This is a genomic window from Streptomyces diversicolor (genome assembly GCF_057537855.1).
On the sequence record NZ_BAAJXA010000016.1, the window covers coordinates 1 to 57671 of the forward strand.

At 72.3% G+C, this 57671-nt stretch carries 50 protein-coding genes, 1 tRNA gene and 2 pseudogenes (1 of these 53 running past the window's edge); 26 read left to right on the forward strand and 27 right to left on the reverse strand.

Annotated elements, in window-relative coordinates; all coding sequences use genetic code 11:
- A partial coding sequence (locus AC27LF_RS19990) for a cystathionine beta-synthase (RefSeq protein ID WP_479665002.1) occupies positions 1–1106 on the reverse strand: 1106 nt, incomplete at its 3' end.
- 161 nt (positions 1107–1267) lie between these two features.
- Between AC27LF_RS19990 and AC27LF_RS19995 the strand changes: the two genes are divergently transcribed.
- The 3 genes from AC27LF_RS19995 (at position 1268) to AC27LF_RS20005 (ending at position 5208) form a co-directional block, all read left to right on the forward strand.
- A complete protein-coding gene (locus tag AC27LF_RS19995) occupies positions 1268–2293 on the forward strand; it encodes an SGNH/GDSL hydrolase family protein (RefSeq protein WP_479661208.1) in 1026 nt (341 codons plus the stop codon).
- 614 nt (positions 2294–2907) lie between these two features.
- On the forward strand, positions 2908–4128 hold the full coding sequence (locus AC27LF_RS20000) for an acetyl-CoA C-acetyltransferase (RefSeq protein WP_479661207.1): 1221 nt from the start codon (positions 2908–2910) through the stop codon (positions 4126–4128).
- 285 nt (positions 4129–4413) lie between these two features.
- Positions 4414–5208, forward strand: coding sequence for a hypothetical protein (locus tag AC27LF_RS20005; protein WP_479661206.1), 795 nt, complete (start codon positions 4414–4416; stop codon positions 5206–5208).
- Between the two features lie 7 nt (positions 5209–5215).
- Here AC27LF_RS20005 and AC27LF_RS20010 read toward each other — a convergent pair whose 3' ends face one another.
- Entirely contained in the window at positions 5216–5527 is a 312-nt protein-coding gene (locus AC27LF_RS20010) for a hypothetical protein (RefSeq protein WP_479661205.1), read from the reverse strand.
- Positions 5528–5626: 99 nt separating this feature from the next.
- Here AC27LF_RS20010 and AC27LF_RS20015 point away from each other — a divergent pair, with 99 nt between their 5' ends.
- A complete protein-coding gene (locus AC27LF_RS20015; RefSeq protein WP_121890605.1) occupies positions 5627–5857 on the forward strand; it encodes a DUF4287 domain-containing protein in 231 nt (76 codons plus the stop codon).
- 85 nt (positions 5858–5942) lie between these two features.
- On the opposite strand, the gene AC27LF_RS20020 is transcribed toward AC27LF_RS20015, so the two are convergent.
- Positions 5943–6809: a Bax inhibitor-1/YccA family protein gene (locus AC27LF_RS20020; protein ID WP_479661204.1), complete on the reverse strand. Its 867-nt coding sequence runs from the start codon at positions 6807–6809 to the stop codon at positions 5943–5945.
- Positions 6810–7039: 230 nt separating this feature from the next.
- Entirely contained in the window at positions 7040–7633 is a 594-nt protein-coding gene (locus AC27LF_RS20025; protein WP_479661203.1) for a CGNR zinc finger domain-containing protein, read from the reverse strand.
- Positions 7634–7797: 164 nt separating this feature from the next.
- On the opposite strand from AC27LF_RS20025, the gene AC27LF_RS20030 reads away from it, so the two are divergent.
- Both AC27LF_RS20030 and AC27LF_RS20035 read left to right on the forward strand, forming a co-directional pair.
- Entirely contained in the window at positions 7798–8979 is a 1182-nt protein-coding gene (locus AC27LF_RS20030; protein WP_487231273.1) for an MFS transporter, read from the forward strand.
- 174 nt (positions 8980–9153) lie between these two features.
- The gene (locus AC27LF_RS20035) at positions 9154–9672 is read left to right on the forward strand and encodes a DUF3592 domain-containing protein (protein WP_479661201.1); all 519 of its coding nucleotides are present in this window, start codon (positions 9154–9156) and stop codon (positions 9670–9672) included.
- A gap of 20 nt (positions 9673–9692) precedes the next feature.
- Here AC27LF_RS20035 and AC27LF_RS20040 read toward each other — a convergent pair whose 3' ends face one another.
- From AC27LF_RS20040 to AC27LF_RS20050, 3 genes are all read right to left on the reverse strand, one after another.
- Entirely contained in the window at positions 9693–10238 is a 546-nt protein-coding gene (locus tag AC27LF_RS20040) for a sigma-70 family RNA polymerase sigma factor (protein WP_479661200.1), read from the reverse strand.
- Between the two features lie 186 nt (positions 10239–10424).
- Positions 10425–11324, reverse strand: coding sequence for a hypothetical protein (locus AC27LF_RS20045; RefSeq protein ID WP_479661199.1), 900 nt, complete (start codon positions 11322–11324; stop codon positions 10425–10427).
- Positions 11321–12130: a lysozyme family protein gene (locus AC27LF_RS20050; RefSeq protein WP_479661198.1), complete on the reverse strand. Its 810-nt coding sequence runs from the start codon at positions 12128–12130 to the stop codon at positions 11321–11323. The genes AC27LF_RS20045 and AC27LF_RS20050 overlap by 4 nt, the downstream gene beginning before the upstream one ends.
- A gap of 641 nt (positions 12131–12771) precedes the next feature.
- Here AC27LF_RS20050 and AC27LF_RS20055 point away from each other — a divergent pair.
- From AC27LF_RS20055 to AC27LF_RS20090, 8 genes are all read left to right on the forward strand, one after another.
- A complete protein-coding gene (locus AC27LF_RS20055; RefSeq protein WP_479661197.1) occupies positions 12772–13128 on the forward strand; it encodes a hypothetical protein in 357 nt (118 codons plus the stop codon).
- Positions 13125–13409, forward strand: coding sequence for a hypothetical protein (locus tag AC27LF_RS20060; RefSeq protein ID WP_479661196.1), 285 nt, complete (start codon positions 13125–13127; stop codon positions 13407–13409). The genes AC27LF_RS20055 and AC27LF_RS20060 overlap by 4 nt, the downstream gene beginning before the upstream one ends.
- Before the next feature lie 104 nt (positions 13410–13513).
- Positions 13514–13804: a hypothetical protein gene (locus AC27LF_RS20065; RefSeq protein WP_479661195.1), complete on the forward strand. Its 291-nt coding sequence runs from the start codon at positions 13514–13516 to the stop codon at positions 13802–13804.
- Positions 13805–13820: 16 nt separating this feature from the next.
- Entirely contained in the window at positions 13821–14567 is a 747-nt protein-coding gene (locus AC27LF_RS20070) for a DUF8175 domain-containg protein (protein ID WP_479661194.1), read from the forward strand.
- Between the two features lies 1 nt (position 14568).
- Positions 14569–15837 (forward strand): hypothetical protein, encoded by a 1269-nt coding sequence (locus tag AC27LF_RS20075; protein WP_479661193.1) that lies wholly within the window; start codon positions 14569–14571, stop codon positions 15835–15837.
- 151 nt (positions 15838–15988) lie between these two features.
- Positions 15989–17482, forward strand: coding sequence for an SCO6880 family protein (locus AC27LF_RS20080; protein ID WP_479661192.1), 1494 nt, complete (start codon positions 15989–15991; stop codon positions 17480–17482).
- A gap of 31 nt (positions 17483–17513) precedes the next feature.
- Entirely contained in the window at positions 17514–19244 is a 1731-nt protein-coding gene (locus AC27LF_RS20085) for an ATP/GTP-binding protein (protein ID WP_479661191.1), read from the forward strand.
- On the forward strand, positions 19241–21040 hold the full coding sequence (locus AC27LF_RS20090; protein ID WP_479661190.1) for a type IV secretory system conjugative DNA transfer family protein: 1800 nt from the start codon (positions 19241–19243) through the stop codon (positions 21038–21040). Before AC27LF_RS20085 ends, AC27LF_RS20090 begins: the two co-directional genes overlap by 4 nt.
- Here AC27LF_RS20090 and AC27LF_RS20095 read toward each other — a convergent pair.
- Together AC27LF_RS20095 and AC27LF_RS20100 are read right to left on the reverse strand one after the other, a co-directional pair.
- On the reverse strand, positions 20955–22175 hold the full coding sequence (locus tag AC27LF_RS20095) for a DUF418 domain-containing protein (protein ID WP_479661189.1): 1221 nt from the start codon (positions 22173–22175) through the stop codon (positions 20955–20957). The genes AC27LF_RS20090 and AC27LF_RS20095 overlap by 86 nt on opposite strands.
- The gene (locus AC27LF_RS20100; protein ID WP_479661188.1) at positions 22172–22564 is read right to left on the reverse strand and encodes a hypothetical protein; all 393 of its coding nucleotides are present in this window, start codon (positions 22562–22564) and stop codon (positions 22172–22174) included. The genes AC27LF_RS20095 and AC27LF_RS20100 overlap by 4 nt, the downstream gene beginning before the upstream one ends.
- Positions 22565–22760: 196 nt before the next feature.
- Between AC27LF_RS20100 and AC27LF_RS20105 the strand changes: the two genes are divergently transcribed.
- The 3 genes from AC27LF_RS20105 to AC27LF_RS20115 all read left to right on the forward strand — a co-directional run bounded on the left by AC27LF_RS20105 (position 22761) and on the right by AC27LF_RS20115 (position 26180).
- Positions 22761–23756, forward strand: a complete 996-nt coding sequence (locus tag AC27LF_RS20105) for a C40 family peptidase (protein WP_479661187.1) — start codon at positions 22761–22763, stop codon at positions 23754–23756.
- A 495-nt stretch (positions 23757–24251) separates the two neighbouring features.
- Complete coding sequence (locus AC27LF_RS20110) at positions 24252–25565, forward strand: hypothetical protein (RefSeq protein WP_479661186.1); 1314 nt, start codon at positions 24252–24254, stop codon at positions 25563–25565.
- A 78-nt stretch (positions 25566–25643) separates the two neighbouring features.
- On the forward strand, positions 25644–26180 hold the full coding sequence (locus AC27LF_RS20115) for a DUF4913 domain-containing protein (RefSeq protein WP_479661185.1): 537 nt from the start codon (positions 25644–25646) through the stop codon (positions 26178–26180).
- Positions 26181–26183: 3 nt separating this feature from the next.
- Here the strand turns inward: AC27LF_RS20115 and AC27LF_RS20120 are convergent, their stop codons facing one another.
- Positions 26184–27404, reverse strand: coding sequence for a hypothetical protein (locus tag AC27LF_RS20120; RefSeq protein ID WP_479661184.1), 1221 nt, complete (start codon positions 27402–27404; stop codon positions 26184–26186).
- A 213-nt stretch (positions 27405–27617) separates the two neighbouring features.
- Here AC27LF_RS20120 and AC27LF_RS20125 point away from each other — a divergent pair, with 213 nt between their 5' ends.
- Positions 27618–29207, forward strand: a complete 1590-nt coding sequence (locus tag AC27LF_RS20125; RefSeq protein ID WP_479661183.1) for a glycosyl hydrolase — start codon at positions 27618–27620, stop codon at positions 29205–29207.
- 370 nt (positions 29208–29577) lie between these two features.
- Here AC27LF_RS20125 and AC27LF_RS20130 read toward each other — a convergent pair whose 3' ends face one another.
- Complete coding sequence (locus AC27LF_RS20130) at positions 29578–32472, reverse strand: AfsR/SARP family transcriptional regulator (protein WP_479661182.1); 2895 nt, start codon at positions 32470–32472, stop codon at positions 29578–29580.
- 203 nt (positions 32473–32675) lie between these two features.
- Here AC27LF_RS20130 and AC27LF_RS20135 point away from each other — a divergent pair, with 203 nt between their 5' ends.
- On the forward strand, positions 32676–34379 hold the full coding sequence (locus AC27LF_RS20135; protein ID WP_479661181.1) for a hypothetical protein: 1704 nt from the start codon (positions 32676–32678) through the stop codon (positions 34377–34379).
- A 159-nt stretch (positions 34380–34538) separates the two neighbouring features.
- Here the strand turns inward: AC27LF_RS20135 and AC27LF_RS20140 are convergent, their stop codons facing one another.
- Together AC27LF_RS20140 and AC27LF_RS20145 are read right to left on the reverse strand one after the other, a co-directional pair.
- On the reverse strand, positions 34539–34736 hold the full coding sequence (locus tag AC27LF_RS20140) for a DUF6087 family protein (protein WP_479661180.1): 198 nt from the start codon (positions 34734–34736) through the stop codon (positions 34539–34541).
- Positions 34721–34924: pseudogene (locus AC27LF_RS20145) on the reverse strand (DUF6087 family protein); the annotation flags it as partial. The gene AC27LF_RS20140 and the pseudogene AC27LF_RS20145, both read right to left, overlap by 16 nt.
- A gap of 228 nt (positions 34925–35152) precedes the next feature.
- Here AC27LF_RS20145 and AC27LF_RS20150 point away from each other — a divergent pair.
- Entirely contained in the window at positions 35153–35641 is a 489-nt protein-coding gene (locus AC27LF_RS20150; protein ID WP_479661179.1) for a hypothetical protein, read from the forward strand.
- Positions 35642–35687: 46 nt separating this feature from the next.
- Positions 35688–35921, forward strand: a pseudogene (locus tag AC27LF_RS20155) (hypothetical protein); the annotation flags it as partial.
- A gap of 508 nt (positions 35922–36429) precedes the next feature.
- Here the strand turns inward: AC27LF_RS20155 and AC27LF_RS20160 are convergent.
- From AC27LF_RS20160 to AC27LF_RS20200, 9 genes are all read right to left on the reverse strand, one after another.
- Entirely contained in the window at positions 36430–37089 is a 660-nt protein-coding gene (locus AC27LF_RS20160) for a hypothetical protein (RefSeq protein WP_479661178.1), read from the reverse strand.
- 13 nt (positions 37090–37102) lie between these two features.
- Positions 37103–37546, reverse strand: a complete 444-nt coding sequence (locus tag AC27LF_RS20165; RefSeq protein ID WP_479661177.1) for a hypothetical protein — start codon at positions 37544–37546, stop codon at positions 37103–37105.
- A gap of 472 nt (positions 37547–38018) precedes the next feature.
- Positions 38019–38348, reverse strand: coding sequence for a MazG-like family protein (locus AC27LF_RS20170; RefSeq protein ID WP_479661176.1), 330 nt, complete (start codon positions 38346–38348; stop codon positions 38019–38021).
- Between the two features lie 17 nt (positions 38349–38365).
- Positions 38366–39175: an exonuclease/endonuclease/phosphatase family protein gene (locus AC27LF_RS20175; RefSeq protein WP_479661175.1), complete on the reverse strand. Its 810-nt coding sequence runs from the start codon at positions 39173–39175 to the stop codon at positions 38366–38368.
- Positions 39175–39786 (reverse strand): dTMP kinase, encoded by a 612-nt coding sequence (gene tmk, locus AC27LF_RS20180; protein WP_479661174.1) that lies wholly within the window; start codon positions 39784–39786, stop codon positions 39175–39177. The genes AC27LF_RS20175 and tmk overlap by 1 nt, the downstream gene beginning before the upstream one ends.
- Positions 39783–40892, reverse strand: a complete 1110-nt coding sequence (locus tag AC27LF_RS20185) for a radical SAM/SPASM domain-containing protein (protein WP_479661173.1) — start codon at positions 40890–40892, stop codon at positions 39783–39785. Before AC27LF_RS20185 ends, tmk begins: the two co-directional genes overlap by 4 nt.
- Positions 40893–41110: 218 nt before the next feature.
- Entirely contained in the window at positions 41111–41290 is a 180-nt protein-coding gene (locus AC27LF_RS20190; protein ID WP_479661172.1) for a hypothetical protein, read from the reverse strand.
- A 745-nt stretch (positions 41291–42035) separates the two neighbouring features.
- A complete protein-coding gene (locus AC27LF_RS20195; RefSeq protein ID WP_479664445.1) occupies positions 42036–42566 on the reverse strand; it encodes a hypothetical protein in 531 nt (176 codons plus the stop codon).
- 11 nt (positions 42567–42577) lie between these two features.
- On the reverse strand, positions 42578–43294 hold the full coding sequence (locus AC27LF_RS20200) for a hypothetical protein (protein ID WP_479661170.1): 717 nt from the start codon (positions 43292–43294) through the stop codon (positions 42578–42580).
- 134 nt (positions 43295–43428) lie between these two features.
- Between AC27LF_RS20200 and AC27LF_RS20205 the strand changes: the two genes are divergently transcribed.
- On the forward strand, positions 43429–44763 hold the full coding sequence (locus tag AC27LF_RS20205; protein WP_479661169.1) for a tetratricopeptide repeat protein: 1335 nt from the start codon (positions 43429–43431) through the stop codon (positions 44761–44763).
- Positions 44764–44786: 23 nt separating this feature from the next.
- Here AC27LF_RS20205 and AC27LF_RS20210 read toward each other — a convergent pair whose 3' ends face one another.
- From AC27LF_RS20210 to AC27LF_RS20220, 3 genes are all read right to left on the reverse strand, one after another.
- Entirely contained in the window at positions 44787–45800 is a 1014-nt protein-coding gene (locus AC27LF_RS20210; RefSeq protein ID WP_479661168.1) for an NAD-dependent epimerase/dehydratase family protein, read from the reverse strand.
- A gap of 191 nt (positions 45801–45991) precedes the next feature.
- On the reverse strand, positions 45992–46255 hold the full coding sequence (locus tag AC27LF_RS20215; protein ID WP_479661167.1) for a hypothetical protein: 264 nt from the start codon (positions 46253–46255) through the stop codon (positions 45992–45994).
- 465 nt (positions 46256–46720) lie between these two features.
- Positions 46721–46803: transfer RNA gene (locus AC27LF_RS20220), tRNA-Leu, on the reverse strand.
- A 793-nt stretch (positions 46804–47596) separates the two neighbouring features.
- On the opposite strand from AC27LF_RS20220, the gene AC27LF_RS20225 reads away from it, so the two are divergent.
- Both AC27LF_RS20225 and AC27LF_RS20230 read left to right on the forward strand, forming a co-directional pair.
- A complete protein-coding gene (locus tag AC27LF_RS20225) occupies positions 47597–48370 on the forward strand; it encodes an ABC transporter ATP-binding protein (RefSeq protein WP_479661166.1) in 774 nt (257 codons plus the stop codon).
- 33 nt (positions 48371–48403) lie between these two features.
- Entirely contained in the window at positions 48404–50929 is a 2526-nt protein-coding gene (locus AC27LF_RS20230; RefSeq protein WP_479661165.1) for an ABC transporter permease, read from the forward strand.
- Between the two features lie 399 nt (positions 50930–51328).
- On the opposite strand, the gene AC27LF_RS20235 is transcribed toward AC27LF_RS20230, so the two are convergent.
- Positions 51329–52618 (reverse strand): class I SAM-dependent methyltransferase, encoded by a 1290-nt coding sequence (locus AC27LF_RS20235; protein WP_479661164.1) that lies wholly within the window; start codon positions 52616–52618, stop codon positions 51329–51331.
- Positions 52619–52900: 282 nt separating this feature from the next.
- On the opposite strand from AC27LF_RS20235, the gene AC27LF_RS20240 reads away from it, so the two are divergent.
- Both AC27LF_RS20240 and AC27LF_RS20245 read left to right on the forward strand, forming a co-directional pair.
- A complete protein-coding gene (locus tag AC27LF_RS20240) occupies positions 52901–53086 on the forward strand; it encodes a hypothetical protein (protein WP_479661163.1) in 186 nt (61 codons plus the stop codon).
- A gap of 7 nt (positions 53087–53093) precedes the next feature.
- Entirely contained in the window at positions 53094–55175 is a 2082-nt protein-coding gene (locus AC27LF_RS20245; RefSeq protein ID WP_479661162.1) for an aKG-HExxH-type peptide beta-hydroxylase, read from the forward strand.
- 603 nt (positions 55176–55778) lie between these two features.
- Here AC27LF_RS20245 and fxsT read toward each other — a convergent pair.
- Positions 55779–57671: the 3' end of an FxSxx-COOH system tetratricopeptide repeat protein gene (fxsT, locus tag AC27LF_RS20250; RefSeq protein WP_479661161.1), read on the reverse strand. It continues 1956 nt past the right edge of the window; only the last 1893 of its 3849 coding nucleotides appear in the window; the start codon falls outside the window, past its right edge; it ends in the stop codon at positions 55779–55781.

A 57671-nucleotide genomic window follows, 5' to 3' on the forward strand; every position in this document is an offset into this window, starting at 1 on the left:
TTCACGACCGGCATCTGGGAGACGCCGTACTCGCGCAGCACCTCGATGGCCTGGCCGACGGTCTCATCCGGGTGCATATGGACGAGGGAGGGGATGTGTCCGCCCACCTTGTCGCTGAGGACGTCGCCGACCCGGGCGCTCGGGCCCTCGTCCTCCAGGAAGCCGTAGTCGGCCATCCACTCGTCGTTGAAGATCTTGCTGAGGTAGCCGCGGCCGCTGTCGGGCAGGAGGACGACCACGACGTCGTCCGGGCCCAGCCGCTCGGCCACCCGCAGCGCGGCCACCACGGCCATGCCGCAGGAGCCGCCGACCAGCAGGCCCTCCTCCTTCGCCAGCCGGCGGGTCATCTGGAAGGAGTCCTTGTCGGACACGGCGACGATCTCGTCGGCGACGGTGCGGTCGTAGGCGGTCGGCCAGAAGTCCTCGCCGACGCCCTCGACCAGGTACGGACGCCCGGAGCCGCCGGAGTAGACGGAGCCCTCCGGGTCGGCGCCGATCACCTTGACCCGGCCGTCGCTGACGTCCTTCAGATAGCGGCCGGTGCCGGAGATGGTGCCGCCGGTGCCGACGCCCGCCACGAAGTGGGTGATCCGGCCGTCGGTCTGCTGCCACAGCTCGGGCCCGGTCGAGTGGTAGTGGGAGAGCGGGTTGTTGGGGTTGGAGTACTGGTCCGGCTTCCAGGCCCCGGGGGTCTCGCGCACCAGCCGGTCGGAGACGTTGTAGTAGGAGTCCGGGTGCTCGGGCGCCACGGCGGTCGGGCAGACGACCACTTCGGCCCCGTACGCCCGCAGCACGTTGATCTTGTCGGTGCTCACCTTGTCCGGGCACACGAAGATGCACCGGTAGCCCTTCTGCTGGGCCACGATCGCCAGGCCCACGCCGGTGTTGCCGCTGGTCGGCTCCACGATGGTGCCGCCCGGCTTCAGCTCACCGCTCTGTTCGGCGGCCTCGATCATGCGCAGGGCGATGCGGTCCTTCACGCTGCCGCCCGGGTTGAAGTACTCCACCTTGGCCAGGACGGTCGCCTGAAGGCCCTTGGTCACGCTGTTGAGCCTCAGCAGCGGGGTGTTGCCGACGAGGCTGATCATCGAGTCGTGGAATTGCACCGTTGTCTCCGGTTGCTTGCACAAAGAAGTGGTCGTAGTGGTGCCGTCAGCCTAAGGCCGGCGGCCCCGCCGGGGCTGGCGTTCACTCCCTGTTGAGATTGGCGGACAGGCGGTACGGGGCAAGGAGTGGATGTAGGGCTACGAGGAGGTGGCGGCGACGCATGACGAGCATGTCGAGGGCGAGGGTGGCCCGGCGGATCGCGGCCGGCGCGGCGTACGGCGGCGGCGGGGTCGGGCTGGTCGGCGCGGCCGCCATGGGCCTGCTGCTGGCCGAGGTGCAGCTGGCCAAGCGGCACGTGGGCAACGGCACCGCCGACCGGGTCCCGTCGGCGGAGGGAGTGTACGGCCGGGGCTACGAGGTGCCCGGCGAGCCGCCCCTCCGGCTGGCCATGCTGGGGGACTCCACGGCGGCGGGCCAGGGCGTGCACCGGGCGGGCCAGACGCCGGGCGCGCTGCTGGCGTCGGGCCTCGCGGCCGTGGCCGAGCGTCCGGTGGAGCTGCGGAACGTCGCCCTGCCGGGGGCCCAGTCGGATGACCTGGACCGTCAGGTGAGCCTGGTGGTGGCCGTGGGCGCGCCGGTACCGGACGTGTGCGTGATCATGATCGGCGCGAACGATGTGACCCACCGGATGCCGCCGACGCGTTCGGTCAGGCATCTGTCGGGGGCGGTACGGCGGCTGCGCACGGCCGGTGCCGAGGTCGTCGTGGGCACCTGCCCCGACCTCGGCACCATCGAGCCGGTGCAGCAGCCGCTGCGCTGGCTGGCGCGGCGTGCCTCGCGGCAGCTGGCGGCGGCCCAGACGATCGGGGTGGTGGAGCAGGGGGGCCGCGCGGTGTCGCTCGGCGATCTTCTCGGCCCCGAGTTCGCAGCGAACCCGCGCGAGCTGTTCGGCCCCGACAACTACCACCCGTCCGCGGAGGGCTACGCCACGGCCGCGATGGCGGTGCTGCCGACGGTGTGCGCGGCACTCGGCCTGTGGCCGGCGGACGAGGAGCGCCCGGACGTGACGCGGCGCGAGGGCTTCCTGCCGGTGGCCCGTGCGGCGGCTGAGGCCGCGGACGAGGCGGGCACCGAGGTCACCGCGGCCATGCCCACGGGCCCGCGCGGCCCCTGGGCCCTCCTCAAACGCCGCCGCCGGCGCCAACTGACCGAACCGGACCCCACCCCCACCACCCAGCCCTCATAACCCACACACCCCCGCGGCTCCGCATGCGACCGGGCTGCTCCGGGCCCCGTGTATGCGGCTGAGGTTGTTCACGCGTACACAGAGTCCCGGTACAGCCCGGCCACACACGGGGGCTCGCGGGGTGCCCGCGCCGCGTGTGCAGAGTCCTGGGCAGCCCGGCCGCATGCGGGAGCCGGCGGGGTGGCCGCGCCGCGTGTGCAGAGTTCCGGCCAGCCCGACCGTATGCGGGAGCCGGCGGGGTGCCCGCGCCGCGTGTGCAGAGCTCCGGCCAGCCCGACCGTATGCGGGAGCCGACGGGGGTGCCCAGGCCGCTGTGCAGGGGCCTCGGGGATCCCCAGCCGCGTGCGCAGGGACCCAGGGACGGGTGCGCGCCGCATGCGCGGGGCCCCGGGCAGCCCAGGCCGCGTGCGCGCGGCCCCAGGGTGACCGTGCCGCGTACGCCAGATCCCAGAGGTGGACGCCCGGTGTGCGGGGAGTTTCGGCGGAGGTCGGCGGGGGAAAGCAAGCGCTTAGAAAATTGCGGTCTGTTTCACATCGCGGCGCCGGTGACCGTGACCGTACGGGCAGGTAGCTTCCCAAGGAGCCCTGCCCATCCGTACGCCAATGGAGCCGTGATGCCCGAAGCCGTCATCGTCTCGACCGCCCGCTCCCCCATCGGCCGCGCCTTCAAGGGCTCCCTGAAGGAACTGCGCCCGGACGACCTCACCGCCACGATCATCCAGGCCGCCCTGGCGAAGGTCCCCGAACTGGACCCGAAGGACATCGACGACCTCATGCTCGGCTGCGGCCTGCCCGGCGGCGAGCAGGGCAACAACCTCGGCCGGATCGTCGCCGTACTGATGGGCATGGACCACCTGCCCGGCTGCACCGTCACCCGCTACTGCTCCTCGTCCCTGCAGACCAGCCGGATGGCCCTGCACGCCATCAAGGCCGGCGAGGGCGACGTGTTCATCTCGGCCGGCGTCGAGATGGTCTCCCGGTTCGCCAAGGGCAACTCCGACAGCTGGCCGGACACCCACAACCCGCTCTTCGCCGAGGCGGAGGCCCGCACCGCAGCGGTCGCCGAGCAGGAGGGCACGAGCTGGCACGACCCGCGCGAGGACGGCCTCGTCCCCGACGCCTATATCGCGATGGGCCAGACCGCCGAGAACCTGGCCCGCCTGAAGGGCATCACCCGCCGGGACATGGACGAGTTCGGCGTCCGCTCGCAGAACCTCGCCGAGGAGGCCATCAAGAACGGCTTCTGGGAGCGCGAGATCACCCCGGTGACGCTCCCCGACTCCACGGTGATCAGCAAGGACGACGGTCCGCGCGCGGGCGTGACCATGGAGGGCGTGCAGGGCCTCAAGCCGGCCTTCCGCCCGGACGGGCTCGTCACCGCCGGCAACTGCTGCCCGCTGAACGACGGCGCCGCCGCCGTCGTCATCATGTCCGACACCAAGGCCCGCGAGCTGGGCCTGACCCCGCTCGCCCGGATCGTGTCGACCGGCGTCTCCGGGCTGTCCCCCGAGATCATGGGCCTCGGCCCGGTGGAGGCATCCCGGCAGGCGCTGCGCCGCGCCGGCCTGAGCATCGACGACATCGACCTGGTCGAGATCAACGAAGCCTTCGCCGCCCAGGTGATCCCCTCCTACCGGGAACTCGGCATCGACCTCGACCGGCTGAACGTCAACGGCGGCGCCATCGCGGTCGGTCACCCCTTCGGGATGACCGGCGCCCGTATCACCGGCACGCTCATCAACTCGCTCCAGTGGCACGACAAGCAGTTCGGCCTGGAGACGATGTGCGTCGGCGGCGGCCAGGGCATGGCCATGGTCATCGAACGCCTCAGCTGACCCCCCGGCCGGTCCCGCACGGTGACCGGCCGGAAACCCAACGTGACCGTACGGACCCGGTGTTCGAGGACGTTCCGAACGCCGGGTCGATTTGTGATCCAATCTCCCCCAGGATGTGACCTATCTCCCTTCCGGGAGATATCCCGCAGGTCAGAGCGGTTGTGGAGCTATGCCCCGGGCCCAAAGTCCTGTCCGTTTCGTGACGTTACGCACTGACAGCTGGTTAGTCCACCCTTCAAGCTGATGTAGGAAGTCGGGGGTCGACTTTGAACCGGGAGTACGTCAGTGAGCGCCATGCCGATCGCCCTGCTGCTCACCACGGCCGCCACGGGCGCCGTGGGCGTCGCCGTCCTGCGCACCGTGCTCGTCCTGCGCCGCCAGGTCACGGCCCTGCACACTCAGCTCGCGGAGAGCCAGGCAGCCGCCACACGCGCGCTGCTGCCCGGCGCCCGCACCACCACCGAGACCGAGCAGATACGTGCCGCCGTCGCCGAAGCGCTCGCCGAGGAACGGGAGCGGGAGCTGGCCGAGGCGCGTGCCTTCTGGGCCGCGCAGGAGGCACGGGACGCCTCCGACGCGCCCTCGCTGCTCGGCCTGGCCGACAGCGAACCGTTTCTGCCCCGGCAGGCGGACTTCGCGGGCCTGGAGCCGGTCGCCGAACCGGTGACGGAGCCGACGACGGACACCGACGAGTTCGCCGGTGAGTCCCCGGAGCTGGCCGCGGCCCGCCGCCGGCACCCCTCGCATCCGGACTTCGTGCCGGTGCACTCACCGGTCGTCAACGACCATGAGCGCACCGTGTCCACGCTGGAGGAACTGGCCGAGTCCGGCGTCGAGCTGACCGACGTCCGCCCCGGCCCCCTCGGCACCCTCGACGTGTATGTCTTCGCCGACGGCACCACCCTGTGCATGACGCCGGGTCACCGCGAGACCGCGGAGCGCCTGGCGGCGTTCCTGCGCTGCGGGGTGGCACCGGTTCTGCTGGGCGGCTCGGGCATCTCGGGTGCGTACACCCTGACCTTCGCGTGCGGCGAGGAGACCGTGTACATCCTGGCCGACCGGGTCATAGCGTCCCTGTAGCCCTCTGTCACACCCCCGCGCGCTGCCGGGCCTCGTCGACCAGGCGTACCGCCTCCGCCACCTCCGCCTCGCTCGTCAGCACGAGCGCAAGATCGTGCCCGGCCACGGTGATCTGGTCCGCGGCGGCGAACATGCCGGCGTCCGGCATCTGCCGCGGCTCCCCCGCCGGGTCCTCGATCCGCTGGGCGCGCACCGCCAACTCCCTTGCCAGGCCCAGCGCCTCGGCGGCGGCGCTGCGCTGCAACCGGCTCTGCGGAGCCGCCCGCAAACGGTCGGCGAAGTGATCCACTGCACGGGTCAGGGGCGTCGTATCAACCACGCGGTGAGCGTAACGCGTCCTACCTGGAGTGTTGCCAACACGCCAACACTCAGGCACGGTGACGTGAAGGACCGGCTTCGAATGCGTCCGGAGGCGCCGATGTCCCAAGTCTTCTCCGAAGAGACCCATCGCAATCTGCTCGCCCGTATCCCCCACTGCACCGGTCGTGAAGTCTCCGACTGGCTGCGCACCGTCGAGGAAGGCCCCGCGCTCTTCCGCTTCGAGGAGAAGGTCAGCTGGCTCCGTCAGGAGCACAACCTCGCATACGGCCATGCCAAGGCGCTTGTTCATGAGTACGACTTGAGGAGGGCCGCGCGCAAACTGCTCTAGGCGCGCACATCCGGAACGTCGAAAGGGCCCCGGGACGAACCCGGGGCCCTTCGCGCTGCCGCCGTACGGCCGGCCGGCCGTGCGGCTAGTCGTTGCTACTGAAGATCGCGACCAGCCGCAGCATCTCCACGTAGATCCACACGAGGGTCATGGTCAGACCGAACGCGGCCAGCCACGCCTCGTTGCGCGGGGCGCCGTAGGCGATGCCGTCCTCGATCTGCTTGAAGTCGAGGGTCAGGAAGAACGCGCCGAGCAGGATCGCGATGATGCCCACGATCGCGCCGAGCGGGCCGAAGCTGCGCAGACCGCCGTCCTCGGCGACACCGAAGGCCACCAGGAGCAGGTTGACCGCCATGACCGCCACGAACGCCATCGCGATCACGAGGCCGATGCGGGCGTAGCGGGCGGTGACCCGGATCCAGCCGGCCTTGTAGACCAGCAGGGTCGCGCCCGAGACCGCCATGGTGCCGAGCACCGCCTGGAACGGGGCGCCGCTCCACTGGCTGTTGTACATCTCGCTGATCACGCCGAGGAAGACGCCCTCGAAGGCGGCGTATCCCAGGATCAGCGCGGGGGACGGGGTGCGCTTGAAGCTCTGCACCAGCGCCAGGACCATCGCGATCAGCGCGGCGCCGATCGCGAGACCGAAGCTGCCGGACGAGACCGGCAGCAGGGTCCAGGCGAGGACGGCACCGACGGCGACCACGCCGAGCGTGGTGGCCGAGCGCAGGACGACATCGTCCATCGTCATCCGGTCGGTGGTGACCGGTGCCTGCGGCGGGGCGCCGTACTGCTGGTCCTGCTGGGCGTAGGGGTTCGTCGCGTACGGGTTGCCGCCTTGGGCGTAGGGGTTGCCCGGCGCGTACCCGGCCTGCGGCGCGGTGTTGAAGCCCGCGTAGCCGTTGTCGCGGCTGAACCCCCGTCGCGAGAAGACCGGGTTGCTGCTCCTCATTTCACTCCTCCATGGCCGCCCTGCGCGGCCTTGGCTGCAAGAGTAATAGGTTGGCAAAGGATTGACCCTAGTACCTGGGGAGGATCTTTTCCCAGCCGTGCTGCGCAACACGCTAACGGGCGGCCTCATTCCCGGCCACGGAGGGGCCCATTCCATGACGGTTCCGCTACACGGGCGAAACCGGCCGGAGACGGACCGCACTGGTCCGGTCGTGGCAACGCGCCCCTGGCCTACGCGGTGGCGTCCGGGGCTGCTGCGGCGTGGGCGCGGTGGGCCGCCACGCGTTCGCGGGTCGCGCAGCGGCGGGAGCAGTAGCGGCGTTCGGGGCCGCTGCCCTGCGTGATGAAGACGTCGCGGCAGGCGGGCGACGCACAGACCGCTCCGGGCGGCCGCTGGCGGTCCCAGACGAGGACGGTCAGGGCCATGCAGGACGAGGCGAGGAACCACTCGTCCCAGGGGCCGTCGTCGGCGCGGTCGAGGTGCGGGTGCCAGGGGGTGCCGCCGCCGTGCGAGGTGAGCCGGAGCCGTCCGGTGTGCGCGCGCAGGAGCCGGTTGAGCGCTGTGGCGGCGGCGTCGGTGTCCGCGGCGGCGAAGACCTCCCGCAGCCGAGCGGCGGCGACCCGCATCCGCTCGACGTCCCGCGGCGTCAGGTCGAGGGGGCCGTCCTCGCCGTGGGCGCGGAGCACCCGGGCGACGGCGGCGGGGTCGGGGGCGTCCGGGGTCAGCGCGTTGACCAGGGCGGCGGCGCGGCGTGCCGTGCTCAGCACGGAATGCCGGGTGGACCAGTCGTCGGGGGTGTCGGACACCCGTCGACTGTAACGCATGTTGTGGAGTTTTGCGTTACCTGCGTAACGTTCGGCGAATGACAAAGCGTTACGTGACGCGTGGCAGGACCCGCCGCGGAACGGCCGCGAGAGCGGCCTGGGCGACAGCCTGCGGAACGGCCTGGGGAGCGGCTTGGAAAACGGCGTCCCATCACGCCGGGGCGCTGGCCGCCCGCACCGGGGACGAGATGGCGGGGCCCGCGCTGATGCTGGCGGGGCTCGCCCTGACCGGTTCGGCCGCCGCCGGTGCCGCGCTGCTCGCGGGCATCACCGTGGCGGCGGCGGTGGGCGGCCCGCTGCTCGGCGCGCTCCTTGACCGGGCGGCACGGCCCGGCCGGCTGCTGGCCGCGGCACTCGCGCTGTACGCCGCAGGTCTGGCCCTGGTCCTGCTGGGGCTCGGCCGGCTCCCGTTCGCCGTCAGCGTGCTGCTCGCGGTGGCCACCGGGCTGCTCGGCCCGGCGCTGTCCGGCGGCTGGACCGCCCAGCTGCCCCACGTCGTACCGGCCGACCGGCTGCCCCGGGCGAACGCGCTCGACGCCATGACGTTCGGCGCGGCGAGCCTCGCGGGGCCCGCCCTCGCGGGCGGCACGGCGGCGGCGCTGGGGGCGCCGACGGCCGTCCTGGTCGCCGTGGCGCTGATCGGTGCGGCGGTGCCCGCGGCGTGGCTGCTGCCCGCCCGTCCCGGTGCGGCGCACGGCCCGCGGGACGCCTCCGCGCCCGTCGGCGTCACGGCCGCCATGCGGGCCGTGGCGGGCAGCCGCCGGCTGGCCAGGGCCACCCTCGTCTCGGTCGTCTGCTGTGTCGCGCAGGGCATGCTGACGGCCTGTCTCCCGCTGCTCGGCGCACGCGTCCTCGGCGGAGCCGGCCGCGGCACGGCGCTGCTGTCCTGCGCGGCGGCCGCCGCCCTCGCCGCCAACGTCCTGCTCGCCCGTTTCCCGCGCGCCGTGACCCCCGACACCGTCCTGTGGACCACCGCCCTGGTCCAGGCGTCCGCGCAGGCCCTGGCCGCGCTCTCGCCGACCGCGCCCGGCGGCCCGGCACTGCTGGTGACGGCGGCGATCGTGACGGGACTCGCCGAAGGACCGGCGCTGACCGCGCTGTTCGCGGTGCGCCACCAGGAGGCGCCGGGCCGTCTGCGCGGCCAGGTCTTCACGACCGGCGCCAGCCTGAAGATCACCGCCTTCGCCCTGGGCGCGGCCCTCGCCGCCACCCTGATGCCCCGCTCCCTCGCCCTCACCCTGACCCTGGCGGCTGTCACGTCCGCGGCGGCTGCCCTGGCGTACGTCGCCCTCAGGGACCCCGCCCCCGAAGCCGCCGCCCCGCCGCCGCCCGACTCCGCCCGCTGATCGGCGAGCGGGCCGACGGACCGGCTCCGGGGGACGGCCGGCACGTAACGCACGGGAATTCCCGGATAAAGCGCCGCACGGCGGGGAGGACACTCCCTGGGGCACACGCGGCCGAGGCCGCCCGGTGCGAGGTGGGTCAGGAGGGGCCGTGGCTCAAGGGTCGGGTGGGAGCCGGTGAGCGCGCGGACGCGGCCACGCCGGGCCGGTGCGCGGGCGCGCCTCGCCGGGAAGGTCGCGGGCGGGGTGGCCCTGGCGGCCGTGACGGCGCTGTTCGCCGTCCTCGGGTACGGGTTCGCCCGCAGCGGACTGGACGGGCTGCACGACGCCTCCGCGGTCGCCGCGCACGGACGGTCGGCCGACGGGACCGTCCTGGCGAAGGACGAGCTGGCCGGGCCCCAGGGAAGCCGCACCCAACGGATCGAAGTGCGTTTCACCACCGCCGACGGGACCCCGTACCAGTTCTGGGAGGGCGGCGACGCGGATATCGGCGACACGATCCGCGTCCACTATCTGCCGGGGCGTCCCGAGACGGCGAGCACGCACTCCGCGACCGGCGACCGGGTGGGGTACGGCATGCTCGTCCTGCTCGGGCTCGCGCTCATGACCCTCATGCCGCTGCCGGCCCTCAGGCTCGGCCGGGAAGCTCTCCGCGGCATCCGACGGGCGAAGCGACCACGGGCGGCGGCGTACTGACACCGCCTCGGTCCGGGGCGTCAGCGGGCTCCCCGTTCCTCCAGGACCGACCGCAGGCTGCGCAGGGCGTAGTACACACGGGACTTGACCGTGCCCTGCGGGACGCCCAGGTCCTGGGCCGCCTGACGGGTGGTGCTGTCGGCGAAGAAGGTGGCCTCAAGTGCCTCTCGGTGGGCCGGAGTCAGGGAGTCCAGGGCGTCGTGCAGGACGATGGACGACAGCATGCGGTCGATGTCGTCCGCCTCGGCGCCCAGGTCGGTCAGCCATGTCGCGCCGCTGACCTCCTGGGGCCTGGCCGTCTTCGTGCGGTGGGCGTCGATGACGAGGTTGCGGGCCACCCGGAACATCCACGGGCGTACCGCCATGCCCTCGTCGTCGACCAGGTTCTGCTTGTTCCAGCAGCGCAGCAGCGTCTCCTGGATGATGTCCTCCGTCCGGTGCGTGTCCCCGCCCAGCATGCGCAGCACATACGCGTAGAGCGCCGGGCCGTGTTCCACGTACAGATCGCGCAGCGCGCGCTCCTCGGGGGATATCGCGCCTGCCGAGCCTATGACCATCACGTTCATCGGGTGCTCCTGCTCCTTGGGATGACCGGCCGCGGTGGGGGTTCGCGGGCCGGGGCCTTCGGGGCAGGAGAGTGTTCCGATGCGTGTTCCACGTTCGGTTGACGGTCGTTGTACGGCGCTGTGGACCCGCTGGTCGCCGTGCTCCTGGCGGCTGCCGCGCCGTGCCCGGTCCGCCTCGGGCCAAGCTCAGGGCGTCCTCACATCGCTCTGGGCGTACGCCTCCAGTTCGGCCACGTGGCCGCGCACCCGGTCCGCCAGCTCCGTGTGGCCCGGCGGCAGCCGGCCCTTGCTGTGCAATCTGTCCCACATGTGCAGCAGTTCGTGGCCGTGGACCACCGCCGCCCTGTCGTCCTCCAGGCGTTGCCAGGCCGCCGCCGCCCTCGCCACGTCCTCCGGGGCCCGGCCGTCCCCCGCGCCGCAGCGGATCCTCGCCACGGTCAACGCCAGGACCGTCGCGGCCCGGTGGTCGCCGCGCAGGTGGGCCAGATACGCCTCCACCGATCGCGCCTCCAGCGCGTGCGGGTGCCGCGCGCCCGATCTGCTCGTCACGCTCTCGCTCAGCGCCGTCGCGTCCGCGTACGCCTCGTCCAGACGGCCCGTCCGCGCCAACTCATTGATCTTCGCTATGCGTTCGGCCAAGTCCGCCGACACGTCCGCGGCCGGTGGTGGCGCCGCTGTCCCGGCCGCTCCCGCCCTTGTCCGTGGCGGGGGCGGTGTCGCGTGTGCCGCAGCCGTCGCCCTCGCCCGGGCTATCGCCTGCGCTATCGCCGACCTCTGGGAAGGCTCCGGCTCCGGCTCCGGCTCCAGGTCCGGCTCAATCGTCCCCGCCGGTTCGTCCTCCCGCATCAGGACCCTGCTCGAACCGTCCGGTGACACCTCCAGGACGAAGTACGTGGCCCCCGCGGTGTCGTTCACCGTGGCCTGCACCGGGGTGCCGTGGACCTGCGCGTGGCGCTGGAGTTCGTCCAGTACCGCCTCGTGCATCGAGTCACCCGGTGCGGCCACGACCGGGCGGCCGTCGATCTCCGCGCGGCCCTGGTCGGAGATGTGCACGTCGAAGCGGGTCATGGGCGGCCTCTCGCTCATGGGGTCGTCTCCCTGGACTGCGTCGGGGTGGGGGTCACGCCGGGGGTGGCGCCGGCCGGGGGCGCGGCCACGCCCGCGTACTTCGCGAACTGGGCGCGGACAGCGGCGACATAGCCCAGGGCCTCGTTCGTCTGCGGTACGCCCTTGGCCTCCAGCACCGCGTCCATGCCGACCTTGTACGCCGCCAGGGTGAGGTCGAGGACATTGCCGTCGGCCTTGGCCGCATCGAGCGCGTTCTGCGCCTGCTCGGCCAGGTCGCACATGTAACGGCCCTGCGCCCGGATCGAGTCCGTGTCGTCCTCGGCGGAGACCTTGCCGTTGTCGTCGTCGTCCTTGCCGTACTTCTCGAAGACGGCGGGCGGCAGCTGGGAGATGCCCTTCTCACCGTTGGGCCCGACCATCTCGGAGTTGTATCCGGACGCGAACTCGATCTGCGACACGATGACGACCGGGCCGATGGTGTCGCACTCCTTGCCGGCGTCCTCGACGGGCTGCACCAGGTCCTCGGGGACGGTGCTCTCCTCCAGCGGGTCCTTGCCGTCGCCCTGCATGATGCGCACCACGTCGTTCGCGGTGGCCTCGTTGTCGGCGTCGCTGTGACTTCCGCCGCCCCCGCCGAACAGCAGGATCAGCGCGATGAGCGGGGCCAGCAGGACGCCCAGCCCGCCGAAGATGATCACCACGACGGCGCCGCCCACCAGGACCACCGGCAACAGCATGCAGCCGAAGCCCAGAGCGGCCACCGAGGTGTTCCGTACGGTCTTCGCGACGCTGCCCTCGCCGCCGTCGCCGCCCTTGTCTGCCATGTCCGCGCTCATTCGCGCCCGCCTTCTTTCCCTCACCTTGAACCGCTGTGCCCAAACGGCCCGTTGTGCTGTCCGACGAGCCCGGGACATCAAACGGCGCTCGGGGCAAAGAAGTTCAAACCGGTGGAAACCACATGAGTCAGAGCAGCGGACAGATGAGTCAGCAGGGGGGCGGGGCGCGCATGGGTACTCCTTCGATGACGCCGCCGGGGCCGCAGTCCTGGGTGCGCGGGCCCACACCCCGCCGCTCGGCGCCACCTTCACCGGCGCCCCCTGCCCCCGCCTCGTCGGCAACGGCACCCACGCCGTCACCGGCTCCGGCTCGCGCGACGCGTGCGACGCCTCGTACGGCGCCCGCTTCTGCCGCGGCCCCGCGTCCGGCCGCCGCCGCGCCGGCGCCCGCTCCCCCGCGGACCGTCGCTCCCCCGGCCCGCTCCTCTCCCCCGTACCCACCCGCGCGCCGCGCCTCCGGCGCCCGCGTCGGCGACGCCGGCTGGGGTGAGCCCCGGCGGCCCCGGACCACCGGACGGGCGCAGGGGCAGGAACGTGCGCGGACGCGGGCGCGGGACGAGATCGGCTGGGTCAAGGCGCACGGCGGTGCCGGGGCGTCCTCGCTGTGCGAACTGCTCGGCGGGGTCGACGTGGGAGCCCGCTGGCCGGAGCCCGCCCGGGGCGAGCCCGGTCGGATCGTGCTGGTCGGCCGGACCAGTGCGCGCGGTCTGCGGGCCGTGTCCCACGCGCTGGGCGCGCTGCGCGACGGCAGCGCGCCGCAGGGGCTTGACCTGCTGGCCGTGGTGCTCGTCGCCGACGCCCCGGGGCGGCTGCCGCTCGGTCTGCTGCGCCGTATCCGGGTCCTCCGGTCCGCCGCCCATGTGCACCGGGTGCCGTGGATCCCTGCCTGGCGCACGGGCGGCCGGCCGCGGACCCTGCCCCGGCAGCTCAGCACCCTGGCCCAACTGGTGGGCGCCGACATCCACCCCGAGGAATCCCCGTCATGAACCCTCTGCCACCGCACGGCCATCTGCTGGCCGACTCCTTCAACCCCAACGCGAGCGGGGAGACCACCGACATCCTCGGAATGCTCGCCTGGTGCGCCACGGCCGCCGGGGTCGGCGGACTGATCATCGTCGGCATCCAGATGGCCGTCCAGCTGCGCCGGGGTGAACCGGGAGAGGGCGGCGAACACTTCCGCGGTGTCTTCTTCATCGCCCTGGCCAGCCTCCTCGCCACCTGCGCGGGACCGCTCGTCGCCGCCCTCGGGGACCTGTCGCTCCACTGACCCGCGACGAGGCGCCCGCCTCCCTTGCGTACCGCACGGCTTCCCTACCGCTCACCACCCGCGTCCGCCGCCCGGCGGACGCCGACCCACCCGGAGAATCCCCGATGTCCTCCTCACTGCTGTACAAGACCTCCACCCTGCTCGCCTCGGAGGTGCCCAACCCGACGCGGGAGGCGCCCAGCGAGCTGACCGACAAGGTCGACACCGTGCTCGGCATCGCCGCCTGGGCCGGTACCGCCGCCGGCGTCGCCGGTGTGCTGATCACCGGCGCGATGATGGCCATCTCCTTGAAGCGCGGCGAGAGTTCGGAGCACATGAGCCGCCTGGGCATGGTGCTCGGCGGCTGTGTGCTGGTGGCCACCGCGGGTCCGCTGATCTCGTTCGTCTTCAACTGAGCGGGCGGCCTTGGCGATGCTCACACGCAGAGGGCGGCGGACCGATGATTCCGAGCCGTACTGGCGGCAGCGCGGCTGGCAGCTGTCCGCCGGGTTCCTCGCCGTCGCGGTCGTGCTGGGCGGGTTCGCCGCGCTGGCCTCCGGCGGGGATGGCCGCGCCGGCGCCGCGGCCTCGCCCGGCCCGCTGTCCGGCGCCCTCACCGAGAACGGCCGGCCCCAGGGCTGCCACACCGACGACAGCGCCGGTGTCACCCTGCCGAAGGCCGCGCCCAAGGACATCGACTGGCGCATGATCGGCGTCGTACGGGTGCCCGTCTCCGCGGCGGCCGGACCGACGCACGACGACGGCACACCCTGGTGGTGTTTCGCGCACACCGCGACCGGCGCGGTGCTGGCCGCCCATGTCATCACGGCCCAGATGGGCGAGTCGGGCTGGCGGACCGTGGCCGCGGAGCAGCTGGTGCCGGGGCAGCCGCGCGACATGTTCGTGTTCCGTCGCTCGACCGTCGGGGACTCCGTCTCCGCGAACACGACGGACACCTCGGCCGTCTCCACGTACGTCGGCTTCTCCGTGCCCTCGTACACGGGGAGCACGGCGCGGGTGAGCCTGCTCATGCGGTCCACCCAGGGCTATGCCGCGACCACCGTCAACCTCCGCTGGGACAAGGGCGACTGGAAGATCGTGCCGTTCAGCGACGGGTCCCTGTACGCACAGGTGCAGTCGGTGCAGAACACCCGCGGCTATCTGCTCTGGGAGGTCTGACATGCAGTGCTCGCAAGGCACCGGGGTGCCGGTGCTGGACGCGCTGGTGGGGTTCTTCAGCTTCCTGGGCGACCCCATCGGAACCATCATGAACGCCATCGCGGACTTCGTCCTGGCGGCCGCGATCACCGTGTTCGGAGCCCTGGCCACCGCCATTCCGACCCTGTCGAGCGTCCAGTCGTCGCAGAAGATCAATCAAGCCTCGCAATGGCTCGTGGTCTATATGGCGGTGGGCTCACTGATCTTCGCCGCCTGCCGGATGGCGATCGAGCGACGCGGCGACGCGGGCCGCACCGCGCTCAAGGGGATCCTCCGGGTCGTCCTCGTCTCCGGCGGCGCCACCACCCTCGTGTCGGCGGCGGCCGGCCTCTCGGACCGCTACTCCGACTACCTGTTCAAGGCGGGGGCACAGGAGCAGCTCGACCACATCGGCCAGTGCACGGACGGCGGCGGCATCCAGGCGTTCCTGCTGATGATCCTCGCCTTCCTGCTGCTGATCTCCGGGATCATCCACACCGTCCTGCTCTACATCCGGCTCGGCGTGATGATCCTGCTGCTGGGCACCCTGCCGCTGGCCGCCGCCGCCTCGATGACCGAGTGGGGCGGCGGCTGGTGGCGCAAGCACCTCGGCTGGATGATCGCCTGGCTGCTGTACAAGCCCGCCGCGGCCCTCGTGATGTACGGGGGCGCGGTGATGCTCAACTCGGACGACCCCGTCAGCGTCAACGAACGCATCGCCGGGATCGGCGTGATGCTGCTGGCCGCCGTCTCGCTGCCCGCGCTGCTCAAGCTCATCGTGCCCGCCACCGCCGCCCTCGGCGGCGCCGGTGCCGTCTCCGGCGCGATGTCGGCGGCCGGCGGCGCCGTCGCCTCCGGTGCCCGCTCGCTCGGCGGGGGCCTCGGCGGCGGCACCAGCGGCCGGACCGGCGGCGCAGGCCCCTCCGGCGCGTCCGGGACGACCGGCGGCAGCGGTTCCGGCGGTACGTCCGGACGCGGCGGCCCGGCCGGGGCGGCGGGGGCGGCCGGCTCTTCCGGCGCGAACGGCGCGAACGGTACGAGCGGCACGGGCCGTTCCGGGCCGGCGGGCGCCGGAGCGGGCGCCGGCGGAGCGGGATCGAGCGGTGCGGCAGCGGGCGCGGGCCGGGCGGCAGCGGCGGCCGGCCCCGTCGGCGCGGCCGTCGCCGCCGCGGCCACCGCCGCCAAGATCGTGGGCCGGGCCGCGTCCGGCTCACTGGACGGCGCCGACGGCGACCGGGGGCACAACTCCTGACGTCCGTCCGCGCCGTGACCGCCGCGCAGCCCCCCGCGCGCCTCCCGTGACCGGCCGCCGGGCTCCCGACCCCCGAGGGAGCCCGGCGGTCCCGCGGACCACCCCACCCTCAGTCCCCTGTCCAAGGGGCACGAAAGGAGCCCGGACCCTCATGTCCGCAGAAGCCGTCACCCATCCGACCTACGGCAACTGGCGCCGGCCACGGCGGCCGGGGCTCGGGCCGCTCGGGCTCGTCGGCACCATCGGTGTCTTCGGCGGGCTCGTCATCACCCTGCTCGCCTCGCTGATCTCCCTGTACGCCGCACTGGTGATCGCCGTACCGATCGCGTTGTTCCTGGCCCCGCTCGCCGTCCGCACCCAGGACGGGCGCAACGTCTACCAGCTGGTGGCGCTGCGGATCGGCTGGTGGCGCCGCAAGGCGGGCGGCTCGCACCTGTATGTCTCCGGCCCGCTGTCCGCCCGCCCGGGTGGCCGGTTCCGTCCGCCGGGCCTGCTCAACAAGGTGACCGCGCACGAGGGCCAGGACGCCTACGACCGGCCGTTCGGCGTGCTGCACCACCCGAACCGCAACCTCTACACCATCGTCCTTGCCTGCGAACCGGACGGCGGTTCGCTGGTCGACCCGGACCAGGTGGACGTCTGGGTGGCGCTGTGGGGCGAGTGGCTGGCCCGGCTCGCCCACGAACCGGGGCTGCGTGGCGCCTCCGTGATCGTGGAGACCGCCCCCGACCCGGGCACCCGGCTCGCCCACGAGGTGCTGCCCCGCATCCACCCGAAGGCGCCGCCCGCCGCCCGTGCCGTGATGGAGGAGGTCGTCGCCCGCTATCCGACCGCCTCCTCCGAGATGCACACCTACATCTGCCTCACCTACGGCGTGCCGCCCGGCCAGCGGCGCAAGAAGGACGATGTGATCGCGGATCTGGCGATCCGTATCCCGGGTCTGCTCAGCGGGCTGGTCGCGGCCGGCGGCGGGGCCGCCTACCCGCTGTCCGCGGAGCGGATCGCCGAGGTGGTCCGGGTCGCCTACGACCCGGCGGTCGCCGCCGACGTGCTCGACGCCCGCAACCAGCACGGCGGTACGGGCCTGGAGTGGGAGGACGCCGGTCCGGCCGCCACCGTCGAGACGGTCGGCTCCTACCAGCACGACTCGGGGGTCTCCCGGACCTGGATGATGACGCTGGCCCCGCGCGGCACCGTACGGTCCTCGGTGCTGCGGGGCATGCTGGAGGCGCTGCCGGGCACCCGGCGCAAGCGGGTGGCGCTGGTGTACCGGCCGCTCGACCCGGCCACCTCGGCCCGCATCGTGGAGGCGGACCGGCGCGCCGCCCAGTTCATGGCGACGTCCGGCCGGGGCATGGTGCAGGCCCGCGCGGTCTCGGAGATGCGCGCGGCCGAGCAGACCGCGGCCGAGGAGGCGTCCGGCGCCGGGCTCGTGGAGTTCTCCCTGATGCTGACCGTCACCGTGGACGACGTCGCCGAACTGGCCGACGCCAGTGTGGCCGTACGCAATCTCACCGCGGCCTCCCGGGTGCTGATGCGGCCCGCCGACCGGATGCAGGCGGCGGCGTTCAGCTGCACCCTGCCCGCCGGGATCCTGCCCTGGGAGCAGACCCTCGTCCCGCACGAACTGTCGGACGCGCTGTGAGCCGCCGCAGCCCGCGAAAGGAGCAGACCCCGTGAGCCGCCGGAGCGAGCGGAAGAAGGCCGAACGGGCCGACCGGGCGGCCGAGGAGCGGGCCCGCAAGGCACTCCTGTCCGGCCACCCCGCGGACGCGCCCGCCAGGGAGGCCGGTGATCCCAGGAACGGCGAGACTGAGAAGAACCAGAAGAACCAGAAGAACCAGAAGAACCGGAAGAGCCCGAAGCGGCCGTACGTCCCGCCCCGCGGCTGGTACGGCGTCGGCGGCGGACGCGTCGGCTACCTCGACCCGCCCACCATGTGGCGCGCCACCACCGTCCAGGCGTGCGGCATGTGGCCGTTCGCCGCCGGTTCGGGCTCGCCGATGACCGGAGTGCCGCTCGGCCAGCATCTGTTCACCGGTGCCACCGTGTGCGGCGACCCGCTGAACTGGTTCACCCGCGCCCGCTACATCTCCAATCCCTCCCTGTTCATGCTCGGCATGCCGGGCCTCGGCAAGTCGACCCTCGTCAACCGGATGCTGATCGGGCTCGCCGCGACCGGTGTCGTCCCGCTGGTGCTCGGCGACCTCAAGCCCGACTACGCCGACACCGTGCGCGCGCTCGGCGGCCAGGTGATCTCCATCGGCCGCGGCCGGGGCGGCATCAACGTCCTGGACCCGGGTGCCATGGGCGCGGCGGCGGCCCGGATCGGCGGCGAGGCGGGCGAGGTGCTGAAGGCCGAGACGCACGGCCGGGTGCTGAACATGGTGGCCGCCCTGGTCACCATCGTGCGCGGGCGTCCGATGGACGACCACGAGCAGTCCGTGCTCTCCGCCGTGCTGCACCATCTGCGCGAGCACACCCCGCCGGGGCGGGCACCGCTGCTGCCGGATCTGCTGCGGGTACTGACCGAGGGACCCGACCGGGTGCGCGCGGTCACCCTGGACCGCGGCTCCGACACCCGCTACCGGGACGCCGTGGACCCGCTGCACCGCTCCCTGCTGGGCATTCTCGACGGGCCGCTCGGCGACACCTTCGCCTCCGAGACGTCCACCCGGATCGACGCGGACGCGCCCGCCGTGTGCATCGACATCTCCGGGATCGGCGAGGCGGACACCCAGCTGACCGCCGCCGCGATGCTGGCCGCCTGGTCCGACGGACTCGGCACGGTGGCCGCCTCGCACGCGCTCGCGGACGCGGGGCTGATCCCGCGGCGCTGGTTCTTCACCGTCCTCGACGAGCTGTGGCGCCCGCTGCGCGCCGCCTCCGGCATCGTGGACCGCATCGACGCGCTGACCCGGCTCAACCGTTCGCTCGGTCTCGGCGACGCGAAGATCACCCACACCCTGAAGGACGCCGAGGCACTGGGCACCGACTCCGACCGGGCCAAGGCCCGCGGCTTCGTGGAGCGCGCCGGGATGGTGGTGTGCGCGGGGCTGCCCCGGGCCGAGATGGAGGAGCTGGGGAAGGTGGTGGGCCTGTCCCGGCGCGAGATCGAACTGGTCTCGTCGTGGTCCTCGCCGCCCGGCTGGGGGGTCTCAGGCGAGCACGAGGAGCCGCCGGGCCGCGGTCGCTTCCTCATCAAGGTCGGCGGGCGGCCCGGCATCCCCATCAAGGTCGCCATCACCGACGCGGAGCGCCGTCTGCACAACACCAACACCCGCTGGACGCCGAACGAGACGGCCGTGGAACAGGCCCTGGCCCTGGAGACGGACCAGGCGGTGGCGCACACCGCCGCCCAGGTCCGGCGGGCCCACGAGCACGGCCGGGGAAGGTGGACCGCATGACCTCGCCCCGCCCCGGCGGCGACCTCAACACCCAGGTCTCCTGGGCGATCGCCGGCCTCGCCGGGACCGTGCTCGTGGTGTTCACCCTCGCCTGGGCCGGCGGCACCCTCGGCTCCGGCCTCACCGGCCACGGCTGGCAGGGCCCGCCGTTCGGCCTGTCCACCGTGGGCCGCCTCGTCTCCGACGGACCGGGCGAGCTGTGGCCGGAATCCCCGCCCGCCGCCGTCTACGGCGGCATGCTCGCCCTCCTGGTCCTGCTCGCGCTGCCCTGCGCACTGCTCGCCCGGTATCTGCTGCGGCGTGCCGGCGCCCCCAAGGGCCTGGCCGGCCGCCGCGAACTGGCCGGCATGTGCCCCAAGGGCATCGATGCGCGCGCCCGCGAACTGCGTCCCACCCTGGGGGGCCGCGAGCGGCTGCACCCGGACGAGACCGGCAACCTGCTCGGCGACCTGATGCCCAAGGGCCCGGAGCTGCGCAGCAGTTACGAGGACGTGGAACTCGACCTGATGGCGCCCCGGGCCGGCAAGTCCACCGGCATCGCCGTGCCGCGTGTGCTGCGCGCCCAGGGCGCCGTCCTGCTCACCTCCAACAAGTCCGACGTCTACGCCGTGACCCGCGCCCAGCGCGAGAAGGCGGGCACGGTGTGGACGTTCGACCCGCAGGGCATCGCCCACACCCCGCGCGGCATGTGGTGGAACCTGCTCGGCGAGTGCCACACCATCGAGGGCGCCCGGCGGCTGGCCGGCCACTTCGTGGCGTCCGTCAACGACGACACCGCGAAGAAGGACTTCTGGATCTCGGCCGCGCAGAACACCCTCACCGCGCTGTTCCTGGCCGCCGCGCGCGGCCGGGCCTCGGTCACCGACCTGCTCGGCTGGCTCGCCGACCCCGCCGACCGCACCCCCATCGATCTGCTGCGGGACGCCGGACTCCCGGCGATGGCCGACCAGTTGCAGGGCACGATCCGGGGCGCGGTGGAGACCAGGGACGGCATCTACGAGACGGCCCGGCAGACCGTGTCGTGTCTCCTCGACCCGGAGATCCTGGCCTGGGTCACCCCCGACCCCCGTGCTCCCGAGTTCCGTCCCGACCAGCACGTCCTGTCCAGGGACACCCTCTATCTGCTGTCCAAGGACGGCGGTGGTTCGGCGGCCGGGGTCATCGCGGGCATCGCCGACGCGACGATGCGGGCGGGCGTGGTAGCCGCCGAGCGCATGGGCGGCCGGCTCGACCCGCCGCTGACCGCCGTCCTGGACGAGGCGGCCAACGTGTGCCGCATCTCCGATCTCCCCGACCTCTACTCGCACTTCGGCTCGCGCGGCATCAACGTCGTGACGCTGCTGCAGAGTTACCGGCAGGGCGCCCGCGTGTGGGGCGAGGTCGGGATGGACGCCCTGTGGAGCGCGGCCACCGTCAAGCTGCTCGGCGCGGGCCTGGACGACGCGGACTTCGTGCAGAAGATCTCGACGCTGGTCGGGCAGCACGACGTACGCACCCCGTCCGTCTCGCGCAGCAAGGACGGCACGTCCCGCTCGTACTCCTACCGGCAGGAGGCCGTGCTGCCGCCCGACCGGATCCGCGCCCTGCCCAAGGGCACCGCGCTGCTGCTCGCCACCGGCGTCCGTCCCGCCCTGATCCGGCTGCGCCCCTGGTACAAGGAGCCCGGCGCGGGCGCCGTCTCGGCGGCGGCCAAGGCGGAGGCGGCGGCCATCACGGAACGCGCCGCACACCGTCTGACGGGCGTGAGCTTCCAGAAACCGGCTCCCGCAGGCCCCGCGGCGCCGTACCGCGGGTGACCGCACGCAGCAGCAGTTCGGCCGGGCCGTACCGGGCGCGCGCCATCAGCCGTGCGCCTGCCGCCAGTTGGGCGGCGTACAGCACCACGCAGCCGAGCAGGACCACCATCGTGCCGAGCCGGTCGTACAACCCGAGGCCGTATCCGGTGAAGACGAACGCGAGCACGAGCGACTGGCTGAGGTAGTGCGTCAGCGCCATGCGGCCGGCGGCGGCCAGCACCCGGGCCGCCGCCGGGCTCACCGCGTCCAGCACCAGCAGGAGCCCGCACGCGTAGGACGCCGCCAGCGCCGGCCCGGTCAGGACCGCGACCGCCTGCCCGACGGGGAACCAGCGGCTGTCCAGCGGCCCGGCGCAGCAGCAGGCGGAGACCACCCCGCCCGCGAGCCCCACCGGCAGCCAGCGCCCCACCGTCCGCCGCAGCAGGCGACGGTCCCGCCCCCACCGTTCGACGAGTCGCACCCGGGCCGCCGCCAGTCCCGCGAGGAACGCGGCCAGTTTGCCGGGCGCGTACAGCAGGGCCGTACCGAACGCCGACGGCAGCTCCCGCACATGCTCGGCCGGCACGGACCACGCCCCGCCGCGGTAGGCGGCCACCGTGTCCGCCGCGTACGGGGCGTACTCCCGCGCGGTGAGCGGCGCGCCGTACCCGACGGTCAGCACCCCGTACGCCAGCAGCACGGCCGCCAGCGCGAGGACCAGCACCGCGGCCAGCCGCACGGCGGCGCGCGGAGACAGCCCCCGCAGCCCGTACAGCACCAGCGCCAGCACGCCGTACAGCATCAGGACGTCCCCGGGGTACAGCAGCACCGCGTGGGCCAGCCCGATGACCGACAGGCCGATGACGCGCCGCAGATGACGCGGAGCGAACGCCACACCCGCGCGCTCGGCCGACCGCTCCTGCAACGCGAAGCCGTAACCGAAGAGGAAGGAGAACAACAGGACGAACTTGGCGGTGACCAGCGCCGACACCAGCCATGCGAGGGACCGGTCGACGGCGGAGGCGTCCGGACCGCCGCCGAAGCCCGTGTACGGCCCCGCCATCAGCTGGGCGTTGACGAGGAGGATCCCGAAGAGGGCGAACCCGCGCAGGATGTCGAGTTCACGCACCCGCCCGTGCTGCCCGCCGGATGTCACCGCCCCACCACGGCTCCCGTACCGAACGCCACGGTGGCCGTCAGGAACCACCCGAACGACGGCGCCAGCAGATGCCGGGTGTCCCACAGCCGGGCCACGGTCGGCCGCTCCCGCCGGTACACCACCGGCACGGTCCGGCCGACCGCCGGCAGCCCGCACAGCGGGGCGTACCGCCCGGGGTCGAGCAGCAGATCGCGCCCCAGGTGGTCGGAGAACAGCACCAGCGCGCCCGGCCGCCGGTCGGCCGCCGCACGGGAGGTCACGGTCCCCGTGACCCGCAGCCCGCGCGCCCACAGCCACACCGCCGCCAGCAGCGCCTTCACGGCCGCCAGCAGACAGCCCACGCCGAACCCGACGCACAGCGCGAGCAGCAGCAACTCGGCACCCATACCCCTCCCTTTCCGCACGCCCCTCGCCGGCCGGCGTCCCTGGCACAACGGTGGGCACGCGGCCACCGGTTCACTTGGCGCGCCGCACAACTGAACCGCCGCACACCGTCTGTCCGTTGTGTGCGCGATGAGACGGACTCCGAGAAGCAGTCGCCCGTTCGGACGGTCCCGCGGCCTCCTCCACACGGCCGGGGCCATGGCCCTGGCCTGCGCGCTCACCGCGACGGTCCAGGCCCCCGCCCGAGCGGACCCCACGGCGACCGGCCTGCCCGAGATACGTGCCCGCCTGGAGCGCCTGTACCACGACGCCGAGGTGGCCACGGACAAGTACAACGCCGCCGACGAGAAGGTCACCGCCCAGCAGCGGCGCGTCCGCGCACTCACCACCCGCATCGCACGGGCCGAGGGCAGGCTGTCCCGGCTGAGCGCGCTCGCCGGAGCGGCGGCCCGCGCCCAGTACCGGGGCGGCGGCCTCCCCGCCGAGATGCAGTTCGTCCTCGCCGCGGACCCCGCGCGGGCCCTGGACGACGCCACCGCGGCCGGCCAGGCCCAGCGGTCCACGCGGAGCGTGCTGACCGCGCTGACCGGGACCCGCGAGGAGCTACGGGCCCGCCGTGCGGACGCGTCGGCCCAGTTGCGCCGTCTGCGGGCCGGGCGCCGCGCGATGGCCGCCGACCGCGCGACGATCGAACGGCACATCACCGAGGCGAAGCAGGTCGAGGCGCGGCTCGCGGCGGACCAGCGCGCCCGGCTCGCCGCCCTCGACCGGCAGAGGGCCGACGACGCCCAGGCGGCATGGGAGAGCACCGGGATCCTCGAACAGGCCGGCACCGAGGCGAGCACCGCGGGCCGCAGGGCCATCGCCTACGCCACTCGCCAGCTCGGCAAGCCGTACGTGTGGGGCGCGCAGGGCCCCGGCTCCTTCGACTGCTCGGGCCTCACCTCCCAGGCGTGGCTGGCCGCGGGCGTCCCCGTCCCGCGCACCTCGCAGGAGCAGTGGCGCCGGCTGACGCGGGTACCCGTGGCGGCCATGCGCCCCGGCGACCTCATCGTCTACTTCTCCGGGGCGAGCCACGTCGCCCTGTACATCGGCGACGGCGAGATCATCCACGCCCCACGCCCCGGCCGCCGGGTGACGGTGGCCCCGGCGGGCTCCATGGCCATCCTGGGAGCCGTACGCCCCGACGCCTGACCGACGCGGGCGGGTGACCGACGCGGGTCGGTGACCGGCAGGGGCCGGTGACGGGGGCGGGTCGGTGACCGGCAGGGGCCGGTGACGGGGGCGGGTCGGTGACCGGCAGGGGCCGGTGACCGGGGCGGGTCGGGCGGCGCGCTCCTTGACCGGCGCGGGACGGGCGGCGCGGGTCAGCGCGGCGCGCTCCTTGACCGGCGCGGGTCGGCGCGGCGCGGCTACCTGGCGTGGCTCGGACCGGGGTCCTGCCTCTTGGGGCTGCCGGGCTTGTGCCCCGGCCCGCGGCCGGGCGGTGGTCCGGCCCGCAGACGGCCCGCTGTACTGCGTGTCCCGCGGCGGCTCCGCGGGCCGAAGGTTCGGGTCGGGCGGCCGGTGAGCGGGGACACGCAGGGTGCGGGGCCGGAGTGTGAACCCGTTCCGTCCGGTTTCCGTTGTTGCCCGGCAGCGAGCCGACGCCGGCCGGCGCGGCTCCACCGGACCACAAGGAGATACGGCATGCCACCCAAGGACGGTCCTTCGAAGAAGAAGGGCAAGGACACCGACCGCAGCGGCAAGAAGCGCAAGGGCTCACCGACCGGATCGGACGGCAGCGGCCAGAGCGCGTCGAGCACATCCAGCCTGGGCCTGCGGGAACTCTTCGACCAACTGCCGCCTGAGCCCCCCTCGGACCGCCGCTTCAGCGCGACCCCGCCCGTCGCCATGGACCCGGAGTCCCTGGCGGCACTCCCGCAGAAGGAGCCCTGGTACTCGCCCATCACGAACGCCTGGCACTACCTGGAGGGCACCAAGCTGTTCTCCGCGGTCAAGAGCGGCGGCTCCCACGCGGCCAAATGGGTCGGGGAGAACGACCACCGGATCGTCGAGGCCATCGGCGCCGGCGGCGGCTCGATCATGCAGGGCGCCGGCATCGCCGCGGCACCGGCGGCGGCACCGGCCGACCTGGCCGCGCAGGCGGGATACGGCGCCGGCGTCGCCCTGACCGGGCTGGTGGCGACGTACCGGGCCGGCAAGGAGGCGAGCAAGATCGTCTCGAACTACCGCTACCCCGACCGGGCGCAGCCCGTCAACTACAAGCAGCTGGCCGCCGACATCGCCGCGGCGGGTCTCACGGCCGCGTACGGCGCCTACAGCACGGGCACGGAACAGGACCCGCACCGCGCCCAGACGGGCATGGCCACGGGTGCCATCGGCGCCGGGGTCTTCGCCATGGCGGGCACCTTCGCCGCCCGGGACGAGCGACGGCAACAGCAGCCGGCGCCTCCGCCGCAGGACTCCCCCGCTCCGGCTCCGACGACGGGCGGGTACCAGCTGGGCACGCCGTACCACGCCAGCATGACCTCGCTGGCCCAGCAGATGCAGGGCTTCGGGCTCTCCGAACCGGCCGGCACCCGGACCTCGTCGATGGCCACCGGCTACAGCGACCCCTACGGCCGGACCACCCCGCTGACGGAGCCGTACCCACGGCAGCCGTACCAGCAGACCGACCCCAGTCAGCAGCCCGCGTACACCACAACGGCCGCGTACAGCCAGCAGCCCGCGTACAGCACAACGGCCGCATACAGCCAGCAGCCCGCGTACACCACGACAGCCGCGTACAGCCAGCAGCCCTACCCGCAGACCAGCGCGTACACCCAGCCCCCGCAGCACCCGGTGTCCGGCGCGGTCGCGGCCTACTCGCCCCCGGCCGCCGGAAACAACTCCTCGACAAGCAGTCATCACACGAGCAGCGACAAGAACCACAAGCACCACAAGAGCAACCACCACCAGCAGCAGAAGAAGCGCGGCGGGGGCAGCGGCCCGGCGCTGTAGCGGACCACGTCGGCAGACACGATGCGTGACCGTTCGGCGGTGGGCGACCACCGCCGAACGGTCCTACCGAGGAGCACCATGACGACCGACACCGTCGGCAGACAGGAACGGGAGCGGAAATGGGAGCGCGCGCCCGCCGCGCCCTCGAAGACCGCCGCGCCTCCGGATGCCGCGGCGCCCGCACCACCCTCCGGCGAACCCCCGGCGCCCAAGCCGAAGTTCATCCTCTATCTGGAGGGCGCCGAGTACGCGGACTCGCTGCGTCGGCTCACCCTGTGGACGCACCATGTGCTGCTGCCGGTCTACGGCCGGGAGGTCACGTCCACCGCGCCGTGGTGCAGCCGCTGGTGGGAGCATCCGGAAGCGGTCGCCCAACTGCACGGCCTGTGGCTGGCCTGGGGCGAACTGACCGGCGCCGGCGCCGAGGCGACCGGGCCCGCCGGCTGGCACCGGGACTATCTGCTGCCGGTCATGGAGTCGCTGCGCGGCCCACAGGGGCCGTTCGCCGGCTGCAAGCCCGGCGCGCACCGGCGAAAGGAGATTCCGCCGGTCGACGCGCTGGATCCGTTCGGCCCGCCGCCGCCCCCGCCGCCGGGGCCCGCCGACCGGGCCTGACGGTCACCTGGTCGGGCCCTGCGCGGTCCGGGCCGGAGCGGAACGGTGCGCCTTGACCGCCGGCGGGTCGGCGGCCCGGCGGGGCGACTGCCCGTCCCGGGACTCGAACCCGTCGCGCGCCGCCCTCAACCCCCGCTCGCCGAGCAGGGCCCAGGGCGGCTCCGCGAGGGCGGGACTGACGGGACTGACGGGACTGAAAGGGATCGCGGCGTCTGTGGGGCGGTCAAGTCCCCGGTGAATCTCGGCACTTGCCGGGCTCAGCGGGCTGACGGGTTCGGGGCTCGCGGGGCGCCGCGGATCCAAGGGCGACGCAGGCGGCTCCCGCCCGTCCCGGCGTTCGAAGCCGTCCCGGTGTTCGGGGCCGTCCCGGTGTTCGGGGCCGTCCCGCTCCGAGGACTGCTCACGCCAGGCCCGCCGCTCCTGCGCCGCCACGGCGAAGGGCAGTGCGTCATAGGCCAGTTCGCCGCCCAGGTCCGACAGACGTGAGTCTTGCGTCGCGGGCGGCACGTCCCGCCCGGGCGCCTCCTCCCTCCTGGCACGCTCGGCATCTTGAACGGCGGCGAAGGCGAGCGCGTCGAAGGACCGTCCCTGCCCGTCGCCCATGTCCCGCAGCCGGGACTCCTGCGGCGGCTCGGGCGACGCCTCCCGCCCCCGCTCGGCCCGGGCCAGGTCCCCGTCGCCCTCGCGCAGCAGTTCCCGCGTCTGCGCGTTGGCGGCGTACCGCGCGATGGCCGGGATGGTCTCGGGAGACTCCTCGTACGTCCTGCGGAGCTTGTCGTCGGATCTGACCAGGTGCAGTACGGCGTCCTCGAACGCCTCGTACCGGCGGGGCGGCAGCTGCCCGACCAGCTCCTGGAGGCGGGCCATCTCCTGGAACGCCGCTTCCTCGGGGCCGGCCGGCGGTGCCCACTGGGCCGGGACCGGAGCAGCGGCCGCGACGCCCTGCGGCGGGCCGGCCGGCGGGTCGGCCTCCGTCCGGCCCGGTGCAGGGGGCGGCTGCGCCGGCTGCCGCGACCGGGACACCCCCAGCGCCTCCATGAGGACGTTCCAGCCGTCCCGCAGCATCGCCATGAGGCGTGCCGTGAGCGTCGGCCCCTGGGCGCGCCGGCGGCGTGCCTCGCTCAGCCCGTACTCGGTCGCGGTCATCGCGCGGGCCAGCAGGACCTCGTCACGCTCGGGGCGCGACCGGTTCGGTACTCGTGGCGCCGGGGTGGCATCGGCCATGGTTGCCCTCTCTTCGGATCGCTCCCGGCCCGGTACCGATGGGCCGGGCCCCGCGGACACAGGACACGACGGACGGCCCCGCCGAACGGTTCAAACGGCCGACGGAAGGCGTCGGTGGCGGTGAACCATCTACCGCGCGCATCCGTCGTGCCTGGGCGCGGGCGAGACCTGATCGCCCGACTCGCGCACCCCCGACAGGGAGACACACCTTCCATGCGCAGACGCATATCCATCCTCCTGGCCCTGCTCCTGGTCGTCGTCGGAGTGACCGGCACCGCGCTGGGCATCCAGACGCACCGCTCGCACGGCGGAGAGATCAACAGCGCACCGGCCGGCGACACCGCCGACCACACGGTCACCTTCCAGAACAAGACGGACGGCCGTATCTGGGTCGGCAGCACGGTGAACGCGGACGGCTCGGCCGCGCTCACCGGGCTCCCGGCGCTCGACCCGGGGCAGTCCGCCACCATCACCGTCCCCGAACACGAGGGCGCCGGGCACTGGCGCGGCACCTTCTTCGCCCGCCAGGGCTGCACGGGCGAGGACGGCAGCACCTTCCACTGCGCCGTGGGCGACTGCGGCCCGTACGCCGACCACTGCTCCACCGGCGAACAGCCCACCAGCCTCGCGGAGTTCAACTTCGACCCGGCGGACTCCCTGGCGCCCTGGTACGACGTCAGCTACGTCAACGCCGTGTCCGTCTTCGTGACCATCACCCCGGACGACGTCGAGGTGCCGCAGGACGGCGAGTGCTCGGCGACGGGCTGCGCCGTGGACCTGCTGTCCGGCTGCCCGCCCGACAACCTGGTCAGGGACGACAGCGGCAAGGCGCTGGTCTGCGTCAACCCGAACCGGGACGCCAAGACCCCCTACAGCGACGCCGTCAACCAGAAGTGCCCCACGGCGTACGCCTGGTCCAGGCAGGACGCCGAGCCGGGCAACCAGGTCGTGCGGCAGTGCACCCGGTGCACAGGGATGACGGTCGCGTTCCAGGGCACCACCCCCATGGCCCAGGAGCGGGCCACCGCAGCCCCGGCCCCTGAACAGGGCACGCCGAGGACCGGGGAGACACCGGCCCCGTCCCGCCGGGGCGTCAGCCTCAACCCGGTCGACGGTGCCGCGCAGGCGCTGGCCGACTCCGGGGCCTCCTGGTACTACAACTGGGACTCCACGACGGGCCCCGTCGCGGCGCCGGCCGGGGTCGAGTACGTACCGATGATCTGGGGCCCCGGATCGGTCACCGACGAACGGCTGGGGCAGGCCGCCCGGGAGGGCAAGGCGCTGCTCGGCTTCAACGAGCCGGACCTGCCGCAGCAGTCGAACATGACCGTCGAGCAGGCGCTCGACCTGTGGCCCCGGCTGGAGTCGACGGGCCTTCGGCTGGGCGCGCCGGCCGTGGCGTACGGCGGTGATGTGGCCGGCGGCTGGCTTGACCGCTTCCTCCAGGGCGCCGAGCAGCGCGGGCTGCGGGTCGACTTCATCCCGTTGCACTGGTACGGCGGCGACTTCGGCCCGGACGCCGCCAACCAGCTGCGCCAGTACCTCCAGGCGGTGTACGACCGCTACCACAAGCCGATCTGGCTGACCGAGTACGCCCTCACGGACTTCTCGCAGGGCACCCCTCGCTACCCCAGCGCCCAGCAGCAGACGGACTTCGTGAAGTCGTCCGCGCAGATGCTGGGCGGCCTGGACTTCGTGGAGCGTTACGCCTGGTTCACGCTGTCCACGCGGACCGCCCCGACCGGTCTGTACGACGGTACGACCCCGAACGCGTCCGGCGTGGCGTACCGCGAGGCGGGCTGAACGGCGGACCGCAAGGCGGCGACAAGCGCGCGTGGCCGTCCCGGAGGCGGTGGAATCGGAGCCCCGGCCTGGACGGCGCCGCAGTCCGTACGGCCACCGAGCCCTTCCCGACCGCCGTCCGTCGGACGGGAGACTCGTCGCGGTAGCGGCGTCGGGGGTCGCGCCCTGAAGGGGCGCGGGGAACTGCGCGAGCGACCACGGCGGCGCCGCAGCCGGACGACGCCGCATGAGCCGAAGCCGGCGCCGCGGGACCGTGCGGGAGGCACCTCGTACCGGAAACACCCCGCCGTGGCCCGGCCGTCCCCCGGGACACGGCGGGGTGCCGACCACCGAAGGAGACCGAAGCCGCATGTCAGGCCGTTCGCACGGGTCAGGCGGGAGGAGCACCCTCATCGGGTGGGTCCGCCAGCCGGCCGAGCCGTGCGCGGATCGTCTCGGCGTCCTGGTGGTCGAACTCGGCGAAGATGGCGAGGGCCTGGTGCCAGCTGGCGCGGGCCGCCTCCGGGTCGCCGGCGGCCAGCTGGACGTCGCCGAGGTTGCCCAGGGTGTGGCCCTCGCCCCAGCGGTTGCCGATGTCGCGGTGCGTGGTGAGCGCCCGGTGGTAGTGGGCGAGGGCGTCGTCGTAACGGCGCAGGCGCCGGTGCACCGTACCGAGGATGTCCAGGGTGACCCCCTGCACCCAGCGGTTGTCGTCGGCGCGCAGCACGGTCAGCGCCCGTTCCAGACAGGCGATCGCCTCGTCGAACCGGCCCTGCCGCTGGTAGGCGTCGCCCAGGTTGGACAGCCCGATCCCCTCGCCCCAGCTGCTGCCGAGGAACCGGTCCAGGACAAGTCCCCGGCGGGTGTACTCGACGGCCTTGTCGAGCAGGCCCGCCTCCAGATAGCTGTCGCCGAGGTTGGTCACGGCGGATGCCCTGCCCTGGAGGTCGCCGAGGTCCCGGTACGCGGTCATCGCGTCGTGGAAGTGGGCGGCGGCCTCGTCGTAGCGGCCCAGGCTGCGCAGCGCGGCGGCCGTGTCCGCGAGGGCCTGGGCCACGCCCCGGCTGTCCCGGGCGGCGCGGGCGGCGGCGAGGCCGGTCCGCGCGCTGTCCAGCCAGTCGTGCAGATGGCTGCGCAGGTAGAAGAAGCCCCACAGGGCGGCGGGCAGCCTCCAGGCGATGCCCCACTGCCCGCACTCGGCGGCCCGGTGCACCGCGTTGACCAGGTTGGGCCGTTCCCTCTCGCACCAGTCCAGGGCCTGGTCGTGGGAGCTGAACCGCAGCGGCCGGCAGCCGTCGGGCGGCGGTTCGAGCGGGATGCGGGGGCGCTGCGGGGTGATGTGCGCGTAGGCGGCGTCGGCGGTGTGCAGATACCAGGCGAGCAGCCGCTCCACGGCCCGGTCCCGTTCCTCGGTGCTCTCCTCGCTCGCGACCCGTTCGGCGGCGTAGAAACGCAGCAGGTCGTGCAGGGCGTAGCGGCCGGGGAAGTGCTCGGCCAGCAGATGGGCGCGGGTGAGTTCGAGCAGCGGCGCGCGGATCTCGCGCGGAGTGAGCCCGGCGAGCGCCGCCGCGGCGGGCACCGAGATGTCCGGACCGCAGTGCAGTCCGAGCAGCCGGAACAGCCGTGCCGCCGGGGCGGACAGCGCCCGGTACGACCAGGAGAACACGGCCCGCAGATCGGTGCCGAGGTCGCCGCCGGCGAACATGTCGAGGCTGCCGTGGCTCTCGCGTACCTGCTCGGCGATGGCGCTGAGCGGGAAGTGCGGGTTGACGGACGCGTGCGCGGCGACGATCGCCAGTGCGAGCGGCAGCCGGCCGCAGCGCGCGACGATCTCCGCCGCCGCGCCGGGTTCGGCCGCCAGCCGCTCGGCCCCGAGTCGCCGCGCGAGCAGGTCGTGCGCCTCGGCCGAGGACAGCTGGTCCAGTGTCAGCGGATGCGCGCCTTCCCCGGCCACCAGCCCGGCGAGCCGGCTGCGACTGGTCACGATCACCAGGGATCCCGGGGACCCCGGCAGCAGCGGGCGCACCTGGTCGGCGTCGCGGGCGTTGTCGAGCAGGATCAGCACTCTGCGCTGGGCGAGCAGACTCCGGTACAGGGCCACCTGGGCGTCGAGCCCGGCGGGTATGCGCACCGGAGGAACACCGAACGCGTCGAGCAGGATCCGGACCGCCTCGTCCGGCGCCATCCCCGGCCCTGCCGGGTCGAAGCCGCGCAGATTGATGTAGAGCTGCCCGTCGGGGAACCGGCCGGCGATCTCATGGGCCCAGTGCACGGCCAGCGTGGTCTTGCCGACGCCGCCCATGCCGCCGATGGCACTGATCACGACGGTGCCGGCCGGCCGCCCGTCGGCGGGCAACAGGGCACGTACGCGGTCCAGTTCGGCACGCCGTCCGACGAAGGTGGGCAGATCGGCCGGGAGTTGGGCGGGCCGGGCGAGGTGGTCGCCGACGGCGCCGGCGGCGCCCGTGTCGGTGGCCGGTGCGGCCGGAGACCGGGCGGCCGGGGCGGCCAGGGAGACATCGGCGGCGAGGATCCGGTCATGCACCTGCTGGAGTTCCGGGCCGGGTTCGACGCCCAGCTCGGAGACGAGGTCGGCGCGGGCGCGACGGTAGGCGGCAAGGGCCTCGGCCTGTCGCCCGCCCTGGTAGAGGGCGAGCATGAGCAGTCCGCATAATCGCTCCCGCAGCGGATGCCGATGGGTGAGCGAGAAGAGTTCGGGGACGACCTCGGCATGCCGCCCGAGTTCGATGTCGAGGTCGAGCCGGGTCTCCAGAGTGCTGAGCCGTTCCTCCTCCAGCCAGGTGCGCTCCGACGCGGCGAGCGGCCCGGGTATCCCGGCGAGCGCGGTTCCCTGCCACCGGCCGAGGGCGGAGTGCAGCAGCGAGGCGGCGCCGGACAGGTCCCCGTCGACGCGCAGTTTCTTGGCCTCTTCGACCTGCCGCTCGAACCCGGCGAGATCCAGGGAGTCTTCGGCGACCCGCACCAGATATCCGTCCCCGACGGAGACGATCAACCGGGGGGCTTCGGCCGGGTCCCGCTCTGGCTCCAGGATCTTGCGGAGCCGTGAGACATAGGTCCGCAGGACGGACACGGCGGCGGCGGGCGGCTCCTCGCCCCAGACGGCGTCGACGAGTTCACCGAGCGTGAGGGGGCGTCCTCGCCGGAGGAGCAGCGCGACCAGTACCGCGCGCTGTTGTGGGGAGCCCAGGTCCAGTTCCTGCTCACCGTGCACCGCTCGGACGGGCCCCAGCACGGTGAAGCGCAAGGAATTCGCGTAGACACTCACCACCGCGACTCTAGTGACGCGGGGGCCGACGACAGCCCGTTTGACGGAACGTGCCCTTCTGTCCCGATCACCGTGCGTAGCGATGGGGGCGGCCAGGGGCGACCCTCAACTCCGGCCGCCGCGCCTGCCATTGAACCGTTCCCGTGCGGCGCCCGTTGCGATACCGCCGGTCTCGACGCCGGGAACGGCAGGAAGGAATGGGCATGAGCCGAAACGAGGAAACGGGCGGCCCGGTCACGGAAGGCGACGCGAACGCAAGGGCGGACCCTGGAAAGGTGTCCAAGCTCACCACCCACTTCACGGTGGTCATCTCCGGCGACGGCTCCGCCACCCTCGACGGCCGCCCCGTCCCGGCCACGGAGGGGGCGGAGGCCGACGCGGCGGTCCTGGACGCCCTCCACCAGCACGCCCGGGAACGCGGCGGCACGGTGACGGCGTCCGTCTCCGACCCGGCGGCGGGTTATGTGGCGTACGTGGAGGTGGCACCGGACGGTTCGAGCAGGCTGCTGGAGCCGTCCGCCCTGGGCGGCGACGGCGCGACGGTGGACCCCGGGTACACGGAGGACACGGACCCAGGTACGGAGGTGGCCGAGGAGAAGCCGGTCACCTTTGAGAAGGGGTACGGCGACGGGCTGCGTCTGCCGTCCGCGGCCGAAGAGCCGCCCGCTCCGGAGCCCTGGGCGCTGGAACGGCGGGCATCAGGACCGGCGGAGGCGGAACGGGACGAGCCGGAAGGGGACGAGCCGGGACCGGACGAGCCGGGACCGGAGGGTGCGGAACCGGACGAGACGGAATGGGACGAGCCGGAACCGGAGAGGGCAGAGCTGGCGGGAGCGGAACCGGAGGGGGCGCGACTGGACGGGGCGGAACGGGAGGGGACGCGGCTGGACGAGACGGAACGGGAGGGGCCGCAACTGGACGGGGTGGATTTGGAGGAGGCGGCGTACGCGCTACCGGAGCCGGTGGGTCTGAGCCCCGCACCTCGCACCCCCGCCCTGCACCGCACCCCGGGCCCGGCCAGGCCCACCCGCCGCAACGAGTCACGCCAGTCGGACGACGAGTACGCGTCCCCGGGACTGCTGAACCGGCCGTTGATCATAGGTCCGGTGGCGCTCCTGGTGGCGGCCCTGGTGATCATCCCGCTGGTGGTCCTGGGCAGCGGCGGTTCGGGCGACGACGACCACCGGGGCCAGGCGGCGAAGGTGAACAGCACACCCCAGGAGAAGGCGACGCCTACGCAGCCGCCGGCCCCGACGGTATCGGTGAGCCCGAGCCTGACCCCGTCCCCGACGGCCAGCCCGAGCGCGAGCAAGTCGCGCAAGCCGCACGGAAAGGACGGCATGGCGGCGCCGCCCCCCACGGTCACGGTCACCGCGAACGCCCCCAAGGTGGTCACGACGGTGACGGCGAAGCCCGCACGGGACACGGCGGCGACGGCCGTACGGCGCCTGGCGGCGAACGACCCGTCGGGACGGCACATCTGCTACCGGGCGTACGTGGCCGGCCAGGGCTGGCAGAAGCCGGTGTGCGACGGCACGATCGCCGGTACGTCGGGCCGGAACAAGGCGATCAAGGCCCTCAACATCTCGGTGAGCGGAACGGGCGGCTCGGCCGCCAACGCCGTACTGCACGACGACAACTCGGCCAACGGGCAGGGCAGCTGGCAACCGGCGTGGACGTCTATCACCGACGACGGCAAGGACTTCTTCATCGGCAACCCCAAGAAGAGCGGCCCCTACATGACGGGCTTCGCCATCAACGTCGGCACCGGCCAGATCTGCCGCGACGCCGCCGTCCACAACCGCGGCTGGGGCGACCACCAGTGCGTCAACCCCCGCCCCGAATTCCTCTTCGGCGGCACCATGGACAACACCCCGTTCCTGGAGGCCATCAAACTCACCGTCTGACCAACCCGTGCCGGTGAAGGCGTCACTACCGGGAGGGCTCTCACAACCGGGCCGCCGACTCGGGGCTCAGGGGCGGTGGAACACTTCCGTGGGCCGCCACGGCTCCGGCGCGGCGGGCAGGCGACCGAAGTGTGGGAGGGGCACGCGCTCAGCCTCGTTCTACCGGCCGGTCTCCCGCACAGCCGTGGCGCGGTCGTCGGCCACACGGCTCGGGGCCCACTGGTGGCCGTCCCACTCCACGATCCCGCGCGGGGCGTCCGGTCGGACACACCCACCACGCCCCGGTCCGCCGTCGACGCATGACCAAGGATTTCCCGGGCAGCGTCCGCGTTCAGGCCGACGCCGACCGTCACCCATGCCGGCCCGCCCCGCTCCAGCAGGGCGCGCGGCGCGTCAGCCGCAACGTGGGAGGCGCGAACTCCGTCGGTGAGGGGGGCGTCACGGCGCGCACCGGTGATCTGCCACTCCGCCGCCAGGCGCCGGTCGCGTCGGGCGGCCCACTCGTGCCGCTGGCCACACGTGGTTCCGAGGCCGGCCGCAGTCATGCCCTCGACCTGATCGGCTTGGCTGAGTGCCACTTCCTGATGGGCGACGTGATCGGAGCCGTGGCCCAGACGCACCGCGCGGTCGACGCCGCGGGCTGCACCCGGTCCAATCGCGTCCGTGCGCAGCTCGGCCAGCTGTATCCGTACACGGTCGGCCGGTCATCATCGCGTACGGTCGGCGAAGCGCGGGCAAGGATCCGCGAAGTGCTGTCAAGCCGAAGGAGCGACGTGACCACGTTCGCCGTGACTGGGCACATGGACCTGACCGAGCCGAGCACCGAGCTGGTGCGCGCCGCCTTGCGGAAGCTGCTCGCCGAACACGCTGATGGAAGCCTGGTCGGGGTCTCGTGCATCGCGCGCGGCTCCGACTCGCTGTTCGCCGAAGCGCTGCTCGATGTCGGTGGCAGCCTGATCGTGGTTCTTCCATCGCGGGACTACCGGGAGGCGAAGGTCAAGCCTGACCACGCTCCCGTCTTCGACCGGCTCATCGAGGCTGCCTCGGACGTCGTGGTTCTGGACCACGACCACGCCAACCGGGCCGCCTACGAGGACGCCAACAGCGAAGTGCTCAGGCGAGCAGAACGGCTCGTCGCCATCTGGGACGGCTCGCCGCCGAGCCCCAAGGGCGGGGGAACAGCGGACACGGTCCTGGAAGCCCGTGCCGCCGGACTGCCCGTCGACGTCGTCTGGCCAGAGGGAGCGGCCCGCCAGGGCTGAGCAGTGGCCGATGAGTTCCCGGGTGCCGCCCGCGATGTGGCCAGTCTGCGGCACGCTGCGCGGCATGTCGCTGCAAGCGTCGAACCTCGGACGCGGGCAGATGGCGCTCGATCTGGCGGACTCCGCGGCCGAGGCGGCGCCGGCCGCAGGGCCTCGTCCGGTCGCGTTCCTGCGTGGACAGCAGGCCCACGCGGTATCCCTGGCCGGCGACCGGCACCAGGCCCACACCCGTCTACGCGAAGCCGAGACAGCGCTGAGCAAAGCCGACAACCAGCGCGAATGTGCCGCCTCCGGGGTCTGCCCTGCGCACGTCGTACGCCGACGGGCATCCGGGCGGCTTCGTCTACGGCGACTCCATCGAGTACGGCGATGGCAGCGCGCCAGCCCGGCGCCAGCTGACCAGTGCAGCGAGCGCGCTCGGCCCGGGCCCACGATCACCAGCCGGGAGGGGTACATGCACCGCCTCGTTCTGTTGGTCGGTTCCCTGCGCAGCCGTGGCGTAGTCGTCAGCCACACCGCTCAGTGTCCACTGATGGCCGTTCCGCTCCAACAACCCGAGACGTGATCACCAGCCACCCGCAAATCTGGGACGCCTGCCGCTGCATCGCCGTCTATCCAGAGGTCGTCGCGGCCACCGCGCTCTGTGCCTCCCCTCACTGGAGGAAACTCGCACGCTCCGACGACAGCGGATACCTCCACTTCCGGACCGAGTTCATCCGACGGCAGCCGCAGGAACGGGTCCTCCGGAAGAGCAGCAAGCCGTGGTTCCCCATGACACTCCCAAGACGTCACCAATCGACAAGGTCGATCAGCCGGGAGCAGTGCGGGTCGTCGATGTCGCCCCGCACAATCCGCTCACTCTCCTCGATCAGGGAGGGAAGTGCCGCGAGGAGTGCGGTCAGGGCACCGGACGGTCGTACGTCGGCGGCGACCACGTCGGTGTCTTCTTCGTGGTCGACATACAGGCGCATCCGGTCGGGGCCCTGGAGGAGGAAACCTCGCAGCCGCGGATCGGGCTGTTCTTCAGTCCAGGGGTAGGTAAGGGTGCGCAGGATAGTGAAGGCGTTGTCGCACTCCCCCGGGCCGACGGGAGCGATCTGCTCCGGATCCACATGGATGAGGGTCATACCCATCACCGTGTCGACACGGCTGCTGGAGAAGATCTGAGTACCGGTGTTCAAGGCGCGCACGATGCCGAGGACGTCATGCGGACCCGCTAGTTCCTCGGGGTCCTCGATGGTGCGCAGAGGGATCTCCCAGGCAATCAAGTCTCCCGGGACACTGGTGTGTTGAGGGCCCGTGACGATCCGGACCTCCACGGCGGGAGGCGGCGAGGGCAGGACACCGCGGATGAACCGGCCGTCGGGCAGGGGGGCATGGATGTGGTGGAGCAGCAGGCGGACGATATCCGCCTGCCGCTCCGCGATGTCGTCGTACGTGAGAGTCACACGTCAGACGATGTCACTGGTTGAGCCAGTTCGGGCACCTGTTCACACCCTTGCAGTAGGCAGTGATGACACCGATCTTCTGGCCGGGGCCGGCGTCGTAGTCTCCGTCGGCGGTTTTGCGGGCGTACTGGACGATCACGATGACCTGCACGCGGCGGTTGCCGTTCCAGGCATAGGCCCAGTACTCAAGGCGGGCGCCGTTCTTCTTGTCAGGCTTGCCGTTGATAGCAGCGTTGACGATCTTGCACTTCTTGATGTTGTGCGGGCCGGAGAAGTGCTTCCAGCCGAGCTTGCTGTTGCCGACACGGGTGGGGATCACCCGGTCGTCCCAGTCCTTCTGCTTGCACTTGACGGTCTTGTCCCAGGCCGGTGCGGCATGGGTGGGCGTAGTGAGGCTGCCAGTGAGAAGGGCCGTCGCGGCAAGTGTCGTTGCCGCCCCCGTTGCGATCCTCTTCATGATCTGACCATGCCATAACCGGTGGCCGAGTGTGCCTCGATATTCACACCAAGTGATGACTCCCAGACACTGGTGTCCTGCGGGCAACCCGGACACGACCACGTATCACCGCAAGGTCGCCGACCTGCTGGGCCCGGCTTGCCTCGACGTGCGCCTCCCGTGCTTCCTCTCGACAGGAGGGCGGCAAATCATGCAGCGGCATGCATACGAAGGGGCTTCGGGCCGTATGACAGAAAGTGGCCCCGACGGCACGTCTCGCCGCCGGGACCACCCGACCCCTTGCCCAACCTGCGGAGTATGGACGAGGGGAACCGCCCCGCCGCACCACGCGGGCGCGGCAGCCTGTTCCGTCGAGTCACGGCTATTTGGCCGAAACAACAGGTGTCATTTAACCCTGCAATTGTCCGCTGTGACTATGTGAATACAGGTAACCACAGGTAGTCACCCGAAAGGGTTAACAGCGGGAGGCTTGCTAGATCTGCGGCTTCGGCGTCACCCGGTCAACCAGGGCATCCAGGCGCTCCTCGAACATGCGCTGTGGATCCGGCGCGATCGTGCCCAGGGCGACCATGGCCGTCACGATGACGTCGACCAGTTCCTTGTTCACGTCTTCCCACGTATGGGAGTGGCCCTTCCTGGGGTTGGCGCCGAGCGCGCCGTGTACGGCCTCGGCGACTTCCCCGGCCTCCTCCACGATCTTGAGTACACGGAGCAGCCGCACGTCTCCCCGCGCGGCCGGGGCCGCCTCGTCGTCCAGCCACTGGCGTAGCCGGTCCACCTGGTCCCAAATGCGGTCTCCCATCGAGTCCTCCTCGTTCGTCAGAACAGGGCGGGCGCCAGGTCGGCGTCCCGCGTCGGGTCGGCCACCGGTAGCGGCCGTGTCGGCTGGAGCCCCAGCGACGTGGACAGGGCGGAGTGATCGGTCAGCCGGTCTGTGCCGGTGCGCACCTCGTGCACGTAGGAGCAGCCGCGCAGCACGGTCGCCAGGCGACCGGTCACGTGCGCGTGGTCGTACCGGTAGCCGTCCCCGGTACGACCCACCCACGAATACTCAGCGGCGAGCGGGTGGAGGACGCGGAAGGCGTCCCGGTAGCCGGCCTGGCCGAGCCAGGTGTAGAAGTCGTACTCGAACGGCTGAAAGAACCGGTATCGCGGGCTGTGGTCGGGCTCCAGGATGTTGAAGTCTCCGATGACGATCTCGTGCCGCCCAAAGGACGTAGGAAGGCCCTTCTGGACGGCGCTGAGGAACCGCCGCTTCCTCTCGGTCTTCGCCTCCCTGGCGTCCCGTGACGGCACGTAGAGGCCCACGATGGACACGTGCCCGTCGTCGGTCTCCACGATGACGGGCACGGCCCGGTGCGGGAGGTAGTCCACCACCTGGGAGCCGGGGACGGTGGCGAGCCGGCTCACGACCATCACGCCGCGCTCTCCCCGCTCTGGGCGGGGGAACGTCACGGAGTACCCGGCCGCCTCGAACCGGGAGGCCAGGAGGTCACAGCCCGCGCTGTCCGCGGTCTCCGTGAGCACGAGCACCGGCTCCGGCCGGGCAGCCAGGTAGGCGAGCTGTCGCTCCGCGCGCTCCCGGCCGGGGTTGTTCAGGTTGAACGTCAGCACGTCCAGAGTGGTCATCAGCGGCCCCTCGTCCTTGGTTCCTCGATCGCCGCGACGACCGTGCGGGCGATGTCTTCCGGCCCGACGGTTGAGGCGTCCAGTTGCAGGACGCGGATGCCTGCGGCCATGAGGAACCTAGCGGCCTCGTAGTACAGAGCGCATTCCCGCTCGGTACCGCCAGGCTCGCGCTCGTACCGGCTGTGCGGGCCCCGCTCACCCAGGCGCTTGGCGATGGTGTCCGCGCGGGCGTTGATGATGACGGCCAGGTCCGGCATGTCCGCGTGCCGGTTCAGCTCCCACACGACATCGCGCGGGACGCCGTCCATCACCTGGAGCACGAGGGATGAGGGGACGTACCGGTCGCACACCACCAGGTCGCCGCGCGCAAGGGCCGGCCGGACCTCCTGCTCGACGTGCCGGTACCGGTCGGCGGCGATCAGGCACGCCATGCTCATCCCCCCGTACTCCTCCGTGCCGTGGCGGGCGAGCTGCCCGAGGGGGCTGTCGCTGGGCTCCCGCGTGGCGTACACCGAGTGGTTCTCCGCGCGCAGCAACTCCACGACGGTGGCGGCCACGGTGGACTTGCCCACGCCGCCCGGGCCGTCAAGGGTGATGAACCGGCCGCTCACGAGACACCGACCACCGGCAGCATGCGGGTCTGCCGGGGGACGACGGGGCATAGCTCGGTGTCCACGGCGCCGATCCGCTGGCCAGAGGCGACCACGGCGGCCGGGCAGCCCTTGCCGCAACTCTCGCTCATCGAGCACGAACCACAGGTGGGGTTATCCCCCACTGTCCACCGGTCGTGGAACCTGTAGGCGTCCAGCCGGGCGGCGATGTCGTCGTCCTGCCATACGTTGCCCACGATGAAGTCGGTGTCCGGGTGCTGGCTCACCCTCGTCCGCGCGGCGAAAACGAGGTACGGGCACACCGTCACCTCGCCCTTGGTGAAGACGTAGATGATCGTCCCCGCCTCGCAGCCGGCCAACGGCTTGTCGTCGTTGGGGAACCTGATGTGCACCACATCCAAGTCGTCGTCGGCGAACGGCATCGTCAGGCCGTGGATGTGCCGCATGTGGTCGTCCGGCCTGCGGAGTCGCTGTGCGGACTTGGACGCGCCCCGGCCCATCTCGCCGAGCGGGTTGAGGAGTACGTACTTGGCGCCCTGCTGCCTGGCGAACTCGCAGAGCTGCGCATACTCCTCGTCCTCGGCGAGATTGTTCGGCGTGCACAGCAGCCCTTGGAGGATGCCCGCCTTGGCGAAGCGCTCGACTGTGTCGACGGTCTCGGCGAACCCCTCGCTACGACCACGGAACACGCCGTGCGAGTCAGCTGAGAACCCGTCGAGGCTGACGTTCATGTGGACGTCCAGCTCAACGAGCGTGGCGATCTGCTTGTTCGTCACCATCGTCGCGTTCGTGCACACGCCGACCGACATACCGACCTCCCGGAAGTCGTCGATGATGGGGATGAGGTCCGGGTGCATGAACGGCTCGCCCCCGGTGATCGTGATCCGGTTGACCCGGGCCTCGATGAGCTGCGGGATGAGCTGGTCCCGGACGGCGCCCCAGTCCATGTAGTCGCCGCGCTTGGTCGCCGACACGAAGCAGTGCTTGCACGACTCGTTGCAGGGCTCACAGATCTGGATGAGCGCCTTCCGGTACGGGTGCTCCACAGTGGTGCGGAAGTAGCAGGACGTCGCCTGCTCGGCCTTGATGAGCGATCGAGCGGTCAATGGAACCTCCCAGAGGGGACGCGAGCGGTGGATGAAGGGGCATGACGGCCCCGGCCGTACAGGTCGGCCGGGGCCGGTGTCCCGGGCTGCCGTCACTTCTCCATGGGGAGTCAGCCGGGACGTGGGGCCCGCCTCGGGCCGGGGACGACGAGGGAAGAGTGCGGGTCCTTGCGGCACAGGGAGATGGTCACGGCGCCGCGACCGGCCCGAGGCGGGTGTCAGGGGCAGGTGACCGTCCTCAGCTCCGCGACCCGGGCGAATTCCTCTTCCAGGCGGTCGCGGCCGAGGGCCGCGAACTCCCGGTCCAGGTCCGCCGGTGTCACCCCGCGGAGTTCCACCATCGTGCGGGCGGCCCGGACCCACGGAGCCCACTCCGAGCCGTACTTCACTTGCTCCATGTGGCACCCCGGGATCGGCTGGAGTGTCAGGGGATGGTGGAGGGGACCGACGACTCCCCACGCGGGTACGTGCCTCACCCATGCCGCCACGAAGCGCCCACCGCGCAGGGCGTTGCAGAGCTGGATGGAGATCCCGGCGCACGGCACGCACACGGGCGGACTCGTCGTCCGCTCCCCCTCCCGGATCGCGCCGACGCTGTCCCGCAGGAGAAACAGATGCGGGCCATGCGGGTCCGGCGGCATACGGGAGCACACTTGGCACATCATGTTCAGCATCGCCCGACGCTGCCGGTAGGGGTGGACGTTCCGCAGCTGTGGACTGCCCCGGCGCCGCTTGGGTCGGAGGGCGTACCTAGCCCACAGCACACCGAAACTGTCTCGGTCGTACGGGGTTTCATCCGCGTACGCGATCCCCGGGACCATGCGGCGGCGGGTGATCGGACACGACAGGAGCCTTTCCTCACTCCAACCGGCGATGTACGGAACAACACCTGACGGTGCCGGAGGCAACACGATCGAGAACCTTCCTTTGTCGAGACGAGAGTGACGGCGCCGGGTCCGCCGGCTCCTGCGGGGGAGAGTCGGGAGCGGGAAACCGGCGGGCGCTGTGGGGCTCCGGTCGCCCCCTGGGGCGCGAGCGACCGGAGCCGGTCATGGGGTCAGCGGCCGATACCGGCCACGAGGGCACCCAGGAGGACGCCCAGGACCAAGGCGTAGAGGAGCTGACCGGTCGGGCTGTCCGGCCTCATGCGCATCGCCGCCGCTCCTCTCGGGCCGCCCCGACCGACGCAAGGTAGGGCTCCAAGAGCGCGCCGCCCGGTGTCACCTCGGCGCCGAGCGGCGCGCCCCTCTCCGGATGGCAGGGCGGGACGAGCCAGCCGCGGTCGGCCACCAGTTCCGGGGCGTGGACGCCAGGCGGCGGGAGGAGGACCAGCGTCCCCCGCGGCAGCGTGCTGGAGTGGGGGGCGTCCCAGCCGGCGACGGAACCCCGCTGGAGGATGAACTCGCCGCCGAGCGGGCCGAGTACGACCGGACCCGTCCGGCGCCCCGCCTCATGCATCCGCCGGATGGTTTCCACTGCCAACGGGCCAGGGATCAGGAGAACGTCGAAGCCGATACCCACGGGAACCTCCGCCAGGTGCCCGCGGCCCCACGCCGTGAGGACCTGCTCCAGGCGGCCCGTGGCTGTGAGCCACGGCATCGGCCCCAGAGCGGCTGTGATCACCTCCGCGCGGAAGGTGGGACGGCGTCCGGGGATCACGGAGCCTGCTGACACCTCTGGGATGGTCACCGGGGGCCTGCCTCCGCCCGGGCCGTCAAGCCCTGGAAGATGAGATCCGCTACCTCATCCGCGTAGGTGAGGTCACCCGGGGATTCCATGGGCACGCACCAGTAGGCGCGCCCGCGCCGCTCCGTGAGCTGCGGAGAGGGAACACCCAGGAAGTGATCCCGGCCAAGGCGATCCACCCCGGCCCCGGAAAACACCCGGTCACCCCACTCTGGCCTGGCCCCGCGGACCAGGGCGTAGTACAGGCTGGCATGGAGGTCCATGAACACCGCTCCACCGTCGAAGAACTGACGGAGGAAGCGGTCCACGTCCTCCAGTTCCTCCGTGCCGGCCGCCGCCCACACCAGGCGTGCAGGAATCCGCACGGCGCAGAGGACCCCACCGCAGGCCAGTAGGGCAACGCCCTGCTCCTGCCACTGAGCAAGGGCGGTAGCCCGGTCATCAGCGGCAGCCAGAAGCCAGTGAGCGACGGCGAGTTGCTGTTCCGCGGTCGTCACACAACTGGCCGCCGCCGCACTTCCCGTGTCCTGCACCTGCGCGCCCTGGCCAGCGCCGCGGGCGCCGGGGGCCGTGCTTGATCTGGTCATCGTCACGCCTTTGTCAGGAGCGGAGAGACGGGCCTCCGCCTCGGGGTTGTCGGTCAGCGTTCTCCGCTTGCCCGAAGCCCCGCCATTGCCCGAGGGGTTGCCTATGAGGCGCTTTTGAGTGACAGACACAGCTTCGGGGTAGCTTCGAAGTCGCTTCTGTCCAGGGAGGGTTGCCACGGAGGGAGACGGCGGTATCCCCTTCCCGAGAAGGGTGATCGATCCGCGGACGCGCCAGTTGAACGGCGCTGGAGACTGGGGGCGGTATGAGCAGCGAACCGACCACACTGCTCAGGTTGCTGTGTGACCGGGAGAGGCTGACGTACCGCAAGTTCAATGAGCGGTTCACGCTGACCGGCGTGGAATTGTTCGGCCGGAACCCCAACAATCCGACCTGTGGCGAGCCTCAGTTCCGGCGCTGGACCGGCGGCAAGCTGTTGGGCCTGCCCGGCGCGGAGACGTGCACGGTACTTGAGCGCATGTTCCCCGGCTACACCGCGGCGCAACTGTTCGCGCACCCGTCCGAGGTCATCGACCCCCAGGTATCCGCATACGACCTGGATCTGGAAGAAAAAATCGCAATGACCGCACGTGATGCCCATGAGGCCGCCGACGCAACCGCCGGTATGTCCATCTCAGACAACACCATCGACGAACTCCACGACCAGGTCGTCACCCTCGCTCGCCGCTACCACCGACTCGCCCCCGTGAGGGCGTTCGAGGAGGCCGAGGAGCTACGCCGGAAGGTCGAGGACCAGCGCGACCGCACGCAGGTTCCCGCACAGCTCCAAGCCCTGATGATCCTCAACGGCCAAGCGGCGGCCCTGTTGTCCGCGGCCGCCTTCAATCTCGGCTACCTGCGCCATGCGCGGACGTTCGCCCGCACCGCCGCCCAGTTCGGTGAGACCACACGGTTCACCCCGCTGCGGGCCTTCGCGGACGGCTCGCTGGCGTACATCGCCTACCACGCCGGCGACAACACGGAGGCCGTGGCCAAAGCCGAACGCGCCCTGTCCTACGGCGGGCTCGGCGATGTCGCGGAGCGCCGGCTTCACGCGATCCAGGCCCGCGCGTACGCCCACCTCGGCGACATCGCCTCCGCACAGCGCGCTATCCGTCTCTCCGAGCAGCCCGGCCGCGACCGCCGGGACGAACTCCACGACACGGTGGGCGGCGAGTTCGGTTTCACCGCCGAGCGACTGGCCATGTCCAACAGCACCACCGCGCTCATCGTCGGCGACAGCGACCAGGCCGAGGCCGCCGCACAACAGGCCCTCACTCTCCTCGGACAGCGGACGCATGATGCACAGTCCGCGCATGTCCGGGGCGGCGCCTCGGCCGACTTGGCCATGGCCCGCCTCTTGGCCGATGATGTGGAGGGCGCCGCCGAAGCGCTCGCCCCGGTGTGGGAGATCCCGAGCGACCAACGGATGACGGGCATTGTGGTCCGTACCGCCCGCGTCCACCGCCACCTCTCGCGCCCGGCGTACCACGGCACGCAGCTCGCCGGGCAGATCCGGGAACGGATCGAGGACTTCAACCGGGTCTCCCCACCCCACCAGATCGGCCCGCACGTCGGACTGCTCGCCCTCGAAGCCTGATCACAGGAAGGCCAGGATCTTGATCACAAGGAGGCCAGGATCTTGGCCTCCTTCGCTGGGACGATCCCGTGCTCTGCCCACCTCGGGTGGTCCACGGGGCGCCCGTCCCGGGCCAGCCACGCCCATGTGTCCCGGATCGTCTCAGCGATCGGCCGACACCGCAGGCCCGCCGCAACAGCCCTCGCCGAGTCCACCGACCAGACGCCTGCGTGCGTGCGCCACAGCGGGAGTTCCGTCCACTGCTTGACGCCCTGCTCGATCAGCAGCTCGGGTGCCACCCACACCGGCGTTCCGGTGCTGTCCGTCACCGCCAGGCACTCGCCGAGGAAGCCGTCGAAGGTGATCCCCTCCGGATGGGTGACGTTGTAGCCGCCGCTCGTCGAGCTCGCGGCCTGGTCCAGCGCGAACTCCGCGACGTCCCGCACGTCTACCGGCTGGATGCGCTGCCCGGCCGGGGCCGGGGCCACCATGCGCCCGCCGCGCTTGGCACGGCTCAGCCACCAAGGGAGGCGGCCGACGTACTCCCCGGGGCCGAGGATCACGCCGGGCCGCAGGAAGACCGCAGCCTCCCCGAAGGCATCCATCACCGCGCGTTCGCCGCCGGCCTTCTGGAACCCGTAGACGGTGGGGCTGCCGTCCACGCCCGTGTACCCGTACGTCTCGTCCGCGTCCGCCGGACACACCAGCAGCGACGAGGCATCCGTCAACGGCTGGTGAGGCCAGCCCTCGTAGACGGACACGGTGGAGATGTGGACCCATCGCTGTGCCGCGCCCCGGAGGGCGGTGGTGGACAGCAGGACGTCACGCGGCGCCAAGTCGGAGCTGGATGTGTCGATCACGGCATCCCACGGACCGTGTGCGGCGAGCCGGTCCAGATCCTCCCGGACCGTACGGTCACCGTGGACCGGCTGGACTCCCTCGACGTCCGGGCCGGATCGTCCTCGGTTGAACGTGCTGACGGCCCACCCCCTCGCGAGCGCTTGCTCTGCAATGGACTTGCCCAGGAACCAGGTCCCGCCGATCACCAGAATGCGCATGGCTCCGATCCTGCCGTCACAGGCCAGGCGGGGGAAGTGCCGCCTCGGATTGGCATCTCATCAGGTGTTGCAGCCCTTCTGTCGCAGGCCCGGCCCCCGCTTCGCGGCGACCTTGACGAAGCAGTCGCGGCAGAACGGCCACCGCCTGACCCGATTCCGTACGGTGCAGGTATGCCCAACCCGCCCTGGCCTCACGGCCACGTCCACGCCACCGGGTTGCCGCCGCCATCGGTGTCGGTGTGGTGCTCGATTCCGGGTGCCGTGAGGGAGAGCAACGGCCAAATCTCCCAGGGCTGCGTGACGTTGAGCACCGGGAACGGGTTGTCGGTGACCACGTCGCCGACCTGGGTGATGAGGGTCTGGTCCGCATACGCGGCGCTCGCGTACGCCGACTCGTCCGCGGGACCGTCGGCGGGCGTCCGACCCTCCGGGCCGGCGGTGAAGCAGCGGGGCACGCACAGGACCTTGGACGGAAGTGCGCGGGCCGCGGCACGGGGCTCCAGGTCGGTGGCGGTGTGCGGGCGTTCTGGGGCCGGACGGCGTCGGTGCGGCGCAGGTGGGGGGGATTCGGGTCCGTATTACCCCGGTTGGGAGCCGTGTTGTGCGCTTGAAAGGTGAAGTACCGCGGCCTGCGCGGCGGGAGTCTTAGGGGGAGTGAGCGGTTGAGTACGTGCGCGTTTTCCGCGGCATCGGTTCCCGCACCACGCACCGGCTCCGGTAGCAGAACTCGACGGCTCCCGCACCCCACTTCGCTCGGCCCGTGCGACCCCGGCGTCGGCATTCTTCCGCTTTGCCGTCTATGCCATGCCGGGGCGGTGCCGAGTCGTGCTCCCGCGGTGCGCCAACTGTGCGCCGGAACCGGGAAACGGAAGCGGCGTCTGACAGGTGTTCGCGCTGGTCAGACGCCGTCGTGCGGGATGTGCCCGGAACCGGACTTGAACCGGTACGCCCGCGAGGGGCAGCGAGGTTTAAGCTCGCCGTGTCTGCATTCCACCATCCGGGCAGGCCGTGGGCTCCGCTTACGAGGTCCCGAGCCTATCGGGATACCTCCCCCGAACAGCGGACGAGCGGACCGATGTTGTCTTATTTTATTGATGTCTGAGGGGGCATCAGCAGGGGGTACGGCCCATCCGCACTTGCCAATAGCGTGACGGCCGGTGGGCACGCGCGTACGCGGAATGACGGAATTTCACCGCCCGGACCAGGGCGCCCCACCCGTTCGCGGCACGGCACCGCTCCGCCCCCGTCGGCCACAGCCCTCCCGCTTTCGGCACGACCCCCCTCCGCCCTCCGTCGGCGACAACCCTCCGGCTTTCCCAACGCCGCCCCGCCGTCCCCCCATCGGCGACAACCCTCCGCTTTCGGCCCGCGCCGCCCCGTCGCCCCGTCGGCGACAACCCCCTGCCTTCGGCACGGCACCACCCCGCCCCCAGCAGCGGCAGCCCTCCAACTTTGGGGCAAGGCGGCGCCCCGTCGGCGGCAGCCGTCCTGCTTTCGGTGCGCTTCGCCGTCATCCCCAGGTATGACGCCGCCGCCTTCCGTCCGACCGAAGTCGGCCCCCGGAACCGGAACAGCGGCTGACTCCCACGGCGCGGACGACCAGGACGATGGAGACAGTCCAAGCCAGTCCCCGCCGGGCCCGGCCGGTCCGAGTCAGGCCGAGTCAGGCCGAGTCAGACCGAGTCAGACCGAGTCAGACCGAATCAAGCCGAGTCCGTCCGCGTCAGGCCGAGCAAGGCCGCGTCAGGCCCAGCCCGTCCCCACGAACGTCGTCGTCCCGACAGGAGCGCCCTCCCGTGACCACCACACCCATCGCCGCCGACCGGACCACCACCGTGGCCGCACGCGCCGCGGAGCTGTCCAAGATCTACGGCCAGGGCGAGACCCAGGTGGTCGCCCTGGACCAGGTCTCCGTCGACTTCCGGCAGGCCGAGTTCACGGCGATCATGGGGCCGTCGGGCTCCGGCAAGTCCACGCTGATGCACTGCGTCGCGGGTCTGGACACCTTCTCCTCCGGCTCCGTGCGGATCGGCGAGACCGAACTGGGGGCCCTGAAGGACAAGCAGCTCACCAAGTTGCGCCGGGACAAGATCGGGTTCATCTTCCAGGCGTTCAACCTGCTGCCGACCCTGACGGCGCTGGAGAACATCACGCTCCCGATGGACATCGCGGGCCGCAGGCCGGACAAGCAGTGGCTGGACCAGGTGATCCAGATGGTGGGCCTGTCGGACCGGCTCGGCCACCGGCCCTCCCAGCTCTCCGGCGGCCAGCAGCAGCGCGTCGCCGTCGCCCGCGCGCTCGCCGCCAAGCCGGAGATCATCTTCGGTGACGAGCCGACCGGAAACCTCGACTCGCGTTCCGGCGCCGAGGTGCTGGGCTTCCTGCGCAACTCGGTGCGCGCACTGGGGCAGACCGTGGTGATGGTCACCCACGACCCGGTGGCGGCGGCCTACGCCGACCGCGTGGTGTTCCTCGCGGACGGACGCATCGTCGACGAGATGTACGGGCCGACCGCGGACTCGGTGCTCGACCGGATGAAGCGGTTCGACGCCAAGGGCCGCACCAGCTGACCCCCGCCCCCACCACGGACTGAAGAGAACACCATGTTCCGCACTGCCTTGCGCAACGTACTCGCGCACAAGGCCCGGCTCCTGATGACCGTGCTCGCCGTGATGCTCGGCGTGGCCTTCGTGTCGGGGACCCTGGTCTTCACCAACACCATCACCGACGCCTACCAGAACAGCTCCGCCAAGGGCTTCGACAACCTCGACGTCGCCGTCTCGGCCGAATACCGGGAAGCCAAGGGCGACGAGCCCGGCGGCTACCCCGACCTGGACCAGGCGCTGCTCGACAAGAGCGCCCGGGTGCCCGGCGCCGCCTCGGCCGTCGGTGTCGTCAGCGGCTTCACCGCCATGGCCGACAAGAACGGCAAACTGATCGGCAACGGCTGGCAGACCAACGGCGGCAACTACTGGGGCACGGACGACAGCCGCTACCCGCTGACCAGCGGCCACGCCCCGCGCGGCGCGAACGAAGTCGTCATCGACGCCAAGACCGCCGAGCGCACCGGCTACAAGGTCGGTGACACCGTCCGCCTGTCGATCGACGGGCCGGTCCTGAACCCGAAGATCGTCGGCGTGTTCACCACCGACGACGGCAACGTCGCCGCGGGCGGCAGCCTCGCCCTGTTCGACACCCCGACCGCGCAGAAGCTGTTCGGCAAGTCCGGCGGCTACGACGAGATCGACGTACGCGCGAAGCCCGGCACCAGCCAGGCCGCGCTCAAGTCCCAGCTGGACAAGGTCCTGCCGAAGGACCTCACGAAGACCACCACCGGGCAGTCCCTCGCCGACGAGCAGGCCCGGATGATCACCAACAGCATGAGCGGCATGCGCAAGGGCCTGCTGGTCTTCGCCGGGATCGCGCTGTTCGTGGGCACCTTCATCATCGCCAACACCTTCACCATGCTGGTCGCCCAGCGCACCAAGGAGCTGGCGCTGCTGCGGGCGGTCGGCGCCTCCCGCCGTCAGATCACCCGGTCGGTGCTGATCGAGGCGTTCGTGGTCGGCACGGTCGCCGGGGTCACCGGTCTGGCCGTCGGCATCGGCATCGGGGCCGGACTGCGCGCCCTGCTCGGCTCGCTCGGCGAGACCATCCCGGACGGTCCGCTGGTCGTCACGCCGGGCACGGTCGTGGCCGCCCTCGCGGTCGGCGTCGTCATCACCATGCTGGCGGCGTGGCTGCCGGGCCGCCGGGCCGCGAAGATCCCCCCGGTCGCCGCGATGAGCAGCCTGCACGCGCAGGCCACCACCAAGTCGCTGGTGCTGCGCAACACGCTCGGCGCCCTGTTCGCGGCGGCCGGTGTCGCCGTCGTGCTGGCCGCGACCACCATGAAGGGCACCGACGGTCAGGCGCCGATGGGCCTGGGCGCCGTCCTGCTGATCATCGGCGTGTTCATCCTGACCCCGCTGCTGTCCCGCCCGCTGATCGCGGCGGCGGCCCCGGTGCTGCGGGTGTTCGGGGTGTCGGGCAAGCTGGCCCGGCAGAACGCGGTCCGCAACCCGCGCCGCACCGCCGCCACGGCCTCCGCGCTGATGATCGGCCTGACCCTGATCACCGGCATGACGGTGATGGCGGGCAGCCTGCAGACCGGGATCAACAAGATGGCCTCCTCGGCGCTGCGCGCGGACTACGTGGTGCAGATGGCCAACGGCAACGACCTCTCCCCGGACGTCGACCGCAGGCTCGCCGCCCTGGACGACGTCTCCGCGTCCAGCCCGATGCGCGACACGATGGCCCGGATCGACGGCGATTCGGAGTATCTGACCGGCGTCAACGGCTCGGCGATCGGCAAACTGACCGATCTGAAGGTCGACGAGGGCGCGTTCACGGTGTCCGGCCCGAAGGTCGTGGTCGACGACAGCACCGCCGAGTCCCGCGGCTGGAAGGCCGGCACGCAGTTCACCGCGCACTTCGAGGGCGGCAGGAGCAAGCGGCTGACGGTGGCCGGCGTCTACGAGGGCAACGAGCTGTTCCGGGGCGTCATGGTCGACACCGCGGCCCTGCCGAAGCTGTCCGACGCCCGTGACATGCGGGTCATGGTCAAGATGGCCGGCGGCGCCTCCGACGCGGCCAAGGACAAGCTGGAGAAGGCCCTCGACTCCAACCCGGGGATCCAGGTCCAGAGCAAGAAGGACCTGTCCGACTCCATCGCGCAGATGTTCACGCTGCTGCTGAACATGCTCTACGGCCTGCTCGGCATGGCGGTGCTCGTCGCCGTCCTCGGTGTCATCAACACCCTGGCCATGTCGGTGTTCGAGCGGTCCCAGGAGATCGGCATGCTGCGCGCGATCGGCCTGAACCGCGGGTCCGTCAAGCGGATGGTCCGGCTGGAGTCCCTGGTCATCTCCCTGTTCGGCGGCGTCCTCGGCATCGGCCTCGGCGTGTTCTTCGGCTGGGCGGCCGGCCGGCTCGCCGGTGCGAGCATGCCGACCTACGAACTGGTCGTGCCGTGGGACCGGATCGCGATCTTCCTGCTGCTGTCGGCGCTGGTCGGCGCGCTGGCCGCGCTGTGGCCTGCGCGGCGGGCGGCACGGCTGAACATGCTGAGCGCGATCAAGTCGGAGTAGCCGCGGCGCCGGACGCCCCGTCCGTTCCGCCGCGGCCCCGTCGGCACCTTCGGTGCCCGCGCGACGACGGCCTGCACGACCCCGCCGGGGGTGGTGCGGGCCGCCGTCGTGTTCAGGGCCGGCGGCGGCCCGTGGTCGGCTGCGGGCGCGTCGTGGCCGGTCGCGCAGTTCCCCGCGCCCCCTTGGGGCACGGAGCGGTCCATGGTCGACTGCCGGCGCATCGTAGCCAGGCGCGCAGTTCCCCGCGCCCCCTTGGGGCACGGAGCGGTCCGTGGTCGGCTGCGGGCGTCCGCCGGCCCCGCCATCGCCGAACCCGCCCGCGCCCCCTCGGCGAGCGGGTCGGGCCGGCCCTGCGGAGCCGCAGCGGCCGACCCGACCCCCGCAGACACCCGGGCGCCGTCAGTTCCAGGTGCGGGTGCGCAACGGCAACCCCGACTCTCCCGAATCGGGGGTGCGTACGGCGAGGACCTGGTTGACGCCGATGCGGTTGCGCTCGAAGGCCAGCGCGGACGCGGCCATGTACAGGCGCCACACGCGGGCGCGGCCGGGCCCCGCGAGGCGCACCGCGCGGTTCCAGTCGGCCTCCAGGCGGGCCACCCAGCGGCGCAGGGTGAGCGCGTAGTGCTCGCGGATCGACTCCACGTCCCGGACTTCGAAACCGGCACGCTCCAGCAGCGACACGGTGCTGCCGAGCGGGGCCAGCTCCCCGTCGGGGAAGACGTAGGAGTCGATGAACGCGTCCACGTGGTACGCCGATTCGTCCCGCAGCGGACGGCGGGCGATCTGGTGGTTCAGGAGCCGTCCGCCGGGCTTGAGCAGGCCGTACAGATCGGTCGCGTACTCCAGGTACCGCTCGGCGCCGACATGTTCGGCCATGCCGATGGAGGAGATCGCGTCGTAGGGGCCGTCGGCGACGTCCCGGTAGTCCTGCACCCGGATCTCCACCTTGTTCGCAAGCCCCTCTTCGGCGACCCGTTTACGGGCGTAGGCGGCCTGTTCCTGGGAGAGGGTGACGCCGACGACGTGGACGCCGTGCTCACGGGCGGCGTGGATCGCCATGGAGCCCCAGCCGCAGCCGACGTCGAGGAGCCGCTGGCCGGGGGTCAGACCGAGCTTGCGGCAGACCAGTTCGAGCTTGTCGCGCTGGGCGGACTCCAGGGTGCCGGCCTCCTCCCAGTAGGCGCACGAGTACACCATGGACGGGCCGAGGACGATCTCGTAGAAGTCGTTGCCGACGTCGTAATGGTGGCTGATGGCCCGCTTGTCGCTTCTCTTGGTGTGCAGGTGCCGGTGCCTGCGGACCTCCTCGCGGGGCGGGGCCGGCGGGATCGGCGGCCCCGCGAGCCGCAGCAGGTCGCGGGCGGCGGCCCGCACCGCGGGGTCGCGCAGCGCCTGGGCGAGGCCGCGGCTGTTGCCCTCTCCGCGGTCCCACACCAGTGGGGACATCAGCGCCAGCGCCGTGTACAGGTCGCCGTCGACGCCCAGGTCGCCCGCGACCCAGGCCCGGGCCAGGCCCAGTTCGCCCGGCTTGAACAGCAGCCGGCGCAGGGCCCGGCGGCTGCGGAAGACCAGGACGGGCGCGCCCGGCGGACCGGCCTGCGAACCGTCCCAGGCGCGGACGCCCACCGGGAGCGGGGCTCCCAGCAACTGCTCGGCAAGACTCGTCAGCCGCGACGCGGCGTCGGCCATGATGCACACCTCCGGGAGGGAAATCGTGTGTGAAGGAATCGGCCACGGATTCGGTCACCTCAGGCAACGATCGTGCCGTGCGACGTCATTCCCCGGCCGCCGCCATCGCCGTCACCATGCCCGTACCGTCACACGGCCGCCATACCGACGCCGCCGTTCGTCCACAGGACACCCGATAGGCGCATCGGGCCGGTCCGTGACGTGCGGGGCCCGGTCCCCGACACACCGGCCGGGCCGGTCGTTTGAGAAGCGCCCCGCGAGGGTGTATGACACCATCCCTCCATGAATTCCGAAGCGCCGGCGGGGGAAGTCGCCCTCGATGCCAGGCCCTGGCTCCCCGACCTGAACGACACGCTGATCGACGACCTGCCCTCCCTCGATCACCCGACACTGCGGCCGGCCGTCTCGGCGCTGCTGCACGACGTCCAACGCCCCCTCAGCTCCGTGGCAGGCAGCCAGGGAAGCTGAACCGGACGTGGCACCAAGACACCACCGGCTGTCCCCGACCTGCTCCACGGCGCTGAGTTCGGCCGGGGACAGCGCGCCGGCGGCCAGGGAACTGCTGGCGGCCGAGTACAGCAGACGGCTGCTGCTGCTGCGGATCCTGCTGGAGCGGGGCGGCCCGGCCGCCGACGCCGCCGGGCGGCTGCCCGCCGCCGGGTCGGCCTGGGACCTGCTGGCCCTGGCCCAGCGCACGGATCCCGACCGGGTACGGCGGGTGATCCTCGACCCGCAGACCGGCATCTGGGTCGCCGACGCCCTCCGCGCCCTGCCCATGACGACCGCTCCCATGACGCCCGGTCCCACGACGACCGGTCCCACGGCGCCAGGGCACGCAGCGGCGGAGCATTCCGCAGCCGAGCCCACCGCGACCGGACAGACAGCCGGGCAAACCGCGGGCGAGCAGACCACAGCCGGGCGCACGGCGGACGAACGGACCGCGACCGGACGGAGCACCACCCAGCAGACCAACGCCGAACAGACCACAGCCGGACGCACGGCGACCGAACCGGCGGCGACCGGACAGACAGCCGGACAGACCGCCGCCGGGCAGACGACAGCCGGGCAGACCGCGGCCGGGACCACTGCGGACGGGCAGGCCGTGGTCGGACGCGGGGCGTTCTGGGTCGAGTTCGGGGGGCTGCATCGGCTGGCCGCCGCGGCGGCCGGACTCGCGGGGCTCAGCTTCCGTATCGAGGTGCCCGTCGAGGACGGCACCGTCCTGCTGCCCGGCCTGGGCCGCGCGGACGTGCCCCACGGCGACACGGCCGAGGTGCGCGGCGGGCCGGCCGGGCTCCGGATCGGGGACGTCCGCGTGCCCCGGGACCCCGCGGCGTCCGCGCCCGGCTGGTCGGGGCTGCGTCGGCTGCGCGCGGAATGCGACGGACAGCTGCTGGACGTCGCCCTGGACGATCTGGGGCGGCCCCCGGTCGGCGGTCAGGCCCAGCGCCCCACGCGGCTGACCGACGCCGAGTACGAGAGCTGGCGGCGCCGCACCCGGCAGGCGTGGGCGATCCTCGTACGGGACCGCCCGGACAGCGCGGCGGCCCTGTCGGCGGGCCTGCTGTCGCTTGTCCCGCTGCCGCACGGGGAGCGGCTGCGCCCGCACAGCGCCTCCTCCTCGGACGCCTTCGGATGCGTGGTGCTCTCGGCACCGCATCCGGACGACGAGCCGGGCGCGGCCACCGAGTTGGCTGTGACCCTGCTGCACGAGTACCGGCACTCGGCGCTGAACGGGCTGATGCGGCTCGCGCCGCTGCACGACGGCACCGACGACGGGCTCTACCACGCGCCCTGGCGGGACGATCCGCGCCCGCTGGTGGGACTGCTGCACGGTGCGTACGCGTTCGCCGGGGTGACGGCGTTCTGGCGGGCCCGGCGGCTGGCCGAGACCGGGCCCGCGGCGCTGCTCGCCCACTTCGAGTTCGCCCTGTGGCGCCGGCAGACCTGGGCCGTGCTGGCGGCCCTCGGGGAACGCCCGGCGCTGACCGCGGCGGGCCGTCATCTCGTCGAGGGGCTGCGGGCCGCGCTCGCCCCCTGGCGTGACGAGCCCGTGCCGCGGCCCGCCGCGCGGCTCGCCGACCTGGCCGCCGCCCACCACCGGGGGGCCTGGCGGGCGTACCACGTACGGCCGGACAAGGAAGCGGTACGGGCCGCGGCTGCCGCACTGGCGGCGGGCGGCGCCCCGCCGGACGGGGGCGCCCCCGACGGCACGGTGGAGCCGGATCCGCAGGGCTGCCGGCTCGATGTGCTCGCCCTGCTGGCCCGGCTGCGGATCGCCGACCCGGCGGCCTTCGCACGGCTGCGCGACGGCGAGGACACCCTGCCCGGCGCGACACCGGCCGACCTGGCCCTGGTGGCCGGGGACGCGGAACGGGCCCACGCGCTCTACACCGCCGGACTCGACCGTCCCGCCGACTGGGCCGGGCTCGCCCTGGCGCTGCGCGAACGAGGCACGCCACCGGGGCGGCTGCTCATGGACCACCCCGAGTTCGTACGCGCGCTCGCCGCCGACCCGGCCACCCGGACCGCCGTAGCCGACCTGACAAGCGCCTGACCACGGGGTGGCGCCCGCACAACCCGGCCGCCCCCACGGCCGCAGCCCGAGACCACCACCCGCGGTCGCCACCCACGATCGCGGCCCGCGGCCCGCCCGCGGTCGTCGCATACGGTCGCCACCCCAGACCACCACCCGAGGTCACCGCTTGCGATCGCGGGCCTGAGGCCGCCACCCGCGGTCACCGCCCGAGGTCGTCGGCATGCGGTCGGCCCCCGAGACCACCGCCCGCGATCGCCACCCGAGGTCACCGCTTGCGATCGCGGACCTGAGGCCGCCACCGGCGGTCGCGGCCCGAGGCCACCACCCCCAGACCGCCACCCGCGGTCACCGCCCCAGACCCCGCCCGAGGCCACCCCCGCGGTCAGCACCTCAGACCACCACCCACGGTCGCCGCCCACGGTCGCGGCCCGAGACCACCGCCCCAGACCACCACAAAGCCCGCCGCCGGGGGCCACCGCTCCAGACCACCACCCAAGCCCGCCGCCGGGGGCCACCGCCCAAGGCCACCGCCCAAGACCGCAGCCCAAAACCACCGCCGAGACCACCGCCGAGACCGTCGGCCGAGGCCATCGCGTACGGTCGCCGCCGGTGGGCGCCCGCTCACAGGGGCATGGGGTCGATGTCGCAGTTGGCTCGCAGGACCGTGTCCAGGGCCTGGACGGCGGCCGGGTGGTCGGCGCCCAGCGTGGACCGCAGGCGCTCCGCGGTGTCGGCGTACAAGGCGTCCGCGTCCGCGGTACGGCCCGTCGCGCGCAGGTCCATCGCCAGGTTGGCGGCGCACGCCAGCGTGGAGGGGTGGTCCGCGTCGAAGACCTCGGTGCTGCGCCGCAGGGTCTCGGTGTCCAGTTCACGGGCGGCCTCCGGCTCGCCCAGCGCGAAGAGGTCACTGGCCAGATTGGTCGCGCACACCATGGTCAGCGGGTGGTCGTCGCCCAGCTTCCCGCGCAGTGCGGCGAGGGACTGCTCGTCGATGGCGCGGGCGCCCACCGGGTCGCCCACCAGCCGTACCGTCACCGCCAGGTTGACGTGGGCGGCCAAGGTGTGCGGGTGGGTCGCGCCGAACGTGTCCCGGTACTGCTCGAAGGTGCGCAGGCCCAGCTCCCGTGCCTCCTCCAGCTCCCCCGAGTGCCGCATGTTCACGGTCACCTCCAAGGTGGCCGCCAGGGTCTCCGGGTCATGGTCGCCGTACCGGGTCACCAGGCGGCGCCGGGCGCTGTCGGCGGCACGCCGCGCCTCGTCGTGCCGGCCCGCCTTGCGCCGGGTCACCGCGAGGTGGCGCAGGCAGGACATGGTCAGCGGATTGTCCACGCTGAGCACCCGCCGGCACTGGGAGGTGATCTCCTCCTGGTAGGTCAACGCCTGGTGGTAGTCGCCCAGTTCGCGGATGTCGACGATCAGCCCGAGCCAGGTCACCAGGCTCACCGCGTGGTCGACGCCAAACATCCGCACCTTGTGGTTCCAGGTCTCCTCGTCCAGTTGCCGGGCCCGCTCGAACAGCCCGGCCAGGCGCAGGCTCACCCCCACGTTGTGGGCGGCGCGCAGCGTCTCGGGGTCGTCCTCGCCGTTGAGCCGCAGATACCGTTCGTGGACCGACTCCGACAGCTCAAGCGCGATGCCGAACTCGCCCTGCACCCGGTAGTCGATGGCGACGTTGCCGAGGGCGTCCAGGGTGTCCTGGTGATCCTCGCCGACGGTACGCCGGTAGGCATCCAGCACCTCGGTGTTCAGCAGCGCCGCGTCCTGGTACCGGCCGCGCGAGAAGTTCAGCACGCTCAGCCACTTGGCCACGCCGAGTGTCTGCACGTCGTCGGCCCCGAAGCGTTCCTTCCAGATGCCGTACGCCCGGCCGGCCAGGTCGCTGCCCGTCTCGTAGTCGCCCCACCGGCACAGGTACTTGACCTCGTTGATGATGAGCGCGCGCACCCAGGGGTCCTCCGAGTGCAGCGCGTCGGAGGCCATGACGTGCGGGGTCAGCTCGCCGTAGCGGTCCCACTCGCCGGCGTTCTCCGGGTCCTCCGGATCGTTGGCGACGAGCAGCTGGTGGGCGCCGCGCCGCATCCGCTCCTGTTCCTCGTCGGTCATCCGGGCCTGCAGGGCCATCTGCACCAACCGGTGCATCTGCACGGAGTTGGCGCGGTGGTCCATGCGGGCCAGCGAGTAGCGGCCGATCTCCCGGATGGCCTGGGCCTGCTTGATCGGGTCGCGCAGCGCCGTGTCCAGCTCCGGGGCGATGGAACGGTCCCGCAGCCGGTTGAACAGCCGCCGCGGGATCGGTTCCGGAGCGCAGAAGGAGCACACCTGGAGCAGTTGCAGGGCCGCCGGGTTCTTGGCCTCCAGCTGGTCGAGGGAGACGTTCCAGGCGGCGATCACCGGGGCGTTGTAGTCCGGTGACTCGGTCTCGTCGAGGAGTTCGATCCGTTTCTCGTCGAACAGCCGCAGGTATTCGTCCGCGGTCATCCCGGTCTCGGCGAGCCAGGCGGCGGCCTGCTCGAC

Coding starts and splice junctions, on each gene's coding strand:
- AC27LF_RS19995 (WP_479661208.1), top strand. CDS start 1,268: ATGACGAGCATGTCGAGGGCGAGGGTGGCCCGGCGGATCGCGGCCGGC.
- AC27LF_RS20000 (WP_479661207.1), top strand. CDS start 2,908: ATGCCCGAAGCCGTCATCGTCTCGACCGCCCGCTCCCCCATCGGCCGC.
- AC27LF_RS20015 (WP_121890605.1), top strand. CDS start 5,627: ATGTCCCAAGTCTTCTCCGAAGAGACCCATCGCAATCTGCTCGCCCGT.
- AC27LF_RS20020 (WP_479661204.1), bottom strand. CDS start 6,809: ATGAGGAGCAGCAACCCGGTCTTCTCGCGACGGGGGTTCAGCCGCGAC.
- AC27LF_RS20025 (WP_479661203.1), bottom strand. CDS start 7,633: ATGCGTTACAGTCGACGGGTGTCCGACACCCCCGACGACTGGTCCACC.
- AC27LF_RS20040 (WP_479661200.1), bottom strand. CDS start 10,238: ATGAACGTGATGGTCATAGGCTCGGCAGGCGCGATATCCCCCGAGGAG.
- AC27LF_RS20045 (WP_479661199.1), bottom strand. CDS start 11,324: ATGAGCGAGAGGCCGCCCATGACCCGCTTCGACGTGCACATCTCCGAC.
- AC27LF_RS20050 (WP_479661198.1), bottom strand. CDS start 12,130: ATGGCAGACAAGGGCGGCGACGGCGGCGAGGGCAGCGTCGCGAAGACC.
- AC27LF_RS20060 (WP_479661196.1), top strand. CDS start 13,125: ATGAACCCTCTGCCACCGCACGGCCATCTGCTGGCCGACTCCTTCAAC.
- AC27LF_RS20065 (WP_479661195.1), top strand. CDS start 13,514: ATGTCCTCCTCACTGCTGTACAAGACCTCCACCCTGCTCGCCTCGGAG.
- AC27LF_RS20070 (WP_479661194.1), top strand. CDS start 13,821: ATGCTCACACGCAGAGGGCGGCGGACCGATGATTCCGAGCCGTACTGG.
- AC27LF_RS20075 (WP_479661193.1), top strand. CDS start 14,569: ATGCAGTGCTCGCAAGGCACCGGGGTGCCGGTGCTGGACGCGCTGGTG.
- AC27LF_RS20080 (WP_479661192.1), top strand. CDS start 15,989: ATGTCCGCAGAAGCCGTCACCCATCCGACCTACGGCAACTGGCGCCGG.
- AC27LF_RS20090 (WP_479661190.1), top strand. CDS start 19,241: ATGACCTCGCCCCGCCCCGGCGGCGACCTCAACACCCAGGTCTCCTGG.
- AC27LF_RS20100 (WP_479661188.1), bottom strand. CDS start 22,564: ATGGGTGCCGAGTTGCTGCTGCTCGCGCTGTGCGTCGGGTTCGGCGTG.
- AC27LF_RS20105 (WP_479661187.1), top strand. CDS start 22,761: ATGGCCCTGGCCTGCGCGCTCACCGCGACGGTCCAGGCCCCCGCCCGA.
- AC27LF_RS20110 (WP_479661186.1), top strand. CDS start 24,252: ATGCCACCCAAGGACGGTCCTTCGAAGAAGAAGGGCAAGGACACCGAC.
- AC27LF_RS20115 (WP_479661185.1), top strand. CDS start 25,644: ATGACGACCGACACCGTCGGCAGACAGGAACGGGAGCGGAAATGGGAG.
- AC27LF_RS20120 (WP_479661184.1), bottom strand. CDS start 27,404: ATGGCCGATGCCACCCCGGCGCCACGAGTACCGAACCGGTCGCGCCCC.
- AC27LF_RS20125 (WP_479661183.1), top strand. CDS start 27,618: ATGCGCAGACGCATATCCATCCTCCTGGCCCTGCTCCTGGTCGTCGTC.
- AC27LF_RS20135 (WP_479661181.1), top strand. CDS start 32,676: ATGAGCCGAAACGAGGAAACGGGCGGCCCGGTCACGGAAGGCGACGCG.
- AC27LF_RS20140 (WP_479661180.1), bottom strand. CDS start 34,736: ATGGGTGACGGTCGGCGTCGGCCTGAACGCGGACGCTGCCCGGGAAAT.
- AC27LF_RS20165 (WP_479661177.1), bottom strand. CDS start 37,546: ATGAAGAGGATCGCAACGGGGGCGGCAACGACACTTGCCGCGACGGCC.
- AC27LF_RS20170 (WP_479661176.1), bottom strand. CDS start 38,348: ATGGGAGACCGCATTTGGGACCAGGTGGACCGGCTACGCCAGTGGCTG.
- AC27LF_RS20175 (WP_479661175.1), bottom strand. CDS start 39,175: ATGACCACTCTGGACGTGCTGACGTTCAACCTGAACAACCCCGGCCGG.
- AC27LF_RS20190 (WP_479661172.1), bottom strand. CDS start 41,290: ATGGAGCAAGTGAAGTACGGCTCGGAGTGGGCTCCGTGGGTCCGGGCC.
- AC27LF_RS20205 (WP_479661169.1), top strand. CDS start 43,429: ATGAGCAGCGAACCGACCACACTGCTCAGGTTGCTGTGTGACCGGGAG.
- AC27LF_RS20210 (WP_479661168.1), bottom strand. CDS start 45,800: ATGCGCATTCTGGTGATCGGCGGGACCTGGTTCCTGGGCAAGTCCATT.
- AC27LF_RS20230 (WP_479661165.1), top strand. CDS start 48,404: ATGTTCCGCACTGCCTTGCGCAACGTACTCGCGCACAAGGCCCGGCTC.
- AC27LF_RS20235 (WP_479661164.1), bottom strand. CDS start 52,618: ATGGCCGACGCCGCGTCGCGGCTGACGAGTCTTGCCGAGCAGTTGCTG.
- AC27LF_RS20240 (WP_479661163.1), top strand. CDS start 52,901: ATGAATTCCGAAGCGCCGGCGGGGGAAGTCGCCCTCGATGCCAGGCCC.